The following is a 56240-nucleotide window of genomic DNA, read 5'->3' on the forward strand; positions in this document are numbered from 1 at the left end:
CTGGCGCGTGCTGAAGCGGCAGAAATCAACCTGCGTAGCGATATCCATAACGCGGTAGGTATTACGCTCGATGAAACCACCACCCGTGAAAACGTGGTGCAGTTGTTCAATGTTCTGCTGGGAGACAGCCACGGTCTGAACATCGAAACGCTGGACAAAGACGTGGCGCTCGACAGCCGTTCCATTCAGGACAGCATGCTGCGCGACGATGCGATCCTCAGCCATCCGGTGTTTAATCGCTATCACAGCGAAACCGAGATGATGCGTTACATGCACTCGCTGGAGCGCAAAGATCTGGCCCTGAACCAGGCAATGATCCCGCTGGGGTCTTGCACCATGAAGCTGAACGCTGCCGCCGAGATGATCCCTATCACTTGGCCGGAATTCGCTGAACTGCATCCGTTCTGCCCGCCAGAGCAGGCAGAAGGTTATCACCAGATGATCGGCCAGCTTTCCGAATGGCTGGTAAAACTGACTGGTTATGACGCAGTCTGCATGCAGCCGAACTCCGGCGCGCAGGGCGAGTATGCGGGTCTGCTGGCGATTCGCCATTATCACGAAAGCCGTAACGAAGGCCATCGCGATATCTGTCTGATCCCGGCCTCTGCCCACGGTACCAACCCGGCCTCCGCACAGATGGCGGGTATGCAGGTAGTGGTTGTCGCCTGTGATAAGAACGGCAACATCGATCTTGGCGATCTGCGTGAAAAAGCGGCACAGGCGGGTGAAAACCTCTCCTGCATCATGGTGACCTATCCCTCTACTCATGGCGTGTATGAAGAAACGATCCGTGAAGTGTGCGACGTTGTGCACCAGTTTGGCGGCCAGGTTTATCTTGATGGCGCGAACATGAATGCTCAGGTTGGGATTACCACACCGGGCTTTATCGGTGCCGATGTCTCACACCTTAACCTGCATAAAACATTCTGCATTCCGCACGGCGGCGGTGGCCCAGGTATGGGTCCAATCGGTGTTAAATCGCATCTGGCGCCGTTCGTACCGGGTCATAGCGTAGTACAGATTGAAGGGATGCTCACCCGTCAGGGCGCGGTTTCTGCGGCACCGTTCGGTAGCGCATCCATTCTGCCGATCAGCTGGATGTACATCCGTATGATGGGCGCAGAAGGTCTGAAGCAGGCAAGCCAGGTGGCGATCCTGAACGCTAACTACATTGCCAGCCGTCTGAAAGATGCCTATCCGGTGCTGTATACCGGTCGCGATGGTCGCGTGGCACATGAATGTATTCTCGACATTCGCCCACTGAAAGAAGAGACCGGCATCAGCGAACTGGATATTGCCAAGCGTCTGATCGATTACGGTTTCCATGCGCCGACCATGTCGTTCCCGGTAGCGGGTACGCTGATGGTGGAACCGACTGAATCGGAAAGCAAAGTGGAACTGGATCGCTTTATCAATGCGATGCTGGCAATCCGCGCTGAGATCGATCGCGTGAAAGCCGGTGAATGGTTGCTTACAGATAACCCGCTGGTTAACTCCCCGCACACGCAAAATGAGCTGGTCGCGGAGTGGAATCACGGTTACAGCCGCGAAATCGCCGTCTTCCCGGCGGGCGTAGCGAACAAATACTGGCCGACCGTGAAACGCCTTGATGACGTTTACGGTGACCGTAACCTGTTCTGCTCCTGCGTGCCGCTGAGCGATTATCAGTAATCGACTGATTCAGCTATCTTTTAAAGGCGCTTCGGCGCCTTTATTTTTGGGGAGAATAGTGATGGCTATAGCACTGGTTACGGGGGGCAGTCGCGGTATTGGTCGGGCAACCGCGCTGCAGTTAGCGCTAGAGGGTTACACGGTCGCCGTTAACTTTCATCACAATATTCGTGCGGCAACGGAGGTGGTGAACAATATCGCCGCTGCGGGAGGAAAGGCGTTTGCTCTGCGGGCAGATATCAGCGATGAAAGCCAGGTCGGGGCGATGTTTGAGTCCATTGACCGCGAGGGTGAGCCGCTGACTGCGCTGGTGAACAATGCCGGGATTTTGTTTGAACAGAGCACGGTGGAAAGCCTAACCGCTGAGCGTATTAATCGCGTCCTGGCGACGAATGTTACCGGCTATTTTCTGTGTTGTCGGGAAGCGGTAAAGCGCATGTCGTTTAAGCACGGCGGTCAGGGCGGGGCGATTGTGAATGTCTCTTCGGCGGCGTCACGGCTTGGCGCCCCGTTCGAATATGTTGATTATGCAGCCTCAAAAGGTGCGGTGGACACGCTTACCACCGGCCTCGCGCTGGAGGTTGCGGCGCAGGGGATACGCGTGAACTGCGTGAGACCCGGTCTTATCTACACGGAAATGCATGCGTCAGGCGGCGAGCCGGGAAGGGTCGATCGCGTGAAATCCATGTTGCCTATGCAGCGCGGCGGACAGCCGGAAGAGGTCGCGCAGGCGATAACCTGGCTGCTGAGTGAGAAGGCGTCTTACGTCACGGGCAGTTTTTTGGAGCTGGCCGGCGGAAAGTAATGCGTTGCTTGCCGGATGGCGGCGTAAATGTCTGCTCTGGTCTACAGGTTCAGTTCCCGTAAACCGAATAAGCGCAGCGCCATCCGGCAAAAAATTACAGATTCTCGCCGTTGCTGGCAATCACCGCTTTATACCACTCAAAACTTTTCTTACGCGAACGCGACATATCGCCGGTGCCGTCGTCGTGTTTGTTCACGTAGATAAAACCGTAGCGTTTGCTGTACTGGCCGGTGGTGAACGAGACGCAGTCGATGCAGCCCCACGGCGTGTAGCCCATCAGATCTACGCCGTCATACGTTACCGCTTTCATCATCTCTTCGACGTGGGCGCGCAGATAGTCGATGCGGTAGTCATCGTGGATGCTGCCGTCTTCTTCCACTTTGTCGTAAGCGCCAAATCCGTTTTCAACGATAAACAACGGCTTCTGATAACGCTCGTACAGTTCGCATAAGGCGTAACGCAGGCCGACCGGATCAATCTGCCAGCCCCAGTCGGATGCTTTGACGTGCGGGTTCGGCACGCTGCCCTCAAAACCGGAAATTGCATCGCCGCTACCACCTTCCGCTTTTACCGCGTTGGTCATGTAGTAACTAAACCCGAGATAGTCGCAGGTACCTTCACGCAGGATTTGTTCATCGCCAGCTTCCATTCGAATATTGAATTCGCGGCGCTCCCACTCGTTCAGTACATAAGATGGATAGTAGCCGCGCAGTTGAACGTCGGTGAATACATAGCGTTCACGCATCGATTCCTGCGCGAACATCACATCTTCAGGCTTACAGGAGTACGGGTATAGCGGGACCATTGCCAGCATGCAGCCGACTTTCATTTCAGGGTTGATGCGACGTGCGGCTTTCACCGCCAGAGCGCTGGCCACGAACTGGTGGTGCAGCACCTGGTACATAGTCTCTTCCGGGTTTTCATGCTCGGTATACACCACGCCGGAGCAGCAATAGCCAAACAGCGGTGCACGCCAGTTACGCTGGTTGTTGATCTCGTTGAAGGTCATCCAGTATTTGACCTTGTGCTTGTAGCGCTCAAAGACCACTTCAGCAAAACGGACAAAGAAATCGACGACTTTACGATTGGTCCAGCTACCGTACTGTTGAACCAGGTGTAGCGGCATTTCGAAGTGGGAAAGGGTGATGACCGGTTCGATATTGTACTTCAGCAGTTCATCAAACATGTCGTCGTAGAATTTTAGCCCTTCTTCGTTTGGCTGGGTTTCGTCCCCTTTGGGGAAGATACGGGTCCAGGCAATTGACGTACGGAAGCATTTGAAGCCCATCTCGGCAAACAGCTTAATGTCTTCTTTGTAATGACCGTAAAAATCGACGGCTTCGTGGTTGGGGTAGTACTTACCTGGCACGACGTCCTGAGTGATTTCTCGCGGAACGCCGTGTGCCCCCCCGGTCAGTACGTCGCAAATGCTGGGCCCTTTGCCACCTTTATTCCAGCCGCCTTCAACCTGATGCGCCGCAACCGCGCCGCCCCATAAAAAATCGTTTGGTAAGGTAAGTTTTTTCATCTGCGCTCAGTCTCAAATTAATACAATCTGATTTTGAGTCTAACAAAGGAAAGATAAATGTCACGATATAACAAAATAGCGTTAATGTGATTTGTTACATCAAAAAAACATATTGTTTTTTTACGCTATTCTTTTCGCCAGCTTGCGACCGAGTGATTCCAGAATATAAATAACGGGGATCTGCGTGGTTATATCGTATGCCCCGGCAATGCGTGTCTGTGGAACGTGCCAGGAGAGATTAAAGTCGGCAAGTTTCGCGAGGCGCGAATGTTCATGGCTGGTGACCGACAGAACCTTACAGTTATGCAGACTGAACTGGCTGGCAAAGCGTAGGATCTCTTCGGTTTCTCCAGAAACGGAAAGCACGATCGCCAGCGCGTTTCTGGCCATATCATTAGTTACCGGGAAATAAGGGTCATCGATGTGGTTACTGAATTTTCCGACGTTTGAGAAAAAACGTGCGCCATATTTTGCCAGGGCTCCGGATGTTCCCGCCCCGACGAATATAATACGCTCGGAAGATAATATAATATCAACAGCCTGATCGAGTAGTTTGTCGAACTCGTCGTTATTGACGCCTTTAAAGAAGCTGATAATTTCGCTGGCACCGAAATTAGCCTGTTGCGGTTCATTCTGCTCTAAATATAATTTGAAGCGTACGCGAAATTCTGAGTAACCTTCACACTTAAGCTTGCGGCAAAAGCGCAGTACGGTGGTGGTGGAAACGCCCACGGCATCCGCCAGTTCGCGAATGGTCATGTACATGACTTTGTCACGGTTTTTGATGACATAGTTGTAGACCAGCATCTCAAGATTGTTGAGACTGGCGATGGCAGCGTGGGAGAACATACTCACAATGGCAAAACTCACTCATCAGACTTCATCTACAGGGAATAATAACATGCAGCCAAATGACATCACTTTTTTTCAGCGTTTCCAGGATGACATTCTGGCCGGACGCAAAACCATTACGATTCGTGACGAGTCCGAATCACACTTCAAAGCCGGTGACATTCTACGGGTTGGGCGCTTCGAAGATGAGGGGTACTTCTGCACGATTGAGGTTGTTGGCACCTCAACCGTCACGCTGGATACGCTGACGGAGAAACATGCTCGCCAGGAAAACATGACGCTAGAAGAACTTAAACACGTGATTGCCGAGATTTACCCGGATCAAACACAATTTTATGTGATTGATTTTAAATGTCTTTGATTTTAACGGTACGCCTGTTAGCTGAATATTAAAATATAATGTCATGATTTTTATGGATTGTTATTTAGTTGGCAAATATTTTAGCTAACAGGTGTTCACTGGAACCATTCTCAGTTACGCTAGAGGAGCAATCACGATAGTGTTCGTTTCTCGGGAGTAAAATATGGTTCAGAAGCCATTAATTGCGCAGGGATATTCGCTGGCAGAGGAAATAGCCAATAGCATCAGTCACGGTATCGGGCTGGTGTTTGGGATTGTCGGACTGGTATTGTTGCTGGTTCAGGCAGTGGATACCAACGCCAGCGCCATGGCGATAACCAGCTATAGCCTGTATGGCGGCAGTATGATCCTGCTGTTCCTTGCCTCAACTTTATATCACGCGATCCCCCATCAAAGAGCGAAAGTCTGGCTGAAAAAGTTCGACCACTGCGCGATTTATCTGCTGATTGCCGGGACCTACACGCCATTTCTGCTGGTGGGGCTGGATTCGCCGCTGGCACGTGGACTGATGATTGTTATCTGGAGCCTGGCGCTGCTCGGTATTTTATTCAAATTGACCATTGCGCACCGGTTTAAGGTTCTGTCGCTGGTAACATACCTGGCGATGGGCTGGCTATCGCTGATTGTGGTGTATCAACTGGCGGTTAAGCTGGCGGTGGGTGGTGTGACGTTGCTGGCAGTTGGTGGTGTGGTGTATTCGCTGGGCGTTATTTTCTACGTCTGTAAGCGCATTCCATACAACCACGCGATCTGGCACGGCTTTGTGCTGGGTGGCAGCGTTTGCCATTTCCTGGCGATCTACCTGTACGTGGGGCAGGCGTAATTATCATTACCCAGCGGTGCTGTGCTTACCGGGTCTTTAAAACGCGCGACCCGGTAAGATAAAGTCACCACCCGGCGATTTACTCTTCCAGCGAATACGGCAGCGGTACGATATGCAGCGTTTTCGCGTCGTCACGAACGCGGAACACGCTGTCGGCTTCCATGTCGTTATTCATCACAACCTGCACCAGTACCTGTCCATCCGCCAGTTGCACCGCGGCGAGTACGGTGCCGGTACGACGCCAGTTCTCGCCCATTTTCAGCTCCAGGTCTTCACCTGCTTCCGGTACACGACTGGCCGCACCTGCCAGCGTCCACATGGCACGTTTGTTAGCTCCGCGGAATTTTGCGCGAGCAACCATTTCCTGACCGGTATAGCAGCCTTTTTTAAAGCTGATCCCGCCCAGAGCCTGCAGATTGGTGGCTTGCGGAATAAACTGTGCGCTGTTGGCAGTATCAATCACCGGAATACCTGCTTCGATATCCAGCGCCAGCCACTGTTGGCTGTTATTTAACTCCGCTTCACCGCGCAGCTTCTCGACCAGGGTTTCCGCCGTTGCAACATCAACGATCAGCAGGAAACGCTCAGCGGGATGTTCGAACCACAATATGGTGGAAGAACCTTCAGTAATGACCTGCTTATCGCTGTTTGGTAATTCGCTAAAGAGATTGGCCAGCGCTGCGCGCGCCTGGAATCCCGCGACGCCCAGCAGTACGCGCTCGTCGTCCGGGGCAATCGCCACCTTCGAGAAGACCGCATATTTTTTCAGTTCGGTGAGCTGCGCATCGCGCAGACTACGGCGCTCAAGCCATGCAAAACCGTCACCCTGGCGGAACAGACGCAGGTTGCTCCACATTTTACCTTTGGCGTCACAATGTGCTGCCAACACGTGCTGATGCTCGGTCATCTGGCTGACATCCGCTGTGACCTGACCCTGAATATACTTCTCACTGTCGACACCGGTGATGGTGGCGAGCGCCCATTCATCGAGCGTCATTAGCGTCAGAGGCAAGCGCGTTGACGCGAAAGGCTGGCGAGGAGGAAAAGATATAAAAGCCATAATTAATGTCCTGATTTGCTTAACGCAGTGATAATGACTAATGGTAAAAGAGCTATGGCCCATTGCAAGCGGTTTAAACAGGCTATTTGTGCCATATATTAAGCTTTGCGAGGAGACATCCAAAAATGCTGAATCCTTTGACTTAATGTGGTTTTATTTAGCGAGCACGCTTCCGTTTGCTGATATTCCCGTAAATATGAGGGAAAAACACGTTACAATAGCGGGATACTTCGTTTTCGCGAGACAGGAAGAAGAACATGGATATTAACAACAAAGCACGTATTCATTGGGCATGCCGTCGCGGTATGCGTGAGCTGGACATCTCGATCATGCCGTTTTTCGAACATGAATATGACAGCTTAAGTGATGAAGAAAAACGTATCTTTATCCGTCTGCTAGAATGTGATGATCCAGACTTATTTAACTGGTTGATGAATCATGGGAAACCGGCTGATGCTCAGCTAGAGCAGATGGTGCGACTTATCCAGACACGGAATCGGGAACGTGGTCCAGTGGCAATCTGATTTACGCGTTTCATGGCGCGCGCAATGGCTTTCGTTGCTCATTCATGGGCTGGTCGCGGTATTTATTTTATTGATGCCCTGGCCATTGAGCTACACCCCATTATGGCTGGTTCTGCTCTCTCTGGTGGTGTTCGATAGCGTCCGTAGCCAGCGCCGAATCAATGCCTGTCAGGGCGAGATTCGGCTGTTGATGGACGGTCGTCTGCGCTGGCAAGGGCAAGAGTGGACTATTGCTAGCGCACCCTGGATGGTCAAAACAGGCATGATGTTGCGTTTACGTTCCGATGCCGGAAAACGTCAGCATTTGTGGCTGGCGGCAGACAGTATGGATGACGCGGAGTGGCGGGATTTGCGGCGGTTAATACTGCAACAGGCGAAGCAGGGATAATGCTGATGAATGCCTGATGTCGAGCAGCGTTAAAGTCTACGGTTCGGTGCGGCATGTAGGCCGGATATGGCGTTTACGCCTACATCCGGCAAAATGGTTATCAGGACCAGTGTTCGGCCATTTCACCAAGGATTTGCTCGCACCAGGCCTGAATGCGTTCATCGCTGAGATCGTACTGGTTTGTTTCATCCAGCGCCAGGCCAACAAACAGCTGTCCATCGGCAATGACGGGCTTATCGCTGGTAAATTCATACCCTTCGGTTGGCCAGTAACCAACAAATTTTACGCCTTTGGTGACCAGTTTATCGTGCAGCATACCCAGCGCATCCAGGAACCATTCACCGTATCCCAACTGATCGCCCATACCGTAAAGCGCAACAATTTTGCCTTCCAGGTTGAGGTCGTCCAGTTGCTCCCAGACCGCTTCCCAGTCCTCTTGGATTTCACCGAAATCCCAGGTTGGAATGCCTAAAATGAGCACGTCATACTGCTCCATTAAGGTCGGGGAATCATCTTTGAGGTTGTGCAGTGTCACCAGTTCGGGACCCAGGATATCGCGGATTTTTTCTGCTGCCATTTCGGTATAGCAGGTGCTGGAACCGTAAAAAAGACCCATGTTCATGACGTAAACATCTCAATTCTGCTGTAGCGTTGCGGGTAGTGTAACAGAATCGCCGCATTCTCGGCACAATGAGGCATAATGCATCAAAAATGAGAGTGAAATAAGGGGCGCGAGTGGAACAGGATCTGGCGCGCATCGAGCAGTTTCTTGATGCCCTGTGGCTGGAACGAAATCTGGCGGAAAACACGCTAAGTGCGTATCGTCGCGATCTGACCATGCTTGTTGAATGGCTACATCACCGCGGCGCCTCGCTTGCGACCGCGCAGAGTGATGACCTGCAAGCATTGCTGGCTGAGCGGATGGATGGGGGATATAAAGCCACCAGTTCCGCACGCTTGCTCAGTGCAATGCGGCGTTTTTTTCAGCATCTGTACCGTGAAAAATATCGCGAAGATGACCCCAGTGCCTCGCTTGCATCACCTAAACTTCCGCAGCGTCTGCCCAAAGATCTCAGCGAAGCACAGGTCGAACGACTTCTGCAGGCGCCGCTGATAGAACAACCGCTGGAACTTCGCGACAAAGCCATGCTGGAAGTATTGTATGCCACAGGCCTGCGCGTGTCTGAACTGGTGGGGCTGACGATGAGTGACGTCAGCCTGCGTCAGGGCGTGGTTCGGGTGATCGGTAAAGGTAATAAAGAGCGCCTTGTCCCGTTAGGTGAGGAGGCGGTGTACTGGCTGGAAACGTACCTGGAGCATGGGCGGCCGTGGTTGCTCAACGGTGTATCAATAGATGTGCTGTTTCCCAGCCAGCGGGCGCAACAGATGACTCGTCAAACCTTCTGGCATCGTATCAAACACTATGCTGTGTTGGCTGGAATCGACAGCGAAAAGCTGTCCCCGCACGTCCTGCGGCATGCGTTTGCCACGCATCTGCTCAACCATGGCGCTGATCTGCGCGTGGTGCAGATGCTACTGGGGCATAGCGACCTCTCGACAACGCAGATTTATACTCATGTCGCAACGGAGCGCTTGCGGCAACTACATCAACAGCATCACCCGCGAGCGTGAGTGCTGACAGGAAAGGATAGGTTATGAAAAAACGTTTTATGATGTTCACCCTGCTGGCGACGGCGTTTTCCGGCATGGTACATGCAGACGATGCGGCGATTCGCCAGTCATTAGCGAAGCTGGGTGTTCAGAGTACCGAGATTCAGTCTGCTCCGGTTGCGGGCATGAAAACTGTACTGACCAATAGCGGCGTGCTGTACGTTACCGAAGACGGTAAACATATTATTCAGGGACCGATGTATGACGTGAGCGGTGCAAGCCCGGTAAACGTCACCAACCAACTGCTGATGAAGCATTTGAACGCGCTGGAAAACGAGATGATCGTCTACAAAGCGCCGCAGGAAAAACACGTCATCACCGTTTTCACCGACATCACCTGTGGCTACTGCCACAAGCTGCATGAAGAGATGAAAGACTACAATGCGTTAGGGATTACCGTACGCTATCTGGCCTTCCCTCGTCAGGGACTGGAAAGCCAGGCCGAGCAGGACATGAAATCTATCTGGTGTGCGAAGGACAAAAACAAAGCCTTTGACGACGCCATGGCTGGCAAAGATGTGAAGCCATCGACCTGTAATGTGGACATCGCTAACCACTACGCGCTGGGCGTACAGTTTGGCGTCAGCGGTACGCCGGCGATTGTGCTGAGCAATGGCTATGTAGTGCCTGGCTATCAGGGCCCGAAAGAGATGAAAGAATTCCTCGACGCACATGCAAAACAAACCAGCGGTAAATAATTCGCGTGAAACAACAGATACAACTTCGTCGGCGTGAAGCCGACGAGACCGCCGAGCTACCTGCCGACTTGCCGCCATTGCTGCGCCGTTTATACGCCAGCCGCGGTGTGCGCAGCGCGCAGGAGCTTGAGCGTAGTGTGAAAGGCATGCTGCCGTGGCAGCATTTGAACGGTGTCGAAAAAGCGGTTGAAATCCTCTATAACGCTTTTCGCGAAGGAACCCGAATCATCGTGGTCGGCGATTTTGACGCCGATGGCGCGACCAGCACCGCGCTCAGCATTCTGGCGATGCGCGCATTGGGCTGCAGTAACGTGGACTACCTGGTGCCTAATCGTTTTGAAGACGGTTATGGCTTAAGCCCGGAAGTCGTTGATCAGGCCCATGCCCGGGGCGCTCAGTTGATTGTCACCGTCGACAACGGCATCTCGTCCCACGCGGGTGTTGAACATGCCAGAACGCTGGAGATCCCGGTCGTTGTGACCGATCACCATCTACCTGGGGACACGCTGCCGGGCGCTGAAGCGATCATCAATCCTAACCTGCACGATTGTGAATTCCCGTCTAAATCGCTGGCTGGCGTTGGCGTGGCCTTCTATCTGATGCTGGCGCTGCGCACCTTCCTGCGTGACAAAGGCTGGTTTGATGAACGAGGAATTGCGCCGCCGAACCTGGCGGATTTGCTCGATCTGGTTGCGCTTGGCACGGTGGCCGACGTGGTCCCGCTGGATGCCAATAACCGCATTCTGACGTGGCAAGGCTTAAGCCGTATTCGTGCCGGAAAGTGCCGCCCTGGTATAAAAGCGCTGCTGGAGATTTCCAATCGCGACCCACTCAAATTGGCTGCCAGTGATTTAGGTTTTGCCCTCGGGCCACGGCTGAATGCAGCGGGGCGTCTGGACGATATGTCCGTTGGCGTGGCGCTGTTGCTGTGCGACAACATTGGTGAAGCACGCGTGCTGGCCAATGAGCTGGACGCACTCAACCAGACGCGTAAAGAGATCGAGCAGGGTATGCAGGCGGAAGCGCTGACTCTGTGTGAAAAGCTGGAGCGCAGTAGCGATACGCTACCGGGCGGTCTGGCGATGTACCATCCCGAGTGGCATCAAGGAGTGGTGGGGATTCTGGCATCGCGTATTAAAGAGCGCTTTCACCGTCCGGTAATTGCGTTTGCTCCGGCCGGTGACGGTACGCTGAAAGGCTCCGGGCGCTCGATTCAGGGGTTGCACATGCGCGATGCGCTGGAGCGCCTGGACACTCTTCATCCAGGTATGATCCTCAAGTTTGGCGGTCACGCTATGGCGGCGGGTTTGTCGCTGGAAGAGGCGCAGTTTGAGCGTTTCCAGCAGCGTTTCGGCGAACTGGTAACCGAGTGGCTGGACCCCGCCTTACTGCAGGGCGAAGTGGTGTCAGACGGTGCTCTGAGCGCGGCGGAGATGACCATGGAGGTCGCGCAAATGCTGCGTGATGCCGGACCGTGGGGACAAATGTTCCCGGAACCACTGTTTGACGGGCATTTCCGTCTGCTCCAGCAGCGTCTGGTCGGTGAGCGTCATCTGAAGGTGATGGTGGAGCCCGTCGGTGGTGGACCGTTGCTGGACGGTATTGCGTTTAACGTTGATACCACCTGCTGGCCGGATAACGGTGTTCGCGAAGTTCAGCTTGCCTACAAACTGGATATTAATGAGTTTCGCGGCAACCTCAGCCTGCAGATTATAATCGATAATATCTGGCCACTTTAGCGTCACTTTACACAAAATCATTCAAGCTGCATCGAGGCGGCAAGTGGATGAGTCTCCATGAGCGTACGAGTAGTACGTGACTGGGGAGAAATCGCGCAGCCAACAAAGAGGCAGCTTGAAGGATGATGTGTATATTCGCTATAAAAAAGGGTGTGGATTCGTTACAATCCCGCTCTTATAACCGCATTTTGACTAGTCCAATAAAAGAAATCAGACAATGTTTGAAATTAATCCGGTAAATAACCGCATTCAGGACCTCACGGAGCGCTCTAACGTTCTTAGGGGGTATCTTTGACTATGATGCCAAGAAAGAGCGTCTGGAAGAAGTAAACGCCGAGCTGGAACAGCCGGACGTATGGAACGAACCCGAACGCGCGCAGGCGCTGGGTAAAGAGCGTTCCTCCCTTGAGGCCATCGTCGATACGCTCGATCAGATGAGCCAGGGCCTGGAAGATGTCTCCGGCCTGCTGGAACTGGCTGTAGAAGCCGACGACGAAGAAACCTTTAACGAAGCCGTAGCAGAACTTGATACGCTGGAAGATAAGCTGGCCCAGCTGGAATTCCGTCGTATGTTCTCCGGTGAATATGATAGCGCAGATTGCTATCTCGATATTCAGGCTGGCTCAGGCGGTACGGAAGCACAGGACTGGGCAAGCATGCTGATGCGTATGTACCTGCGTTGGGCTGAAGCGCGCGGCTTTAAGACTGAAATTATTGAAGAATCTGAAGGTGAAGTGGCGGGTATTAAATCCGTGACCATCAGAATTGCTGGCGAATATGCTTACGGTTGGTTGCGTACCGAAACCGGTGTACATCGCCTGGTGCGTAAAAGCCCGTTCGACTCCGGCGGTCGTCGCCATACGTCGTTCAGTTCAGCGTTTGTCTACCCGGAAGTTGACGATGATATTGATATCGATATCAACCCGGCGGACCTGCGTATTGACGTTTACCGCGCTTCTGGTGCGGGCGGTCAGCACGTTAACCGTACCGAATCTGCGGTGCGTATCACCCACATCCCGACCGGGATTGTGACGCAGTGTCAGAACGACCGTTCCCAGCACAAGAACAAAGACCAGGCCATGAAGCAGATGAAAGCGAAGCTTTATGAACTGGAAATGCAGAAGAAGAATGCCGAGAAACAGGCGATGGAAGATACTAAATCAGATATCGGCTGGGGTAGCCAGATTCGTTCTTATGTCCTTGATGACTCCCGCATCAAAGATCTGCGTACTGGGGTTGAAACCCGCAACACGCAGGCGGTGCTGGATGGCAGCCTGGATCAATTTATCGAAGCAAGTTTGAAAGCAGGGTTATGAGGAACCAACATGTCTGAACAACACGTACAGGGCGCTGACGCGGTAGCCGACCTTAACAATGAACTGAAAACGCGCCGTGAGAAGCTGGCGAGCCTGCGCGAGCAGGGGATCCCCTTCCCGAACGATTTCCGTCGCGATCATACCTCAGACCAACTGCATGCTGACTTCGACGCGAAAGAAAACGAAGAGCTGGAAGCGCTGAACATTGAGGTATCCGTTGCTGGCCGTATGATGACCCGCCGTATTATGGGTAAAGCATCATTCGTTACGCTGCAGGATGTTGGCGGCCGTATTCAGCTGTACGTTGCTCGCGACGATCTGCCGGAAGGCGTCTACAACGAGCAGTTCAAAAAATGGGATCTGGGCGATATCCTCGGCGCGAAAGGTAAGTTGTTCAAGACCAAGACCGGTGAGCTGTCTATCCACTGCACCGAGCTGCGTCTGCTGACGAAAGCGTTGCGCCCATTGCCGGATAAATTCCACGGTCTGCAGGATCAGGAAGCGCGCTATCGTCAACGCTACCTGGACCTCATCTCTAACGATGAATCCCGCAATACCTTTAAAGTGCGTTCACAGATTATGGCTGGTATCCGCCAGTTCATGGTTGGTCGTGGCTTTATGGAAGTAGAAACCCCGATGATGCAGGTGATCCCTGGCGGGGCGGCAGCGCGTCCGTTTATCACCCATCATAACGCGCTGGATCTGGACATGTACCTGCGTATCGCGCCGGAACTGTACCTCAAGCGCCTGGTGGTTGGCGGCTTCGAACGCGTATTCGAAATTAACCGTAACTTCCGTAACGAAGGCATCTCTGTTCGCCATAATCCAGAGTTCACTATGATGGAACTCTACATGGCTTATGCGGACTACAAAGATCTGATCGAACTGACCGAATCGCTGTTCCGTACGCTGGCGCAGAACGTTCTGGGAACGACTGAAGTGCCTTACGGCGAAGAAGTCTTTGACTTTGGTAAGCCGTTCGAAAAACTGACGATGCGCGAAGCGATTCAGAAATACCGTCCGGAAACCAACATGGCCGATCTGGATAACTTCGATTCTGCAAAAGCGATTGCGGAATCTATCGGCATCAAAGTTGAGAAGAGCTGGGGTCTGGGCCGTATCGTGACCGAAATCTTTGAAGAAGTTGCAGAAGCGCACCTGATTCAACCGACCTTCATTACCGAGTACCCGGCAGAAGTTTCTCCGCTGGCGCGTCGTAATGATGAAAATCCGGAAATCACCGATCGCTTCGAATTCTTCATTGGCGGACGTGAAATCGGTAACGGCTTCAGCGAGCTGAACGATGCAGAAGATCAGGCGCAGCGTTTCCAGGATCAGGTTAACGCCAAAGATGCAGGTGACGACGAAGCGATGTTCTACGACGAAGACTATGTTACCGCTCTGGAACACGGTCTGCCGCCGACTGCGGGCCTGGGCATTGGTATCGACCGTATGGTTATGCTGTTCACAAACAGCCATACTATCCGCGACGTAATCCTGTTCCCGGCAATGCGCCCGGTTAAGTAAGATGTGAAATGCCGGATGGCGGCTGATGCCTTATCAGGCCTACGATGCGTTATGTAGGCTTGATGGGCGTAGCCCCGTCAGGCAATCAATTCCCGTTGGCAAACTTGCGCAGTAACTCTCGCGCCTTAACATCTGAAACCTGCATTACCATCCACGGGCTAAAAGCCCACGGCATCGCGTCAATCCCGCTTAAAACATCCTCAAGATTGCTCCACTGGGAATCTATCACTTCATCTGGGTTTAGCTGTAGCTCACTGACGATATGTGCGGCATAAACCGGGCATACTTCGTTTTCCACTATTCCACTCGGATCCGTGGCGCAATAACGAAAATCAGTATACACGGGGCTGAGCGAGTCGATGTCTGCACCCAGCTCGAAGCAAGCCCGGCGGTTAATAGCGGCTTCGGTGGTTTCACCCAACTGCGGGTGACCGCAGACAGAGTTGGTCCAGACGCCTGGCCAGGCTTTTTTGTGCAGCGAACGGCGGGTGACCAGCAGTTGACCCTGCTCGTTAAATATCCAGCATGAGAAAGCAGAGTGCAGGGGGGTTGTGGCGGTATGCGCCGCATATTTTTCCAGTGTTCCACAGGGCTGGCCCTGCTCATTCAATAAAATGACATGTTCCTGTCGCATAGCGTCCACCATCAATCTTAAGCATTCACATTATATGCTCTATTAAGTCAGAATGATTAACAGAGGGTGTGAAATGCCAGAGTCGACGCTTCGTTGCGCGATATGATTTGGCATCCGGTTTCTGGCTGCTATGATAAAGCGTCTGAAAATGTTGCGAGGTATTGTTTTGAGTGCAGGACGCCTGAAGAAAAATGGCCTGAGTATCGCGATGCTGCTGTGTGTCGGTCTGCTGTTAGCAGGCTGTTCCGGGAGCAAGTCGTCTGATACAGGAAGTTATTCCGGCTCCGTGTATACCGTGAAGCGGGGAGATACGCTATACCGTATTTCGCGCGCCACCGGGACCAGCGTAAAAGAACTTGCACGCCTGAATAATATTTCGCCGCCCTATACCATTGAAGTGGGGCAAAAGCTGAAGGTCAGCGGCGGCGCGAAAACCAGTTCAGGCTCTGGCAAAACAACGACGAAATCCTCAACCAAAACGGCAGCGGTCAGACCATCTTCGTCCGTACCGCAATCCTCCTGGCCTCCGGTAGGGCAGCGCTGCTGGCAGTGGCCTGCCAGCGGTAAAGTGATTCTGCCTTATTCAACCGCGGACGGCGGCAATAAAGGCATTGATATCTCAGCAGCGCGTGGTACGCCGATTTATGCCGCCGGAGCCGGGAAGGTGGTTTATGTCGGTAATCAGCTACGGGGTTACGGTAATCTCATTATGATTAAGCACAGTGAGGACTACATCACTGCGTATGCGCATAATGACACCATGTTGGTGAACAACGGTCAAAACGTGAAAGCCGGGCAGAAGATCGCGACGATGGGCAGCTCGGATGCGACCACGGTGCGGTTGCATTTCCAGATCCGCTATCGGGCGACGGCTATCGATCCGCTGCGTTATTTGCCACCGCAGGGCAGTAAGCCAAAATGCTGACGGTGAATTAATCGCCAGTCAGTCAGTTAGTCCCTTGCCAAGAAGAGCGTAAGGTTTATAATCCCTTACGCACTCCAATGCGGGCGTAGTTCAATGGTAGAACGAGAGCTTCCCAAGCTCTATACGAGGGTTCGATTCCCTTCGCCCGCTCCATTTTCAACTCTCCAGAACTCCACTAAATTAAACTACCTCATGATTTAACTGGTTTTTTTGGCATTTTCTTGTCAACTGAACTCTACTTGGCTTACCCCAAATCAATAGCCTGTGTTGCATAGAAATGTGTATAGGCTCTCCTATACACTCTGGAACTATACACATAGCGAAATTTCAGAGGAGAAAACTATACATATGCCTCTTACTGACCTTGAGATCCGCCGCGCGAAGCCTGCGGAAAAAACGTATACCAAAGCCGATGGCAACGGTCTGTCTCTACAAATTGAGCCCAACGGTTCAAAGGGATGGCGATTCCGTTACCGCTTCGAAGGTAAAGCTAAAATGCTTTCTTTAGGGACATACCCGAAGGTTTCCTTATCCGAAGCGCGTAGACGGCGAGATGAGGCTCATGATCTGCTGGCTACGGGTATCAATCCCAGTGATTCGCGTAAAGAGAAGAAACTGGCTCAGCAGGACAGGCTGGGGAATACCTTTGAGGCGATTGCCCGTGAGTGGTATCAGCGGCGTTACGATCTTTGGGCCGAGTCGTACCGCACTGAAATGATCGCTACTTTTGAGAAGGATGTCTTTCCTCATATCGGTCATCGTCCAATAGATTCGATTACGCCTATGGAGCTGATGGCAGTTTTGACCCGCCTTGAGAAACGAGGTGCAACGGAGAAAATGCGCAAAGTACGTCAGCGCTGTGGTGAGGTATGGAAATATGCAATCGCAACAGGGCGTGCTCTATCTAACCCTGCGCCAGATCTTGCCAGCGTGATGATGCCCCATAAGAAAGAACATTATGCGCACCTGGAAGTTTCGGAGTTATCAGACTTCTTTACCGTGTTGCAGGCGTACACGGGAAATATACTCGTTAAGCTGGCTATGAGGCTTCTGATACTGACGGGGACTCGTCCCGGTGAGCTACGTAAAGCGGAATGGTCAGAGTTCGACTTTGAAAATAACCTCTGGAGCATTCCTGAAGAGCGAATGAAAATGCGACGACCACACCTCGTTCCGCTATCCCGACAGGCGCTGGCTATTCTGGAAGAACTGAAAACGATGACGAGTGGTTATCAATACGTTTTTCCCGGTAGGCTTGAGAAGGTTAAGCCAATCAGCGATATGTCTCTTAACGTGCTAATTCGTCGTGTCGGTTACGGTGGCAGGGCTACCGGGCATGGTTTCCGCCACACGATGAGTACCATTTTGCATGAGCAGGGCTTTAATTCAGCATGGATTGAGCTACAGCTTGCCCATGTGGATAAGAACAGCATTCGCGGCACTTACAACCATGCGCAGTATCTGGATGGCAGGAGAGAGATGATGCAGTGGTATGCGGATTATCTAGACTCACTGAAAGCTTCGTAAGTAAAGCTGTAATCAAATAGTAAAGGCATCTGTCCATTAACGTTCGGGTGCCTTTTTGTTTTTTAACAACCGAAAATCAGGAGATTTTATCAATGACTACAACATGTCCTATATGTGGTTCTGAGCGCGTCAGCGAACGTAACATTGGGAGGAAGGCAGGAAGTATCGCTGGAGGTGTGGCAGGAGCACTTAGCGGCGCAGGTACGGGGGCTACAATTGGCTCTGTCGTGCCGGTAGTAGGGACAGCGGCCGGGGCAGTTATTGGTGCTGTGCTAGGGAGATTTGTGGCTGGTGCAACTGCGGGAGCGGTTACCGGCTCAGCCCTTGATGGACTCCTGTTTGACAGATATGAGTGCGACGATTGTGGTCATACCTTTGACTAGAAGGTTATGCTAAATGTCATATATTTATGATTTTAATGAATAAAAAATATCCACTACTTGCCTCATCAATTTTAATACACCACATCCCCCGCATAAACTGATCTACAAAAACGATCGATATCATTGCAATGATAGTTATAAGCTATTAAATATAAGTAATTGATCGTTTTTATCGATAGATTTTGCAGATCAATTATTGAAATTCGATCGGTAATAACAATTTTACCTGCACTCATAACCTCCCTATCTTAGAGAGGATTTAATTAGAATCAGGCCAGGATTCTTACCGGGTGACAATAAGGAGATGCACCATGTGCCTATAGCAAGGATGTTTCAATGCGGCAGGTATAAGTCTGCCCATCCATTCAACATGCTTACCGGACAAAGTGACGGTTTTAAACCACCACTTCAATCATTTATTGCTATTTTTCAAGGAGCCAACGATGGCATTTATTCTTTTACTTTTGTGGATCGGAGCATCGATAGTTATTGGTAAATTGGCTCAGGCCAGTGGCCGTTCGTTCTTCATATGGTTTGTTATCAGTATGCTTATAGACCCCATATTTGGTGCTATTCTTTTTGCTGTAGTCGTGAGGTCAAAATGAAACCAGAAAGAATTAAGAGGCTTTTTAAAGCCTATCTTGGCATTGGTTTTTTATTCATGTTACTTGTTTGTATAGGGATTGTTTTTTTGTTATGTCAATAAGGGAAATGATTACGTATTTTAATAATTATTTTATATCTACCGCCATACTCCCCTCCTGTTCAATACTCTTGAAGTATACCAGTTTAACGTTCTCTGTAATATTTCGGCTATTATGTAAAGATAAGGAATTATCATGATAAACTATTATGAATATCTTGAGCTGGATATGAATGCCAGCGTTGATGAATTAAACCATGCGATACAAAAAGTAAGTGAGCGTGATGATGCAGATTTAAAATTCATCCGTGAAATGAAATCCATTTTGTTAAACGATGAAGCCAGGTCACTGTATAATAATAAATTGATTTCTTTTATTGTTGGCGATCGTAAAAAGTCTGATTTGGTAAGCGCTGAGAGTATCCGTAAATTATTAAACATAGACAACTCGTCGTTACATGAAAAATATATCTGGATTGCAACGGGATTGTTTCTTATCGGCGTTTTATCCGCATGTTTGTTTAGTTTAGCTGTCAACTATACGGTTAATCTGTTCGTTATGATTGCCCTGATTATCTTGTTCTATATGGACTGGAAGCTACTGGATAAACATGGTAAGGCAAGTTTTTCAAAATGGTGGATTCTTTTTTCGCCAGTTTATATTGCTAAACGTTGTAAAGCCGTTGGTCAGGGGAAAATGCTGTTGCTGGTCTGGCTTGGGATATGGGTTGTATATGGCATCGGGAACTTTGCATTCAACAGTAGCAAAACAATGCTGGAGCGCTCAGCATGTGAGGTGGTAACGGATATCTATCATAAGCAACTACGCCAGTACTCACAGCAATGTGAGAACGTAACGTTAACTGAAAGTGAAGGAAAACGGCACTATGGATTTGCTCAGATTAGTGATGGGACAACTAAAGATATTACCGTGACAGAACAATCAGATGGTAAGATTGTTGTATATATTGAATAGGCATTTTTGAGGCAAAGCACTTACCTTTGGGGTAAGTGCTTCTTATATATATTTTTTTATTTTTAGAGGAGGTTTGTATGAAATTTTTAAAGAAACTGAAATATGTAATCACTCTGGGGGTAATAACCGCCTCCTGTTCAGTAATGGCATCACCTTATGGAGATTCAGATGTTCTGTTCGGGTGTATCATAAAAGGTAAAACCACTAAAGAAGTGGCTGTGTTGAGGAATAATAATGAGGTCACTTATTTATTCGGTAAATCGGATATTAACGGAGGGGGTGGGGTGATTCCTGAAATCACTTTGGTAAAAAATGTGAGCCAGTTAAGTCAGGCCTGGAATTACAGTAGGGCTGAGGGCGTGTCGATACATACATTGAACATACCAGAAAACGAGTATACTTACTCTGTTTCCTATATCGATGATGGGAAAAATACTGATGGGGAAATAACTGTTTTAAAACAGGGGAAAGAAATCAGTACGATAAAATGCGATGATGTCTGGGAACAACATCTGGGTGACAGCAATATGATGCATGGTATCCCCGACGAATCAGAGTGATGTATCTGATACGTACTGTACCAGTTCACACTCCACCAGCCTGAAAGTTTTCGGGGAGGGCGAGTGGAAAGTCAAACAACACGGCAAAGAGCGCCGTCGTATCAGGCGAAAACTGCATCTGACCGTTGATGTGAACACGCATCAAATTATCCGCCCCCCCCGTCGACCTGTCGCTGAACAATGTGACAGATGCAGAAGCTTTCCCGGGTCTTATCAGGCAGACCCACAGAAAAATCAGATCAGCCGGAAGGACTGGCCAGGTAGCAGAGGCTCTGGTCATGGCGCACGCGTTGAGCAAAATGACGAAGACGGGTATGCCAGAAAGCGTGCGTATTGCCTGAGAACCTGACCAGCCACAGAGACGCTCGCCCCGAGTCTGAGTTAATCATTAAGCCGATTGCCCAGACAATATTTTCCAAAAGGAACTGGCTTATGTCCATTTTGATACAACTGAGGCGCTGATCTTCAATGTGACCAGCAGTATGGTGGCAAAAGCCATATCAGCCCTTTCTCTTTAGCATCAACCGATGTTTCGTATCCTTGCATAAATATCTCCTAAAAAATTGAGGCGACAACTATGCTGATACAGGGGACGAATAGCTGATCGACGTTCCACGCGAAAACATGATCGATCAGAGCAGAATACGCACTTGCACAAACAGAACTGCCAGAAAAAATAACGACAGCCCTTGTGTGGCGCGGCATTGAAGGGGATTAAGGGGTTTTGCACTGATTCAAAAAAATGCGAAAAAATGATAAATTTTGATTTAATTTTGCATTAAAGTGAGAGGGGGTTGATCGTTTTTAAAAGGATTTTAAATATTTATGAGTGCAATAAAATAAATTAATAAAAATCATAAAGTTACATATTTAAAAGGAAAATGGACGCTTTTCATGTGATGCTTATCGCTGCTAAATATTCAGACCTTTTCCTGTTGGAATAAAAGGAACATTAATTCCGATAGTTCCTCTTGGAGCCTTTTCGGTAACTTTATGAAAATGATCTTGTTTTTTTGATTACAAGCTGATAAAGGACGCATCAAATAGGAACGGACAAAGCGACATATTAGCTAAAAAAACTGCTACGCAAACTGGTTTATGATTGCATTCGAGTTGTATAGAGGAACCCGGATGAAAGGAAATTGCCTTTCATCTTCACCCGACATCCCGTAACATATTGTAAAAATTGATTTTTCATATTGGCATCAATGACGTATTCAGGTTAAACATGGATGAACTGACCGTTCACCTTTATGTGATTCGCTTTCAGGTTGAAAGGCCTGTATCTGAACATTTGACACGTTTGATTCTGCTTTTTCATATTCGGCTTAAGTGCTTGTTTTTAGGTAAAACAATCGCAAACACAATTCAAATAATGAAAAATAACCCCGAAAACGAGTCAATTAAGGTTGTTTTCAGGTTTGTGGCGTAGATATCAGGCCTGGTGCCAGTCGCAGAAACGCTCCATGCGCCAGCAACATCTCGCCGGTGAAAAATGTTTTATCGACTACTGCGGGCCCACAGTGCCGGTTATCTCACCGGAGACGGGTGAATGCTGGCAGTGGCAACAGGCCAGCGTTTTCACTTACCCCTGTATCCACTGCGCGGTACAAATATTTCCACTGGCCTCTGACCCAGATGTAGGTTTCATCCATTCGCCAACGATACCCTGTGGGGCGTTTATTCTGGCGAAACGCTTTCTCCAGTAACGGCACCAAACAAATAACCCAACGATGAAGCATGGAATGGTCAACGACAATCCCCCTCTCAGACATTATCTCTTCCAGATTTCGCAGGCTGAGTGAGTAAGCTAGGTACCAGCGTACACATTTAGCAATAATACCGACGGGATAATGCAGGCGTTTGAAGGCTTTTCGGATTAAAGGTATGGGAATATAATGTAAAAAAAACAGTATATTACCTGAGCTAGCGCTTAATGCGACAGAACCGTTTTGAATGGCGAGGCGAGTCATTATGCAGACGCTAGTCGCCTGCCGTCACAACACATTGTGAACGTTGATTAGTGAATATTGATTAACCATCAGCGTGGAGAAACCGCCGCCCTTAGTGGTTCTTATTACGGGCGGCGCAGGTGTTAACCGACATGTTTATTGATTGACGGCGATAATATTGTGCTCTGGGCCATAGGGGAAATGGGTGATGTTCTCTGCGGCTGATTCGTTGACAACCAAGATATCGTGTTCACGATAACCGCCGTGTCCCGGCATGCTCTCTGGCAGCATGATCATCGGCTCCATTGAGACAACCATTCCCGGTGCTAAAACAGTTTCAATATCCTCGCGTAATTCTAAACCGGCTTCGCGGCCATAATAGTGGCTCAGTACGCCGAAGGAGTGGCCATAGCCAAAAGTCCGATACTGCAGCAGGTCATGCTCGCGATAAATCTCATTGAGCGAGGCGGCGATATCGCAACAACGGGCGCCTGGGCGGATAAGTTCCTGACCACGGCGGTGTACTTCGCAGTTGATCTCCCAGTGACGCAATTGCTCATCGCTGGGCTGACCGAGGAACAGTGTTCGCTCCAGCGCGGTATAGTAGCCGGCAATCATCGGAAAACAGTTCAGCGATAAAATATCTCCTTGCTTCAGGCGACGGGTAGTCACCGGATGGTGGGCGCCGTCGGTATTCAGGCCAGACTGAAACCACGTCCAGGTATCGCGTAATTCAATATGTGGCAGGCGTTTCGCTATTTCCCGGGTCATCGCCGAGGTGGCCGCCAGGGCAACTTCATACTCCGGAACGTCCTCGGCAATCGCTGCGACGCATGCTGCGCCGCCGAGGTCGGCGACCTGAGCACCAATTTTAATCAGTGCAATCTCTTCTGCGGACTTAATCATCCGCATCCGCATCGTCGCCGGGGCAATATCCATAAACTCTGCCTGGGATAAGTAATGGCAAAATTTAGCGCGCTGTTCGATTGTCACATGATCGCCTTCAAGGGCAATCCTCCGGCTATCTTCAGGAACCACTTTACACACTGCCCGGTAATAATTATCACGCTGCCAGTCTGTGTAAACAATATTTGCACCGTAGCTACGGCGCCATCCCTGACCTCCGTCAATATTGGTGGTAATTAAAAATGACTGGCTCGGCGTCACCACCAGGGCATACTGGCGGCCAAAACTACAATATAAAAAGTCGCCGTAGTAATTAATATTATGAATCGAGGTTAAAATAACTGCATCAATACTGTCTGCTTCCATGATGGCGCGTAATCCCGATAGTCGGCGCTGCATTTCATGGGTGCTGAAGGTTCCCTTAACTTTTTGTCCATTAGCTAATTCAATAATATCTGGCATGCTCATAATAAACTCCGTCGTTGATAATGGCGTGTTGCCATCATCTGGAAAACGATATCTTGCGACAAACGGAGATTATTAATTTGCCGTCATTAGCCGGACTTATGCAGCGTATATTCGCCGAGAATTTGCGTTCGCTCTGCAATATGATGTGCGGTTTCTTCTGTCAGCCAGTTAATCAACGCCTGAACGCGTGGCCGTTTCTCATTATTACGTGGGCTGGTTAACCACACCTGCCCGTCTTCGACGATATCGGTAAAAGGGCGAATCAGTGCGCCATTGCTCACTTCCGTCGCACACAAAGAGTGACGGCTTAAGGCGATTCCTTGGCCGGCGCAGGCGGCCTGGAGCACGAGGTCGGCGCGGGAAAAGCCGGTTCCTGCCTCGACATTCAGGTCATACAGCCCGAGGCGGGCAAAATAGGAGCGCCAATGGGTGCTATAGGCATTTTGCGGCATGGAATCATGCAGTAAGCGCAAACCACAGAGTTCGCTGTAACTGTGTAGATGCCGGGTTTTCAACAAATCCGGGCTGATCACGGGATAGATCACATCGTTGAACAGATGCCGTTGAATTAGATTTTTATCATCAACCCAAAAAGGGGTAATGGCGATATCGACCGCGTCAGATTTAAAATTGGCGGGCGTCATATCGGCATCAATTTCCAGGCTGATAGGGTACTGCTCATAAAACTGATGCAATCGGGGAAGCAGCCATTTGGTGGCAAAGGACGGCATAACCCGAATCTTTATGGTGCCCTCAAGGGTTTCTTCACCGGTTTGGTGCAACGTAGTTTCGAGGATGGCAAAGGCCTGGCGCACCCCGATAAACAGCTGTTCACCCTGCGGAGTTAAGCGTAGCCCTGCGGGCGTGCGGTGAAAGACCAGGTAGCCAAGCTGTTGCTCAAGCGATTGAATTTTCTGGCTTACTGCACTCTGAGTAAGAAAAAGATCCTGTGCGGCACGGGTAAAACTGAGATTACGCGCTGCGGCATCAAAGTAGCGCAAACCGTCGAGGGACGGCAAACCTGGTTTACGTTGCATCATCGGTTTCCCTGTTGCTAAATAACCTGCAATAAGCACTATTCATGCCAAAAGCATCATTAGCCGTGCTAATAGTTATCAGTTAGAAACCACCGTTTGTCGCCGCTAAACGAATGAATAAATATTATCAGCGTCATTCAAACTCGCGGAGAAACTCTGATGAAAAATAAACTGTGGCTGTTACTTTCAATGTCTGTCTTACAACTTTCGCCATTATTGATATCTACGGCCCAGGCTGATTTACTGGATGATATTAAGCAAAAAAAAGAAATAGTGATTGCCACCGAAGCACGCTATGCCCCTTTTGAAATGCTTGAAGATGGCAAAATAGTCGGTCTGGGAAAAGATATTCTCACGGAAGTGATGAAAGGATTACCCGGGGTGAAAGTGGTTCAGCTGGATATTCCATTTCAGGGGGTTTTACCCGGTCTGGAAAGCAAGCGATTCGATTTTGTGGCAACTTCTTTAACCATCACCCGCGATCGTGAAGCAAAATTCGCCTTTACCGCTCCCTTTTCTGACGCCAGCGTGGCCATTCTGAAACGCAAAGGGGATAGCCGCATTAATAGCGCCAAAGATCTCCAGGGCATGATTGTCGCCAGCCAGGCCGGGGCGCCGCAAATTGCGGTGCTAAAAGAATATGAAGCATCGGTACTTAAACCCACCACCGGTCACGGCGTTAAAGAAATAAAAGCCTTTATTGATTATAACGAAGCCTACGCGGCATTAGCGGCGCACCGTGTTGATGCGGTTGTACAATCGTTGCCGAACCTCGCGCCGTTGGTGAAGACCCGTGGTGATACGTTTGAAATTGTACGCCCGCCGTTTGGCCCGGCGACCTGGTATGCATGGGCCGGAAGAAAGGATGCGGATAGCGCCTCACTGGTCAAATTTATCAGCGACGGCATTGTGCAGTTGAATAAATCGGGAAAACTGGCGCAGCTACAAACGAAGTGGCTGGGTTTTTCTATGGCCGTTCCTGAGCAAGTGCCGACCCCGGCAAATTAATTTGATGGATACTGGAGGGCAATATGTTTGATATTTCAGTGGTGTTTCCCTATTTCCCTCAGCTATTAATCGGCGTGCTCAGTACTCTGGCGGTATCGCTGAGCGCGATTGTCATAGGATTGATTCTCGGTTGGTTAATTTGTCTGGGGCTAAACTCTCCGAGACGCCTCGTGCACTGTTTTTGCAAAACCTATGTCAGTTTTTATCGTGGCACACCGCTACTGGTTCAGTTGATATTAATATTTTATGCTTTGCCCGCCGTAGGGATCACCCTTTCACCATGGCTGGCAGCGGTTGTGGCTCTCTCATTAAATACCGCTGCCTTTCAAGGAGAGATTCTTCGGGCCGGCTTTAAAATGTTGCCCAAAGGCCAACTGGAGGCGGCACGAGATTTTGGTTTTTCAGCGGCGCAAACGCTGTTTTATATTCAGATGCCGCAGGTGTTGCGCACCATGATGCCGGCTTTGATTAATGAAACCATCGATATTATCAAAAATTCGGCATTGGTCTCGGTGGTGGCGGTCCATGAGTTGATGAGAGTTACTCAAACGCTGGCCTCAACCACCTATCGGCCGCTGGAGTTTTATACGGCATGCGGGCTCCTTTATTTTCTGACCTCGTGGGGGCTGAGTATTGTTGGCGCCAGGTTAGAGAAAAACCGCTCATCTTCGGCTCAAAGGGTATTAGCACAATGAATGTTGAAATACTTTTTACCTATAAAGATGCCATTGCCGCCGGTATTTTAATGACCCTAAAAATGAGTCTCGGCGGCATCCTGCTGGGGCTGGCGATCGGGCTGTGTTTTTTTCTTCTCGAAAGACAAAAACCGGCGTTATTTAATGTGATATATCATGCATGGATTAATGTGTTTCGCGGCACGCCGTTACTGGTGCAGCTCTTTTTAGTCTTTTATGGTGGTCCCTATATTGGTATTAATCTCGAGGCGCAACAGGTCGGGGTACTGTGCCTGGGATGTTATGGTTCCGCTTATTTTGCGGAAATATTCCGTGCGGGCCGTAATGCTGTCTCTGGCGGGCAAGTTGAAGCGGCGGCAGACCTGGGGTTAAGTCCATGGAAAATATTTACTTTCATTGTCTGGCCGCAAATGCTCGCGAGAATTATTCAGCCATTGATTGGTCAGAGCGTTATTCTGGTAAAAGAGTCGTCGGTGCTATCCATTATTACGGTCGGTGAACTTACCAATACCGCCATGACCATTGCCAACCAGACCTATGCGATGGTTGAAATCTACGTCTTAATGGCCATTGTCTATTGGGGGATCGCGGTCGGTATCTCCCGTTTGGGTAACAAAATGGAGCGCCATTATTCTTATTCTCAATTAAGCCGAGGTTAATACTATGCGTGATTACGCCATTGAGATTAACAATCTCAATAAACATTATGGCGAAAACCATGTTTTACGTGGTATCGATGTCAGCATTACTCCCGGAGAAGTCATTTGCGTGATTGGCGGCTCAGGGTCGGGTAAATCTACGCTGTTACGCTGTATTAACTTTTTGGAGGATTATAGCTCCGGCGGCATTGTGGTGAATGGCGAGTGCGTCGGCTATGAATCTCTCGGCGGCGAAAAACGCCGGCGTTTAAGCGACAAGGAAAATCGTCAGGCGTTACGCGACGTCTGTATGGTCTTTCAGCAGTTTAATCTGTGGCCGCATATGACGGTACTCGATAACGTAGCCACGCCGTTGCGGCGGGTTAAAAAGGTCTCCCGTGAAGCAGCCTACGCCGAAGCGAAAACGCAACTGGCACGGGTTGGTCTGGCAGACAAAGCCGATAGCTGGCCCGCGATGTTATCCGGTGGTCAGCAGCAGCGCGTTGCCATCGCCCGGGCATTGACCATGAAACCCGCCATTATGCTGTTCGATGAACCGACTTCAGCGCTTGATCCGGAGCTGGTCGGGGAGGTGCTAAAGGTCATCCGCAATCTTGCCGATGATGGTATGACCATGATGATTGTGACCCATGAGATGGGGTTTGCCGCTAAAGTCTCCGATCGGGTGCTGTTTCTTGCCGATGGCTGCATTGAAGAGCAGGGACCGCCAGCGCAACTGTTCCATCAGCCAAAAAGCCCGCGGCTGCAGTATTTTTTGTCGTCGTGGAGTGAACGCCAGTCGGGGGCGAGATTGCCTGAAACGGCGTTGCAGGAGTCAGCATGAAGCAGGGGATTGCTTGCGGCGCACTGGCAGGTGCATGCTGGGGATTCATTTTCCTGCCACCGATGTTGTTACCCGAGATCTCACCGCTGCTGCTAACCTGCGGACGTTTTGCAACCTACGGCGTACTGGCGGCAATTTTACTTATTCCGCAATGGCGCAGCATTGCCCGCGTCTGGCATCATCGCGATCTGCTGACGCTGATCCGTCTTTCACTACTGAGCAATGTGCTTTATTTTCTGCTGGTCGCGGCGGCCGTACAGCAGGTTGGCATCGCTGCGACCTCGTTAGTGATTGGCTTGATACCGGTGATGGTTCCGTTGCTTAGCCGCAGAGACCAGCATGCGCCGCCATTCCGGCAATTAATGCTGCCAATGGCGGCGATCGTCGCCGGAGTGGTGCTGATTAATCTGCATGCGCAACTGTCGTCCGCACACCCAATAACGGGTGGGAAACAGCCGATGCTGGGGATGCTTTGCGCCTTCGCCGCATTGCTGTGCTGGAGCCGTTACGCAGTCGAGAACTCCCGTAGTCTGAAAACGCTCCCTTGCAACAACAACCAGTGGTCGCTGCTGATTGGCTTGTGTACCGGAAGCCTCTCGCTATTGCTGTGGCTCATCGTCAGTATTTGTGGGTTTTCCAGTGTTGATTTATCGTTACCGGAGGATGTCCAAACGATCTTTTGGGCGATGAACGTGGTGCTGGCCGTGTTTTCTTCGTGGCTGGGGTATATGGCGTGGAATCTCTGTTCCCGGCGCCTTCCGGTATCGTTGACGGGCCAAATGGTGGTTTTCGAAACCCTTTTCGCGCTGTTATACGGTTTTATTTATCTCAGGCGTGTCCCGGATCTGCTGGAAAGTGCCGCTATCCTGCTGTTACTGGGCGGGGTTCTGGCCGCGGTGCATTGCCATCATCACTGCCGTTGCGTTCAGGCGACGGTATAGAACACCGTCGTCGGTTAATATGATAATGAATCGTGACATTATTCGTAGGGTAAGATAATTACTGGGTGAGCACAGGTTCAGATAATCATATATTTATCATTTGCTAAATTTACCCGCTGGTATAAAGCAGAGGCATGGCTAACAAAACCAAAAAACAGGTTTTATATAGCTTTCGTTGTCGTTATAGCGAAGATGAATATGAGCGTTCTATAAGCAAAATTATTATGTGTGCCTTGCAAGGCACACACAATAATGCCGCAGAGCGGGCCATTAGAGCCGTCGCGGTTGGCAGAAAAAACTCTTATGACCTTTGTCAAATATTTCGGCCATACTTGTCCTGCACAGCCTGATTTTTCGTAACGTTCCGGTGAACTCATATTGACAGGTCCTGTGAAGCCGATCGCAGATTTCTCCGGGGAACGTTCGTCAGGTGGTGAAGTGCTGAGTTCAGCTGTTTCGCGATTGTGGCGCAGGAACTGAGTCAGTTGTATTGTGGCTCTAAAGCTACGTGGGACGCGGGTTGTTGCTGTTTACGTTGTCAGGGGCGCAAGTCCTTAGTGCGGATATCGGGCGCTTCCTGTCAGGCTCCTTCGCCCCCGAAGGCGAACCCCGGCAGCGGCAGCAACGCGTCCAGCTCCTCTTCCGGCCAGCCCGGTAGCCGTTGCAGCACATCCGTCAGCCAGGCATGGGGATCAAGACCGTTCATCTTCGCAGTTTCCAGCAGACTCATTATTTTCGCTGCACGCTCACCCGCCGCAGCCGAACCTGCGAAGAGCCAGTTTGAACGTCCCATGACCACCGGTCGTATCGCCCTCTCACAACGATTGTTGTCCAGCGGCAACGCGCCATCCTCCAGGAAGCGGCTGAGCGTCACCCGTCGTTTGAGTGCATACGTGATTGCTTTACCCAGCGCGGAGCTCTCCGGGCACGCATCCTTCTGCTGCTCAAGCCACTGCCACAGTTTTTCCAGCACGGGTCGCGCATAACGCTGCCGCCACTGGCGGATCTTTTCCACTGGCCGGTGTCGGATCTTCTTTTCCAGCCGGTATAGCCCGGCTATCTGCCGGACCGCCATCGCCGCCCGCGGATCCTTGTTAGCTTTATAAAGGTCGGCGAAGTTTCTGCGGGCATGTGCCCGGCAACCTGTCAGCATGAGCCCTTTGTTCTGCCCGACCAGGGTTTCATACGCCGGATACCCGTCAACTACCAGGTTTCCGGCCCAGCCTTTCAGGTATTCCGCCGCGTACTTGCTGCTCCGCCCTGGTTGACTGTCGAAGCAGACGACAGACGGACCACTTTTTTCACCGCTGACGTAAGTCCACAGATAGCCGGAACGGGCTTTACCGCCTTTTTTCGTGTCCAGGATTTGCAAAGGCGTTTCATCGGCATGAAGCACATCACAAGTCAGCAGTATCCGGTGCAGTGATTCCGCCAGTGGCGTCAGCACCGCCCCCGCACGGCCGACCATATCTGCCATCGTGCTGACGGGCAGATGGATATCTGAACGGGCCAGAACCGGCTGCTGGCGGTACAGGGGCATATGGTCGCAGTGTTTGCTGATCACCAGCTGGGCGATGAGTGACGGCTCTGCCACACCTTTCGGGACAATGTGCGCAGGCATATCACCGCTGACCACCCGCTGGCAGCAGGTGCAGCCATACTGCGGGCGAACGTACCGGTTAACCACGACGCGGGCCGGGATATATTCCAGCTTTTCGCTCACTTCATCGCGGATGTGGCGCAGCGCACCCTGGCAGTCAGGACAGCTTTCGGTTGAGGCCGGTTCGATTGTTTTTATGACCCGCGGAAGATGGGCCGGTAGCGGTTTTCGCGCCGGACGTTCCGGAGCGGCTTTTTCTTCGGCAGGAAGCAGCGTGTCCAGTTGCGCTTCAACAGCCGCGATATCCGCATCCATATCCTCTTCGAACAGGGAGCGCTGCATGCCGGCCAGTGTTTCGCTCTTTTTCCCGAAGCGCTGCTGGCGTGCCAGCTTCAGCGCCTCTTCCAGCAGAAGGATACGTTGCTGTAGAGTGGTATTCTGCTGGCGAAGTTTTTCTTCTTTTTCAGCATTCTCAGACACGGCGTTTTGCACCATGGCAAGCGCCAGAGTACGAAGCTGTTCAATATCGTTTGTGGTGGAGAGAAGGGAGATATCCATGCGGGTAATTATATCGCACCCGGCATGGATAATCATTATTCTTCATAAGGTTATGGTGGTTTTTGATGCGGTTCCGGATGTATCCCGGAAGACCCATTTTGTGAGGTCGTGGCCTTTTACCTGTTGCCAGTCAACACCGCTGACAAGCCAGCTGAACTCATCGGGCGTGAGGGTCCAGGCGGCCTCATTTGCCCGGGGCCAGCGAAAGTGGCCTTTATGCAGACGGCGAACGCACAACCAGACGCCGTGTTTATCCCAGCGCAGCACCTTGATGCGCGAACGGGCTTTATTGGTGAAGACGAAGGCGGCGCCTTCGTGCCACGACGATTTGAGCTCATCCTGGACATACTGCGTCAGCGTGTCGATGCCACGTCGCATATCCACGGGCTTCACGGCGAGGAAGACATTTTCAGGCATCAGCATATTTGAGCGCCCTGAAGACATCGTTCAGCTGTGAAGGATGGCAGCACATGCGTATTCCACCGGGCAGAAAGAGCGTAACGGGTTCATTCACTGCAGGTGAAAAGGATCCAGCAGGTGGTGATGCTTCGGTGATATGAACAGGCAGTACCGCAGGTTCGCTGGCACGTCGTTCAGCCTTTGCGACATCCTGGGGCCATTCACGAAAGGAAGTGAAGGGAATGTCGTGAAGTTCACAGTATTGCTGGCGGGTAAGACCACTGGCCCGCCAGCTGGCAACATGTTGTTTTTTCTGTTCAATGAACCATCGCTGTTTCATCAGCAAGCATCCTTCATCAGTTAAAGATGGCGCTGATATTACCTGCTGAAATAATTATGAAAATATGAGTTCACCGGAACGTTACGGTTCACGCTGAGATGGCAAAGGCGTTCGCGTACCTGCTGAAACAGTGGGATGGGCTGAACGAATACTGCCGCAACGGTCAGGTGGAAATCGACAATAACATCGGTGAAAACGCGCTACGCTCAGTGGCCGTGGGGCGAAAAAATTATCTGTTCTTCGGCTCTGACAACGGTGGAGAGGCTGCGGCGATCATCTACAGTCTGCTCGGCACCTGCAGGCTGAACGGTGTGGAGCCGGAGAACTGGTTGCGTGAGGTGATCGGCAAAATCAACAACTGGCCCTCAAACCGGGTACACGACCTGCTGCCCTGGAACCTCTCTCCTGTAAAATAATCCTTACGCCACGTTCAGGACGGGGCGCTTACCAACGCACAACATCGGTAATATTATGACCGCCAACCGGGTCGCCGTCTCCCTAGTAACTGAGTGTCACTACCACTGTATCCTGATAATCCCCTGGCTTGGGCCAGTTCTGGACGGGAATAGCGCCATACACTACCAGAGACTGAGCGCTGCCCGTTGTGGAGATTTGGGACTGTACTTCGGTAGTGTCATTCCAGACCGTACTGTGGCTGGCATCCTGGTAAAGGCCATAGGGCACACAGATTGGGCCGTTACACATGCGTCGGCTGTTGCCGTCGGGAGTATCTGCGACCAGCTTTATGTCGTCGACAACCACAGCGAGTGGCAGCCCGTACGCATCCGTCATCAGGCTGCTCTTCCTCCCTGTTTCCCGCGGTCCGTGGGGTTTCGGCCTGTTTTTTTTAGCCAGACAGCGGTGATTTGGTCATGCTGCCATCCATCGACAGCCACGACCAGTCAATAGCATCCAACTGCTCACAGGCAAGCAGTCCATTCTGTCAGAAGCGTTCAAATACTCCGGCATCCCGCCACTCCTGGAAGAGGCGGTGGGCTGAGCTTGACGAGCATATTCCTGTAGCATTCAAATCATTCCACTGGCAATCTTTCTGAACATAAAGAAAATGGCATTCATGCCGCACGATTATCAACGCGCTTGCGATGCGTACACAGTGGGGGCTGAATTTTGTGTTCCAAGGTGAGTCGGGCCATTTTCTCCCAGAGTTCATCGCTGATCTGCCACTTGTTGCCCGCCATACTTTGCTCTCAGCAATTTCCATCATTTATTACCTGACAATCCCTTTTGGGATGGGTTCTTAGCATCATTAACACTTTGTTAACTTGAGCTGGTTTAAGTTAATTCAAATTTGATAAAAACATAAGGGTGCATTACCTGTATGGACGCTAACCCGGTAACGTCTTTTGACGAATAATGCATGTTACCGGCTGGCAATATGAGAATATAAATGAAAATTCTGATTAACTGGCCTCCTTTGCGCCAACTAATAAATTACATACAAGAGCGTTTCACCTTTCTGGTTTTGCTCTGCTGGCCAGCGATTATCTGGTTGGTTTGTCGGGTAATTGTATGGCTGACGGATGGCATCATGACGCTACTGGGAAAGCCGTTAGAGCACTCATTCACCGTGTATCTTCAGCTCTGTATGACGCTAAGTACCCTGCTGAAAATCTCGGTCACCTGGGTGCTGCTGCTGTTTATTCTGTTCAGCATGGTAATGGGGTTTACCTGGCTGCTGCGGCGTGTTATGAACCGTAATAAGTAAAAGACCACCTTCTAAGAAGGTGGCTTCTGTAAGTTGATTTTCCCCTGTAACTCCAGACTCACCGACTCTCTTATTTAGGCCTACCGTATCGACAAAGTACCCTCGGGACCAAAAAATGGTTACCCCAAAGCTTCTTTCTTCGATTGTAGAGCCTGATTGCGCCGCATACGCATGATAAAGACGGCGGGTGATGTCATTGTGCAGTAAAAAGTCTTCGCAAAGAAACTGTTTCATAAGATCTCCGGGATTACAGTGCGGCGACGGCCTGACGGGCACCGGCATCAAGTAACCGCTGATACGCACGTTTTACCGCATCAACAAAACCCTGCTGCTTCGTCAGGTGGTCACCGAAAATGGATTCAATCGCCAGCAGCTCATCCGTGCCGCTGACATAACGCATCCAGCCTGCCACACCCAGTGCCAGATGACGATACCAGTTGCAGCACGACTGGGGCGAAATCGAAGTGGAGGTTGCAGGACAGCGATGCAAAGTTAACTTCGCGGTAAATATGCTGGGGTTCTCCCGTCGCTTCCATGTCTTCGCGGCACCAAAACAGGATGCTGAACACACCTATGAGTCGCTGGTCCGCGCCTTCCGGTACTTCGGTGGCAGTGTGAAAACCGTGCTGGTTGATAACCAGAAAGCTGCAGTAATGAAGAATAACAACGGAAAGGTGGTGTTCAACTCCGGGTTCCTGTTGCTGGCCGACCACTATGGCTTCCTGCCACGGGCCTGCCGTCCGCGCAGAGCCAGAACCAAAGGCAAAGTGGAGCGGATGGTGAAATATCTTAAGGAGAACTTCTTCGTCCGGTACAGCAGATTCGACAGCTTCACCCATGTAAACCAGCAACTGGAGCAGTGGATGGCTGATGTTGCTGATAAACGGGAGCTTCGCCAGTTCAGACAAACACCAGAGCAGCGCTTCGCGCTGGAACAGGAGCATCTGCAGCCGTTGCCGGATACGGACTTCGATACCAGCTACTTCGACATCCGCCATGTGTCCTGGGACAGCTATATCAAGGTTGGCGGCAATCGTTACAGTGTTCCCGAGACTCTGTGCGGGCAGCCGGTCTCGATACGGATCATCACTGGATGATGAGTGCTGGTGGCGCCACACCGGCTGTGTTCAGCATTATCTGGTTGGCAAACCGTCCCGGCGCACCATGCCCTTCTATGACAGCAGGTGAGTATGCTAAGTGCCTATGAGGGATTGCTGTGATGCATGAACTTGAAGTACTGCTGAGTCGTCTGAAAATGGAACAGTTTAATGAAAATGCAAGGAACCACGGCGATACTGAAAAACAGCCATCAGTACCAGAAGAGGCAAAGAAAGCTCAAGAAACTCTTCCTGAGAAGTCTGCAGTGCAATCAGCCATGCAGGGCCATGCCAGCCTAAGACTTCTTTCAGAATACCAAGGGAGCGATCAATAATATTAGTCACGATGATAAGTAAAATAAAAGTCACAACAGTGATTGCGTACCCTTCATGTGCTTTTGCCGCCGACCAGACCCTACGCCCGTGGCAGGATAAAATATGTAAACAGGCCAGAACAATCGGCAGCAAAATCACCAGTGCCATAATTTTATCCTGCCAGGGCAGTTCACCGGTCCAGAAACGGAGTTTAAGCATACTCATTCCATTAATCGATTTATGCAAATCAGATTCACGAGCCATCATTGTAAATAATACACAAATGACTGACCACCGGGTCCATTTTCTACCTGCGAATGAAGGGGATAGAGTTATAACTATCAGAGCAATAGCATAAAAATACAATGTCAGACTCTCAATGAACTCTCCTTCCTGAACAAGATGAATCAACGTCTGGACAGGCATAAAACACCACAAAATGAACGTAAAAACTGAAACCAGAACAGTAAATTTAACAGCAATAAACGGGGTGTTAATAAACGACATCATTTCTTCCTGAAAATATTTTATTATACATCTGGATCTGTAAATATTTTTATTAATTTATGCTCAATTTCAATCTGTAGGGTATATACCCGTGATCATTGAAGATGCTTGATTTTCAAGCAAGAGGGGATCATGCCGTTCACCATAAAAATCTTTATCACTGACCAGTAAAAAGCTGAACTTGAACGTCTTCATGGCTCCAGTCGTGATAAGCGCGTTTGCGATCGTATTAAAGCCATTCTTCTGACCTCCGAGGGCTGGAGTTCAGCCATGATTGCTCAGACTTTACTTGCATCAGACGACGGTTGATCGCCATATCAGCGAGTTTCTGAACAAATGGAAGCTGAAGCGTAAGCGCACCGTGAAGGACGTGGGGTAAAAATTAGTTTACAGAGAGAGTTACGTTCCAGGGCAACAGTTCTTTCACGCGGTTGGCAGGCCATGTATTGATGACGCTGACCACGTGCCGCAGCCAGGCCTCCGGCTCAATGCCGTTAAGTTTACAGCTACCGATCAGGCTGTACATCACTGCTGCACTGTCGCCACCACCATCAGAACCGAATAACATATAGTTACGCCGCCCCAGCGCAACCACCCGGAGGGCGTTTTCACACAGATTATTGTCTATCTCCACCCAGCCATTGCGACAGTATTCGTTCAGGGCATCCCATTGTTTCAGCAGGTATGTGAACGCTTTCGCCGTATCTGAGTGACGCGACAGCATGCCCATCTGCTGCTGTATCCAGTCGTACAGTGACTGCATCAACGGCATGTTTCTGGCTTTCCTGGCGGTCAGTCGCTCTTCTGCCGGACTGCCGCGGATCTCCGATTCGATAGCGTACAGAGCCCCGATACGGTTAGGGGTAGTGACCGGGTAACTGCTCTAATGCGCTCAGCAACTGTGTTTCCAGCTCTGTCATCCTGCTCTACTCCCGTACCAGCTTCACCGCGTTCCGCTTCCCGTTGCCCGCCGTCCAGCCCGCTTCGGCTTTCATTCCCTCCGGCAGCGCCGGTGGCAGAGTGGCAGACAAGTCGTTATCCGGCAGGCGAAGGGGCGAGAAGACCTTACAGGAGACAATATGAATCAGGGCAAGGCCTCTGACGTACCAGTTACGGACATGCTGAATTTTTTACGTGGTGGTGTGGGGGCATGCTTTTTGTCTTAGGGAATAAACATAACCACGATGCTACAGGGCTGAAAAAATTTGAAGATGTGAGTTCACTAGGCGTTACTTACGAAGCGTGTTGGCAGACCATTTAACGTGCAATTCGTGATAAAGTCGAAACATTTAAACATGTTGCTAAATGTAAAATATTGGAATATTATTCTTACCTTTATGTATTTTCGCAAAATACAGGACGATTAATCTTGTTTAAAAGCAGATTGTTCCTATTTTTGCTATTGCAATTCCAATCAATAGTCATTTCTTGATAGGCCCCCCCCCTAACAATGAGTGGTTTTCGATTGTTTTAAACGATTTAACATTCTGAATACACTTAGACTATATTCTGTCCAGCAATGGATTCATCGTGCTTCATTCCTGACAAGGAGTAGCATCGCTGAATGTACTTTATAAGCGTATTAATTCATCGAGAGTCTAAATATGAAAATCTCTAAACTGTCTGCTGTATTGGCATTGGCTGTAAGCACTGCTGCAATTTCTTCTTTCTCAGCTCAAGCTACTGACGGGACTATTACTTTCAATGGTAGAGTGACTGACCAAACTTGTACTATATCCACCCCAGGCGGTAAAGATTTCACCGTAACTCTGCCAACTGTTTCTGCCTCTACTCTGGCAGCTCAGAGCGCAACTGCTGGCCGTACTCCGTTCGCGATCAATCTGAGCGACTGCTCTAAAGGCAATGTGGCTACTTATTTCGAGCCGGGCGCTACTGTTGATTTCAATACTGGCCGTCTGAATAACCAAGCGCAGACTGACGCTGCAACTAACGTACAGATTCAGTTGCTGGGCAGCAACAACCAATTCCTGCCAATCCTTGCTGCTGGTACTAATGGCGCGCAGGAGAACTCCCAGTGGGTTACCGTTGCTAACGAAGGTGACTCTGCTGACCTGAACTACTACGCTGAATATTACGCTACCAGCGCTGCCGGCGCCGGTGATGTAACTTCTACCGTCCAGTACACCATTATTTATCAGTAAGTAATATTTCTTTAAGAAATATTCTTATCCCGGTGGGGATGTTATGTCCCCACCGTTTTCCCTTACTGTAGCGATAATATAATGAAGAACTCATTTAAAAAATACAGCCTATTGCTGAGCGCCATGTTGTTCAGCAGCAGCGTTTTTTCCAGTGTCATTATTAACGGTACTCGTATTATTTATCCGGGGAAGCAACGGGAAGTTACCGTCCAATTATCAAATAATGGTGCTTCACCGGCACTTATTCAGTCTTGGATTGATGAAGGCGACGCAAAAACCACACCAGAAAACAGCAAAGCGCCATTTATCATTTCACCGCCAATCAGCCGTGTTGAACCGACTACCGGCCAAGCGCTGCGTGTTTCATTGACCACGGCGAGTTTGCCGCAAGACAAAGAATCCTTGTTCTGGTTGAACGTACTGGAGATCCCGCCAGCACCAACCGGGGCTAACAATAGTGCACCTGAAAACTATTTACAGGTGGCATTCCGTTCCCGCGTAAAACTGTTATATCGGCCTACTGGTCTGCCGGGGGAAGCGAATGATGCACCCGAAAAACTGCAGTGGCGTTTCAGCACTGCGGGCGTCAGCGTGAAAAACCCAACGCCGTACTATGTGTCATTTACCGAGATTAATGCAGTCGTAAATCAAAAACGTGTGCCATTGGCCCCGAACGGTGACATGCTGGCACCTGGGCAGGAAAAAACATTGTCCTTCTCCGGTGACATCACGCGTATTGCTGATATTGCTTACACCACCATTAATGATTTTGGCGGACGCGTGTCCCGTACTAAGAATAAGCAAAAGTAATTCTTGGAACAGAGTTTCAGGCCCAGAACAATTTATTTCAGAGAGCGGGCTTAATTTGGTAAAGGAATGCTTTATATGAAAGAGTTACCTATCTCTGCAGCGATTAAAATGGCGTGGCCCAATTATAAATCGATTCTACTGTTAAGCGGCAGCGCGCTCTGTATGGCGGCCCCTGCAGCGTCTTGGGCGAATGGAGGGGCTGATAGCAAAAAGCCTACGGCACCGGTTGAAGCGACCTTTAACAGTAGCTTCCTGGTTGGGGAAGCGCAAGGTGTGGATCTTTCACGCTTCCGTGATGGTAACCCGATCTTAGCGGGAAAATATTCGCTCGACGTGTATGTGAACGGCGAGTGGAAAGGCAAAAAAAACATCGACTTTAAAAACGTGCCGGGAAAAAACAGCGCTGATACCTGCTTTACCCTACTGTCGTTGGATGAGTTTGGTGTAGACACCGCGACAATGAGCGGGGACCCTGCGGTTAATACCGAGACGTGCAAAACTCTGGCTCAGTGGGTGCCTGAAGCCTATTACCGTTTGGACACCAGTACACTGCGCATGGATATCAGTATCCCCCAAGCGGCGCTGCGGCGCAGCGCTCGCGGCTATGTAGATCCGCGCTTCTGGGATCGTGGCATTACCGCCGGCAGCTTGTTGTATAACTTCAATGCGTTCAATACTCACAGCTCCGCCAACGGCAGCAATTCTGATTCAACTAATGCATACTTAACTTTGAACGCCGGGCTGAACGTGGCTGGTTGGCAACTGCGTCATGACTCCAACGTGAACTGGCGTTCTAACGACAGCACTCATTGGCAAAATACCGCGACTTACGCGCAGCGGGCAATGCCGTCTATCCGCGGCATGCTGACATTGGGTGACAGTTACACCAGCGGTGATTTCTTCAACTCCATAGGTTTTCGCGGTGTTCAGATCGCCACGGATGATCGCATGCTGCCTGATTCCTTGAACGGGTATGCGCCGGTTGTGCGTGGGGTCGCGCAAAGCAATGCTCTGGTGGAAATACGCCAGAATAACCAGCTAATCTATCAAACTACCGTTGCTCCGGGCGAGTTTATCATCAACGATCTCTATCCTACGGGTTACGGCGGCGATCTGAATGTTACCATAAATGAGGCCGATGGCAGCAAACGCCAGTTCAGTGTTCCCTATGCTTCGGTAGCGCAGATGCTTCGTCCAGGCATTCAGCGTTATGCAATAACCGCGGGTCGAGTACGCGATGATAATTTAAGCAAGGAACCCGATATGTTCCAGGCGACTTATCAGCGCGGTTTTACCAACATTATTACGGGATACACAGGTGGGATCGTCAGTGATGGCTATGGCGCAGTGCTGGTGGGCAGCGCGGTTGCGACACCGATCGGCGCATTTGCGTTCGACGTAACGCAGTCTAATACCCGACTGAAGCAAGGTGATCAGACAGGACAGAGTTATAAGCTCAGCTATAGCAAACTGATGGCCGAAACTAATACCAACTTCACTATCGCCGCTTATCGCTATTCAACTTCCGGCTACCTATCTTTGCAGGATGCCGTCTACTCCCGAGACAATGAACGCAAGGGATTGAGCGTAGATGCGGTTAACCGCCAGCGTAGCGAATACCAGCTGACGCTGAACCAAGGGCTGGGGGACAATTACGGTTCCTTGTACATCACCGGTTCGGTGCGTGATTACTGGAACCGTGGTGGGAGCACCAAGCAATACCAGGTGGGCTATAACAACTATTACAGTCGTGTGACCTATGGCCTTTCCGCTATGCGTACCACGGATATGTATAACCGAGATGAGACTCGTTATTACCTGACATTGTCGGTTCCATTCAGCGTCGGTTCGCAGACCCTGAGCCTGAATAGTTCACTAGGCTATACCGACAACGGCTACGACAGCAGTCGTGTGGGCCTGAATGGTTCAACCGGCGAAGACAACAACATCAGCTATAGTGCCACGTTGGCCAACGATCGTTCCGGCGGGACTAACAGTAGTGTGAGCGGTGAATACCGTAGTCGTTTTGCCACGATGAACGGGTCCTACAGCTATGGTAAAGATTACCGTCAATCTTCGATCGGCGTATCGGGTAGCGTCGTTGCCCATAGCGGTGGTGTCACACTGACACCGCAACGCGGGCAGACCATGGTGTTGGTGGAAGCCCCGGACGCCGCCGGCGCGATTGTGACCAACTCGTCAGGCGTTCGTATCGATGATAACGGTTATGCAGTGGTTCCTTATGTTGCGCCATATCGCATGACGAGCGTAACGCTCGATCCGAGCGGCATGTCGCGCGACGTTGAATTGGAAAGCAGCAGCCAACAGGTTGCACCCTATGCCGGTGCGATTGCCCGGTTGGAATTCAAGACAACGAAAGGCCAGGCGTTGATCATTCATGCACTCGGCTCTGATGGCAACGCGTTGCCGTTTGGCGCCGAAGTGCTGGATACCCGTAATCAGGTGGTCGGCATTGTTGGGCAGGGCAGCCGTATCTACTTGCGTACCGAAGCTCAGAAAGGTTTGTTGCAAATTAAGTGGGGCACACAGCCAACGCAGCAGTGCTCTGTCAGCTACAGCGCTAAGGCGCAAATTAATAATACTGACTACGAAATTATTGAAGCGAGTTGCAAATGATAAAGTATACATGTGTTCCATCGCTGAATAAAACGGCAGCGAAATGCCTGATGCTGCTCGGACTGCTAATGGCAGGTGGTCAGAGTGCTTATGCCGCCTGTTACGTCAATAATGGCTACAAGGCGCAAGTGATCAACATGAATCTTGGGCGTGTGCTGGTTACACCAAGCAGCCAGGTTGGGGATACTTTGGTCACCGCTCAGTTCACGATTAACCCGGTCTCTAGGTATGGCAGTTGTACTAATGGCGGCAACGCGATTGGGGAGATCCTCCAGGGCAGCCCGACGAGCTTCAGCAATGTGTGGAGTACCAATATTCCAGGTATCGGGATTCGTTTATACCGAGAAGCGGGGAGTATAAGTACCTATTATCCCCATACCTTGCGGTTGAACGGCAACATTGCTGTCAACCTGAACGGTGGTTATTTCAAGATCGACATTGTTAAAACCGCCGCACAAACCGGTTCTGGGCAACTGGTCCCTGGAAAGTACACGACTTATTATATGGATGGCTCTGGACGGAACTTACCGATGCTGGAATCGATCGTCGACGCCAACAGTCTGACAATCGTTACATCGACTTGTAACGTGGACAGCGGTTCCAAGAACAAGGTGGTTAATCTGGATACCGTCACCGCAGCCTCATTTGGTGGTGTAGGTTCAACGCAGGGCGAAAAGGCATTTGATATCAATATTAATTGCGTTGGTGGCATTGGCGAGGATCTGTTGCCGGGCAATGCGGGGCAAGGGATCGTCAATGTACGTTTTGACTATACGCAGGATGCTTCCAATGCTCCTGGCGTGATCAAATCCGAACCTGGTGCCAACACCGCATCCGGCGTTGCCATCCAGCTGTTGACTGGCAATACGACCCAGCCGATCAAGAATGGTGATGCGGTCAATGCCGGACGTATCATTCCTAACCAGTCCAATACGCTAACGTTGCCGCTGAAGGCGCGTTACTATCGCACTGGCTCGACAATTAAAGGCGGCAATATAAAATCGACCGCCACCTTTACCATCGAGTACAACTAAGCCGCGTTCAGACGAAAAAGCCAATGGAGTTACCCATTGGCTTTTTTGTTACGGAATCCCATGAATAATCTAAAAAAATCAGAAAGAGATTATCTCGCCTGTCACATCGGGGCAGGAAACAGGCGCTGATGCCGCCTGCCTATTCCGCGTTAATCCTTCCACCGTGGGGTTGATACCGGATGACGGATATAAATCTATGCGGGGGATTGATAGCAGAGCATGGTCCGCAAATCTGACAGCGTTGAATTATTGGCAGTGTGGGCAGAAAATGCCAAACACTCTGATTTTAAATTACATCGTCGGGTTGCCTAAAGAACTACTTTCGCCGGATCTGACCCGATGGGAAAAGAAGGGCAAAAATGACGAAGCCTTGTTACATTTTGCATGTGGTCTCGTCGTCTGGAATAAAGTCATATTGAGATAGATTTTTATTCAAAATTTAATTCATCATCGGCTTTTAACTTGACCATAAAATTATATAAGTCATGTGTGTTTTTTAATTTAAGTTTACTTACGATTTTCAACCTATGAGAATATACTGTCTTAAAATTAACATCTAAAATTGAAGATATTTTTTTACAATCATATTCGCTGGATATTAAGTCGAAAATAATTAATTCCCTTTGTGTTAAAGTATGAATGTAAATATATCGATGATATACTCCGTCAAGTATTTTTTGATAATCTGAAAGCGGAGATTTAAGATCTATAACAATTATTTTTGAAAAGAGGATTAGTCGATAATATGGAAAGGACTGAACATTATCAACTATGAATACAGGTACAGAATCAACAGGATTCAATAAATTATTATTGATAAACTTGATCTTCTCATAGCAGGACAAGTTATCTTTTGCTAAATTAAAAAAAATTATACTGCTGGTGTGATTCTCTATTTTAAAGTTACAACTTTCAGAGAAAGGTAATACATCAATATTTTTATTGATACTGCTGATAAATAACTGGATTGCCATTCCTGAAATATTATCTTCAGTGTAGATTTTTATTTTCTTCATCCGTATATCCTACGTATGGTCTACATTTCTTAAATATTTATCCTAGTGCATATCTCACACAACCCGATCTTTTATTCCGAGATGTTCCGAACTTACTTCCCTGTTTAATTTGAGCACAAATTCACGGTTTACTACGGCCAGATTCGACCATCATAAGCTCCGTTAATAAACATGTTTACTTCTGTGATCAGGAGTGAACTATAAACGGAGTAGAGTTAACACTCATAGTGTAATTTCTGTTTTTACCCTCTGTGGTGTCGTGATAAGTTCATCAATCCTTTTCTCTGGCCACAGATATCCCTGTAAAGCGAACCATGGCATATCTTTTAACCATGAAACATAGTGCAAAGTCTCAACACCTTCAATGACCACTTTATAATTATTTACATGGAAGTAATTTAATAATGCACACATCAGGTCCTGCCCGCCGTTCTGCGCAGATAAATTCCACAGAAGGTTTTTACTAATCTTTATATTTTGAAATGAATTATTTTCTAATGCCATAAAACCTGCATACCCTGCACCGAAATCATCCATCCAGAGTGAATACTCTTTATTTAGAGTGTTAATGATTGACCCGGATTTCACCAGCGATTCAGAAAACTCATTCATTTCAAAATGCAGACAACCGATTTTTCTTACCCATTGTATTATAGCGTCATCAGTCAGTATCTGTAATGTTGATTCATCAACATTCACTGTAGCAATAATATCATTCTGATGAAACCACGACCGATGCTTTTCAACAAGCGAAATCTGCTGCAGAAGGATCTGCGAGCGTAGTGTGACAGATATCTGACGAAAAAATTCCTCCATGGGCAAGGGGGCGTCCGTTAGACGGGTCAGACACTCTACGGCAACAATATTTCCGTCACGACCGAACATGGGTTGAAAAACATAATATACATCAGCCAGCATATTGGGTGTAGTGAGCATTAATAGCCCCTTAGGTTATTTGAAGGTGACATCAACATTAGCCGATGCATTAAAAGCACCTATTCTGGTCAGAGCTGCGTAGGTGCGCCATTTCAGGCTGGCCAGAAAATGACTTTCAATGACGCTGCCGTTGACACAGCCAAGAGTGGCCGGGTTGTTCATCGGGATCCAAGCTGTTGGGGCTGAAGAAGATATCAATATCCCAAAACCTCTGTCAGAAGTGTGCAAAATAACCGTTGCATCCTAGATGAGATTAATAATGCTGAAGGTAACCATCAGTGTTTGCCCCCCACCCTTGGTCAGTTCAGCCCTGATACTGAACGGAACCTGCTTTTCCCACTACTGCATTTCGCGCCAGAATTTTACTAAAATCCACCGCGGAATCATTATTGACTAAAAACATTATATTTTGACACATAATATATAAAATTTAGCCAAAATGTATAATCGTTATAAACGATTTATTTAACACTTTTCTTTGTTTATACCTATTGATTATGGTAATCAATAATTCTCAAACAATAGGATCAGGTTATTGAATGTAACGTTCCGGTGAACGCACATTGACGACAGTGACCGGTTCTGCATTCCACAGTTCCAGTCAGTCGATCAGGAGATTTTTCGCGAAGGGTAACAGTTCGTGCAGCCTCTCCTGCGGTAATGAAGGCAGGCGCTCCAGCACCGATTTCAGCCAGCCATACGGCTCCACGCCGTTCAGCCGCGCTGTTTCCAGCAGGCTCATGATGGCAGCAGCACGATGCCCCGCCTGCAACGATCCGGCGAACAGCCACGTATTCCGCCCCATCACCACCTGCCGGATCGCCCGTTCGCACCGGTTATTATCCAGCGGCAGCGCGCCGTCATCCACGAACCTTCTGAACTATGAGGATTATCATTGATGAGACAGTTTAAAATCTCCCACCCCGGAGAGATGATCGCCAGGGATTTAGCTGATATGGGGATTAGCGGTTGTCGATTTGCTCTCAATATTGGGGTTACGCCAGCAACCGTATCTCGCCTTCTGGCTGGAAAAACTGCATTAACTCCCGCACTTGCCATTCGAATATCTGCTGCGCTAGGCAGTACGCCTGAGTTTTGGCTCAGACTTCAAAGTGCCTTCGACTTACGCCAGCTTGAAAGCGAGATAGACACCTCAAATATCGTGCTGTATGGCACAGGAAGCGACGCAAAGACCAGCGCATAAAAGAAACCCGCCACTATCGGCGTAATGCCGATCAGTTAAGGATCGGTTGACCGATCCAGTGGCTGTGTAAGAATCCGGAAATGTTCATTCGTTTCCGGATTTTTTTATGCTTCTCAGTCAGGTACTCAACACCGTTCATAATTTTACACCGGAGGCGTTTTCTGCGCTTTCTGAACTGCTTTCACCTGAACTCATTGATGAATGCCTCGCCGATACAGGTATCGTCACTATTCGCAAACGTCGGCTTCCGATGGAGATGATGGTCTGGGCCGTGACCGGAATGGCATTGTTTCGTTCCCTGTCCATGAACCAGATAGTCTCACACCTTGATATTCTTCTGCCTGGTAAACGTCCCTTTGTGGCACCCAGCGCCGTTGTTCAGGCTCGTCAGCGACTGGAAGCCGATGTCATCCGTCTGGTCTTTGAAAAAACACGCCTGAACCGCCCCGGTTTTCCTGGAGTGAGTTAAGTTCGGGAGTTCAGGCTGCCAGATCCTTGTTCCCGATGGAAGCGTAATACGCTTTTTCTGCCTCTACGTTTTGCATGCATGGTTAGTTTCCTCTTGATTTTTCCATACGCTGTTTTAACCATGTCTTTACTTCACTTTCAGTCCAGCGGGAGCTACGGCCCAATTTAATCGGCTTCGGGAATTCACCGTCCTTGATGAGTTTATAAAACCATTTGTCTGTTAATCCAGTGTAAGCAGTAATAAAGGCCATATTAACGAGGCGATCTTTTGTGAGGTCTGTATCTGACATGTGATTATTATTTTTATGATTAAATACTGATGCATGTTCTTTCATTATTAATTCTCTTTCGGTAAATATACAATATCTGGAGTTGTTTGAAGTTTAGACTGATTTTTTTCTAAACTTTACCTTTAAAATATAACTGTGCGAAGAAAAATCACCTTCGGATATTATAAGTATCATCATTCAGGATGGATCATGAATTAATAGCGATTTTTTATATATCGTTAACTTACCTATATGCTGACATGAGTTGATCTGGCAACAGCAATAAATATTGAATAGATGGTATTAGCATTACAGCTACAATATCAGATTGACATCGGGCGATTATTTATCCAGTCGTCCAGTTCTGACTCCAGCCAGCCAACTGATTTAGTGCCCAGGCGACGTTGGATGGGAAAAGTTGGATCATATCGTGGTGATTTGGTGTTTAACCAGTCATAGATGGTCGCACGAGCGATGCCTAGCTTTTCCATGACATCTTTGATCCTGAGCATTTTAGCTGGATTTACATACTTTACTGTCTGCTGTGTTGAGTTACTTTGAGACATAATCAATACCTTTTTTGCGTTTTAGACAGGGACTATGTTGCCAACAAATGCCAGGCTACAATAGGCCTTAAGTAAATGAGCAGTTAAATCACTTCAGGGGGCTTTACTTTTTATGGATAATGTGAGTTGCGATTCTTTGGATGAAATATATCAAGACATACGCAAGGCTTTTGAAGAGAAGCTTGAAGCGTTAGTAACAAAGCTGAAAGGTTCAGTCCAATACGATGAACTGATAACAATGCGTGAAAAAGCTTATGAGGTTATTGAGGAATTTAAGACCATCGAGGAGGTACTGCCGGAGAGAATTGTTGATGAATCCCATCCAGATAATTTCCGTTTACTACAGGAATTTAATGATGTTAATGGAATTATTGTGCCAAAACCGTATGTCTATAAAAAAACTTACGCTGAGGCTCGGGCCAGTATACAGAAAGAAATGTTTGACGGTCGAATTTCTGGAATTATCAAATTAGTGGATGAAAACTTCTGGTTACATTATCTTTTTATGGGGTTTAAGGATTTTTACTGGAGTGAGTATATTTTATCAAATGGCAATAAAAAAGATAGTTGCGAGTTTTTACTTTATGCACTACTTTATATCACCTACGCCGCAGACAGAAATGATAAAGCAAAGACTGGTGATTGGCTTAGATTAAATGAAAGGTTTGATAGAATTAAAAGAAAATCAGCATCAAGCCTTGGCGGAAAGAAAAAATTAAAAGATCTCGATTATCTAAAGCCATATATATCTTCAGCGCTGTCCGATCATTCCCCTGAAGGTGGTTGGGAAAGCAAGAGGCAATTCATTGATACCATTATCCCACTCGTTGTAAAACTTGATGGAGAACACAATTCCGAAAAATGGAAGGGAGATCCAATAAAAAGGGAAAACACATTACGTAATAGAATCGATAAATGGTTATTGGACGACCTGCGGGACAATTATGATAAATTTATTCGAAATAAGAATAAGCGTTAATTAATTGATTTAAAAATAACTTTTTGCATCTCCAATGCCCTTCCATATCTCATGTATTCACAAGTATGCTTAACACTTGACCAGGGAAGGGCATTATTTTTCTTTGCAAACTTAGAATAGTATAAAATTAATATGATAATGTCCGGAGGTGACAGTGATAACTGATGTTTTTCCCGCCTGGAACACCATCCCTGAAAATAATATTTTTATAAAAAAAGTTTTTATATATTTTCAAAAACATCATATATATCAATTTATTGCCACTCCATTTGAAATATTCAACATATCTTAATCACTGCTATCAGTTGCTACTGGTAGCAACTGATAGCAGTGCAGTTGACATCAATGACGATGGATATGTATTATTTCGCTGGTGCTGCCATTACTATTTTTAATTTTTTCAATTCTTATTTTCTCATCTTCTTCCAGATAAGCTAGCGCATCGTTAAGTTTTCTTGAGTTTCTTAGAGCATATGGGCCTTTTCTCCTTACTATCATTTTATTCAGAATGGTGGGAGTGTTTAATATTTGAGGGTAATTAACATCAGGATCCTTGTATTTTAATAACCATTTGTACAATATATCAGCGTTATGCTCTATTGAATCTGAGCATGATGAGATAGCATCAAGAGCCTGTTGATAATAAAAATACGCTGTTTTCGCACCTGCCTGAATGGTTCTTTCAGATATTTCATTTCCGTGCTCATCACTAAAAAGATGAAAAACCCCAGCCAGTCTGACAATATTTTCAGGCATCTTAGACAACATGCCTTCTACAACAGGATGTTTCTCTCTGTCTTTAAGTATACGTGATTCAATATGTTTATATACTAAACCGAGTGCTGACTGAGCCTCTTCGGATAAGTATAGATATTTATGCTTTTTATTATTTTTGTACCTCTCTTCAGAAAGCAGCAGTAGTTCCTTTATTCTGTCATGAAACCTGATGGTGTTACTTTTACTGTTATTCTTAACAGAGCTGCGGTGACCTCTTTTTGAAGTTACTCCGGTTATCATAAAACGGGACAGAAACCCTGAGCCTACTGCATAATCCCCCTGAAGTTTGATATATTTTTTAAACTCACTGGACTGAATCATTAATAACATTGTAAACATACATTCATCCATACTACACCTGCCACTTTTTCGTTCTATATCAAACGGAGCTCCATCCCATAAAAGGTTTAAAAATCCCAGGTTATTCTTTGCACGTCCTTTGAAGAAAATACCGGCCTCATCCGACATAAGACTCGATGAAGGCACATGACTGCAGAGTCCCTGCTGTAGCGCTTCTGGTGTCGTATCACTGTAGATCAACTTATGCAATGCGGGTGGTTGCGGTTTTTTTCGGTAAAGCTCTTTCATGCTCTGAGTATCGTATTCAACATCAATTCCTTTCTCGGTTTTTTTACTAATCACTTTCAATAGTGCTTTCTCCTGACTTTTCCATGACTGAAGTTCTGCATTGTAATCCAGCATTAATAACGTATATTTTTGACGTGATTCCTTTTCAAAATCAAAAAATGGTTGTGTGACTAATTTAAATACGGCACTTTTTCTCTCTCCAGAGTCAGCAATAACGGTGTAATACATTGGGCAAGGGCTCACTCTCCCGTCTGGATGTTGTATTTTTATTACCCCCTGGCATGCCAGTGATACAGCAGCCAGAACAACTGTTTCAATGAGTTCTACCGGAGCCTGTAGTTCTCTTTCTATCTCCTCCACGGCATCTCTTAAAATGGGAGGAAAAAAATTTACAGGATTGTTATTTCTATCATTAAGCGAACATCCAACACTCATATCTTATCTCTCATGTCAGGTTTATTTAAAGGATATCTCCTTCCGGTAATGAGAATATGCTACCTGGCTGCTATTTGGAATACACCAGAAAACCATCAGGCCAAATTAGCTTTATTTGGATTGATATTTTTTAGTCAGGATTGTTTTGCTACCTGATACTGTACAGATATGAGTCATGAACAGCCCTGTACTGGTCTGTTTTGCTCATGGGGAAATAGATAATTTGTGATGCCATTATTTAAAGCTACATCCAAAATTACGTTCACCATCTGTAAAGCATTTGCTTTTCTTTTTTGCAAAGTAACTTGTCCGGTAAATCAGCGAGCCATATGACTCACTTTTCTTGCCATCCTTTGCATTCAGGTAATAACAAGGATTCCTGGGTGTGTGGACTAACTCTTTATCGGGGGGATATATGAAACTGACAGCACTCATCCATGACTCACGTATAAGGCGGAGGAGTGTACCTTTTTTACTATCGTACGCTCCCAGTGTATTGAAAGTGTCCCCGTTGAGTAACAGTAATACGTGATAATGTTTCTTATGTGAATCAGGTACAAACTCTCTGGCCCAGACAACGCGTAATGATGTTTTACGAACGCGTTTACCCTCTTTCTCCCGTTTGTTAAGATGATGTGAAATTTTTGCTTTCAGAGAATCCGTAAAGCGGGATATTACTGATGAATCTGTCCTTGCGAAATTCGCCTCATCAGGCATGTCATTTAATGGTTTGAGAACAGGAGTATGTAAATCTATTCTTACAGCCAATACTCTTGGGTGTTCACTTAATGCTTTATCAATAGTTTGTTCTATTTTCTTTAAATGGTATTGATTCAATTTTCCGTGAGAGGTGATATATTCGTACATACTATTTATTTCCTTTTTATATTTCGAAAGTGTTAGTCGTAGTAGAGTTGATTATTTAATTAAATCACTTTCTCTACGCTTGTATTGTTCATATGCATTATGCATACGGTATATGTTTACTTACCGAGTTATATACATGAGCGTTGTTGTATTAGTGATGGAATGTTTTTTTGTTTCAATGTATTGAATTACATATGTTCTCATGTTTATTAATCTACAGGCATTGTTTTATATGTGTCGATATGTATCATATAATCTATATACACATCTATATACACATCTATATACACATCTATATACACATCTATATACACATCTATATACACATCTATATACACATCTATATACACATCTATATACACATCTATATACACATCTATATACACATCTATATACACATCTATATACACATCTATATACACATCTATATACACATCTATATACACATCTATATACACATCTATATACATACATAGACAAACGCCACTGTTCTTTAGTCCGGGGTTGAAGTTGCAATAAAGGAAGGAATTAACGATATTCATGATTTTTATACCTTTTTAGCCATCAAATTGCTCTGGAGTTATCACATATAATGTTTGGGATTTTTTTATTAAGTTATGGGTAAATTTGAACCTATATTACTTTGGTGAAAATCCGTTATTCCTCGAAGCATATATCTATTCTTCTGAGGTTAAGCCGTTTGGTGCAAAGAGATAAATTAAGGAGCTCATCATGAAACTAGCCAGTCGTTTTGGACGGGTAAATCAGGTACGGCGCGACCGCCCGTTAACCCGTGAAGAATTAATGCAATACGTCCCCAGTGTTTTTAGTGAGAATAAACACGAATCCCGCAGTGACCGATATACCTGGATACCGACCATCACTATTCTTGATAATCTGCAGCGGGAAGGTTTTGAGCCTTTCTTTGCCTGCCAGACCCGCGTACGTGACCAGGGCCGACGGGAGCACACCAAACATATGTTGCGCCTGCGTCGTACCGGGCAACTTACCGGACATCAGGTTCCCGAAATTATCCTCCTCAATTCACATGATGGCTCACCCAGCTATCAGATGTTGCCGGGATTGTTTCGTGGCGTCTGCACCAACGGGCTGGTCTGCGGGCAGTCATTCGGCGAAGTGCGGGTGCCACATAAAGGGGATGTGGTGGAGAAAGTTATTGAAGGGGCTTATGAGGTACTGGGGATATTTGACCGGGTTGAGGAGAAACGTGATGCCATGCAGTCGGCTCTGTTACCGCCACCAGCGCAGCAGGCGATGGCGAGGGCTGCTCTGCACTATCGTTTTGGTGAAGACCACCACCCCGTAACTACTGCTCAGATACTGACGCCACGTCGTTACGAAGACCGCAGTGATGACCTCTGGACGGTGTATCAGCGGGTGCAGGAGAACCTGATGAAGGGAGGACTCTCGGGGCGCACCGCACAAGGGCGAAGCAACCGTACCCGTGCTGTGAACGGTATCGACGGCGATGTGAAGCTTAACCGTGCGCTGTGGGTGATGGCAGAGAATATGCTCGAACTGCTGGGACAGGCATGACTTCGACGAGGAGAAACATACCCGTGAACACAGAAAGCCACCCACACCTTCCCTCCGGCCCGTTTACGCGTGAGCAGGCCTCAGGCATTGCAGCACAATATGACAATATCGCCATTGAAGACGACCAGGGGATGCATTTTCGTCTGGTTATCCGTTGTGAAGGTGTGATGGTCTGGCGGGCATGGAACTTTGAACCTGAAGCCGGAGTGATGCTGAATCGCTACATCGCACGTTATGGCATCCGCAGGTCCTGACCGGTCTTAACAGACTTTAGTCTCAGCCTTTCCCGCCAGCTCTGACCGGCTGGTTTTTTTATTTCCGGAGTTATTAATCATGAACAACGCATTAACGGATAACACCATTCCGACAGACACTCTTTGTGCCACACCTGTTAAAGATGAACAGCGCCTTCGTTTCTGGCCTCAGCATTTTGGCCGTATCCCGCAGTGGATAACCCTCGAACCCCACATTTTTGCCTGGATGGACCGGTTGTGTGCGGATTACAACGGTGGCGTCTGGGCCTTTTACACTCTCAGCAACGGTGGTGCTTTCATGGCTCCGGAAGAGAATGAAGGTCCCTGGTCGCTGTTTAATATCCTGAGTGGTAACGGCGCTGATATGAGTGCTGAAGCTGCCGGGATTGCATCCTGTCTGATGGCTTACAGCCACCATGCCTGCCGCACGGAGTGTGATGCCATGACGGAGCATTATTACCGTCTGCGGGATTACGCGCTGAACCATCCTGAACGCAACGCCATTATGTACATCATCGACTGAGGTCCTGCACCATGGAAAAACAGTTACCGTTGTTTGCGTATGAACTGACAGCCTCCGCACAACAGACCATCCGCGAGGCGCTGGCTCTGCTGGAGCGCCAGTTACGCGAGCCCGGCGCGTCATTTACCTCCAGCAGCTCAGTACGTGACTGGTTACGTCTTCAGCTGACAATGGAGGAAAGAGAGGCATTTGTTCTGCTGCTGCTGGATAACCAGCACCGGCTGATTACGCACGAAACGCTGTTCAAAGGCACCATCAGCCATACCGAAGTCCATCCACGGGAAGTGGTGAAGGCCTCCCTGAAATACAATGCAGCAGCGCTGATTGTTGCTCACTGTCATCCTTCAGGCCATGCCGAACCCAGCCAGTCTGACAGACGGGTGACAGAGCGTCTGAAGAACGCTCTGGACCTTGTGGATGTGCGTCTCCTGGACCACCTCGTCATCGGCGGAATGGATATCGTCTCGTTTGCTGAACGGGGCTGGTTATAAGGGAGGAGTATTAATGAAAATTATCAGTAAACGTCAGGCAATGGCGATATACCGCCAGTATCCACAGTCCCAGTTGTTCCGCTTCTGTACCGGCAAATACGCGTGGTCCGGCAGCATCTGCCACTATGCCGGTCGCGAGGTGGAAGATATCAGCGGTGTACTGGCCGTATTCGCAGAGCGCCGCCAGGACCGCAACGGCCCCTATGTCGTATTGCGCAGCGTTACGTTGAATTAATCCACGTTTAAGGAGAGCTACATTTTGTCGAAGAAAACCACGATAACAACGCATGATATCAGCGAACCCTGGTGGGGGCTCAGACGCAGTGTCTCCCCGTGTTTTGGGGCCCGTCTGGTCCAGGAGAGAAACTCCCTGCATTACCTGGCTGACCGTGCGAACTTTGATGGTCAGTTCTGCGATGCGGATTTGCGCTATCTTGACCAGGCCTTCCCGGTACTGATGAAACAGCTGGAGTTAATGCTCACCAGCGGTGAACTGAATCCCCGTCATCAGCACGGCGTCACACTGTATGCAAAAGGTCTGACCTGCGAGGCGGATACGCTCGGTTCGCACGGCTACGTTTATATCGCGATTTATCCCACTCCCGTCACCACGGCATAACACTTTAATACTTCGCCCTTCAACGCACATATCTTCCCACTAAAGAGATAACGTTTATGCAAACCAAATTATCCCCCCTCATGCGGGCGGCATCGTCACGCCCGTCTCCCGTGGGTGTCTGGCAGACCCTGCTGACCTGCCTGCTGGAACATCACTATGGTCTCACGCTTAACGATACGCCGTTCAGTGATGAACAGGTGATTCAGCAGCATATCGACGCAGGTATCTCGCTGTCCGATGCCCTGAATTTTATTGTAGAAAAGTATGAACTGGTCCGCACTGACCGGCCAGGCTTCAGCATCAGGGAGCAGTCTCCGTTTATCACACCCATTGATATCCTCCGGGCCAGAAAGGCTGCGGGGCTGATGAACCGTGGCACGTATAAAGAGGTGACGGCTATTACCAGAGGACAACATCCGCAGGCCAACGCTTCAGGCAAGCGATGATTCGGATAAAAAGAACCGCATCCCACAAGTACATAAACACCAGCCCTGAGCGGCTGGTGTTTTTCTGACTATAAAGGAGAGAAATAATGGCCGGAAATAATGTTAATGAACCCGAAGTGTTAACCGGGCACACTGATGTGATTTGCTCCACCAGCATTGAACGTATTGTTACAGGCCGTAATGCTGCGCTGACACGGATTCAAAGCCTTATCAGTGAACTTGATGATATCTCCATTCTGACCCACGATATCGGCGGTGGTACAGCACAAGAGTGGGGAATGCGGGATGGCCATCGCTACGATTGCTGGTTCACGGAAAAAACCGATAAAGCAATGAAAGCGATGACCCGCAATATTGATCGCCGCATCTGGCGCGATATGATGAATAAATCAGGCATGCTGACCCTGATGGATGCTCAGGCGCGTGACGAGTGGCACAAAAGCCTGGAGAAAAACGATATCCCCGCGATCTCTGAAAACAATATCCTTAGTACCTTTGAGCAACTGAATCACGACAAACAGGCCGTTTTTGAGCGTGGTGTTATCAACGTTTTTAAAGCGTTATCGTGGGATTATAAAACGAACTCACCCTGTAGGTTTGGAAAAAAGATCATCATGGATGGTCTGGTTTCTTACAACCGCTGGGGGTTTAGCTTCACACATGGCTATCGACGCGACCAGATTGTTGATCTGGAACGTATGCTGACACTACTTGATGGTAAGCTGCTTCCGGACAATCGGGCTGACATTGCCTGTCGGCTGAGTGACCATATCGGCCAGCAGCGGACTTCTGAAGTGTATGACGATGAGCTATTCAGGATTAATTATTTTCAGAAGGGGAGTGCGCACATTGCGTTCAAGCGTCCCGAGCTGATTGAGCGGCTCAACGATATTATTGCCAGACACTATCCGGGGATGCTAGCTTGATTATGTTGTGGTAGTTGGGTTCCCTGTTTGGCAACCAAACTATGTGCAGTTCTGTGAAAATCCAAGCAGAAGAATTACTGTATACGAATGTGTATAGCTATTGATGTAATGTAATAAAAATAATTTAATTACAGTGAGTTAAGTTCTTTGTTCGATTCCCTTCGCCCGCTCCACGACTTACTTCTCACAGACTCTCCTGATTCAATTATCCTTCGTAATCTCAATGTGTTTCTTTGTTTAACGGTCAGACAGACTCAATGCACGACTATGCAGGCTAAAGCGATTGTGGGAGACGATAGGCCTCCCTTTCGGGAGATACCTCATATGAAACTAACTATCCACAGGGGCCAAAGAGAAATCTTTGACGCTCTCGGATAGTAGAGCTTTGTATATGCTGGTTAATCCTTACAATTCGCGATACTGGTGTCTTAAATATCGCATTTCCCCCGTGGTACAAAAAATCAACTATCAATCAATTGAATTTATTTAAGAAATTTTAAGGAGTATGTTTGATTGTCTGTCTGAAAATATATCAACGCTAATACAGGTCACGTAGTTAATTGTTAGATTATAATTCCATAGTTATCTTTTTTGAACACGATATAAGATTAGTTATCCTTCATAAATAAGTAATGTGGCCTTTTCGTAGGTCAATTTTCTCTAATCGGTAGTAACAGGTTTTAAATGGTTTAGACTTGGTAGGATTTTACCTGGATAAACATGGTGGACATCTATTTTGTTAAAAATATCTTCAGGAGTTTTATCATTAGTAATAATTTCTTAAGGTGACTAGTTTTGTTCTCATTATCCGGTCACGAAATTATGTAGATACACAAAAATATACGAATTACTTTAGTACTTTGTACCATTTTGAATGCTTGCTATGCCGGGGGGTTCGTTAGCCTTGTGTATATTCTGTCATTGTTGTTGAAAAATATAGCAAATATAGTTAGATAGACTTCAGTTGTACTGATTAAAATCTCACACGGTATAGCTAAGAATTTAAAGGTAGAGACATGGGTGACAATTCAGTC

55 protein-coding genes, 1 tRNA gene and 11 pseudogenes (1 of these 67 cut by a window edge) are annotated in these 56240 nt (G+C 48.5%); 43 read left to right on the plus strand and 24 right to left on the minus strand.

Annotation, left to right across the window (positions count from 1 at the left end):
* Positions 1-1671, plus strand: the 3' portion of a protein-coding gene (gene gcvP / locus HV037_RS04780; RefSeq protein ID WP_103284193.1) for an aminomethyl-transferring glycine dehydrogenase. 1203 nt of this gene lie to the left of the window's left edge; only the last 1671 of its 2874 coding nucleotides appear in the window; the start codon falls outside the window, past its left edge; it ends in the stop codon at positions 1669-1671.
* Between the two features lie 61 nt (positions 1672-1732).
* Complete coding sequence (locus tag HV037_RS04785; RefSeq protein ID WP_016154354.1) at positions 1733-2476, plus strand: SDR family oxidoreductase; 744 nt, start codon at positions 1733-1735, stop codon at positions 2474-2476.
* A 94-nt stretch (positions 2477-2570) separates the two neighbouring features.
* Here HV037_RS04785 and bglA read toward each other — a convergent pair whose 3' ends face one another.
* Together bglA and HV037_RS04795 are read right to left on the minus strand one after the other, a co-directional pair.
* Positions 2571-4004, minus strand: coding sequence for a 6-phospho-beta-glucosidase BglA (bglA, locus tag HV037_RS04790; protein ID WP_016154353.1), 1434 nt, complete (start codon positions 4002-4004; stop codon positions 2571-2573).
* Positions 4005-4124: 120 nt separating this feature from the next.
* Positions 4125-4853: a MurR/RpiR family transcriptional regulator gene (locus tag HV037_RS04795; protein ID WP_103284472.1), complete on the minus strand. Its 729-nt coding sequence runs from the start codon at positions 4851-4853 to the stop codon at positions 4125-4127.
* A gap of 52 nt (positions 4854-4905) precedes the next feature.
* On the opposite strand from HV037_RS04795, the gene yqfB reads away from it, so the two are divergent.
* Together yqfB and HV037_RS04805 are read left to right on the plus strand one after the other, a co-directional pair.
* On the plus strand, positions 4906-5217 hold the full coding sequence (yqfB, locus tag HV037_RS04800; protein ID WP_016154352.1) for a N(4)-acetylcytidine aminohydrolase: 312 nt from the start codon (positions 4906-4908) through the stop codon (positions 5215-5217).
* A 163-nt stretch (positions 5218-5380) separates the two neighbouring features.
* Positions 5381-6040 (plus strand): hemolysin III family protein, encoded by a 660-nt coding sequence (locus HV037_RS04805; RefSeq protein ID WP_016154351.1) that lies wholly within the window; start codon positions 5381-5383, stop codon positions 6038-6040.
* A 79-nt stretch (positions 6041-6119) separates the two neighbouring features.
* On the opposite strand, the gene ygfZ is transcribed toward HV037_RS04805, so the two are convergent.
* Positions 6120-7100, minus strand: a complete 981-nt coding sequence (gene ygfZ, locus HV037_RS04810) for a tRNA-modifying protein YgfZ (RefSeq protein ID WP_016154350.1) — start codon at positions 7098-7100, stop codon at positions 6120-6122.
* A gap of 257 nt (positions 7101-7357) precedes the next feature.
* On the opposite strand from ygfZ, the gene sdhE reads away from it, so the two are divergent.
* Both sdhE and HV037_RS04820 read left to right on the plus strand, forming a co-directional pair.
* Positions 7358-7624, plus strand: coding sequence for an FAD assembly factor SdhE (gene sdhE / locus HV037_RS04815; protein WP_016154349.1), 267 nt, complete (start codon positions 7358-7360; stop codon positions 7622-7624).
* Positions 7605-8012: a protein YgfX gene (locus tag HV037_RS04820; protein WP_016154348.1), complete on the plus strand. Its 408-nt coding sequence runs from the start codon at positions 7605-7607 to the stop codon at positions 8010-8012. The genes sdhE and HV037_RS04820 overlap by 20 nt, the downstream gene beginning before the upstream one ends.
* 100 nt (positions 8013-8112) lie before the next feature.
* Here the strand turns inward: HV037_RS04820 and fldB are convergent, their stop codons facing one another.
* On the minus strand, positions 8113-8634 hold the full coding sequence (fldB, locus tag HV037_RS04825; RefSeq protein WP_016154347.1) for a flavodoxin FldB: 522 nt from the start codon (positions 8632-8634) through the stop codon (positions 8113-8115).
* Between the two features lie 113 nt (positions 8635-8747).
* On the opposite strand from fldB, the gene xerD reads away from it, so the two are divergent.
* From xerD to lysS, 5 genes are all read left to right on the plus strand, one after another.
* A complete protein-coding gene (xerD, locus tag HV037_RS04830) occupies positions 8748-9644 on the plus strand; it encodes a site-specific tyrosine recombinase XerD (protein ID WP_016154346.1) in 897 nt (298 codons plus the stop codon).
* A 23-nt stretch (positions 9645-9667) separates the two neighbouring features.
* Positions 9668-10381, plus strand: coding sequence for a bifunctional protein-disulfide isomerase/oxidoreductase DsbC (dsbC, locus tag HV037_RS04835; protein WP_075847456.1), 714 nt, complete (start codon positions 9668-9670; stop codon positions 10379-10381).
* A gap of 5 nt (positions 10382-10386) precedes the next feature.
* A complete protein-coding gene (recJ, locus tag HV037_RS04840; RefSeq protein WP_103284192.1) occupies positions 10387-12120 on the plus strand; it encodes a single-stranded-DNA-specific exonuclease RecJ in 1734 nt (577 codons plus the stop codon).
* Between the two features lie 217 nt (positions 12121-12337).
* Positions 12338-13436 (plus strand): peptide chain release factor 2 gene (prfB, locus tag HV037_RS04845; protein WP_100250065.1). Its coding sequence is split into 2 segments (ribosomal slippage): positions 12338-12412 and positions 12414-13436, totalling 1098 coding nucleotides; the frame shifts between segments, so codons are not numbered across the junction.
* 9 nt (positions 13437-13445) lie between these two features.
* Complete coding sequence (gene lysS / locus HV037_RS04850) at positions 13446-14963, plus strand: lysine--tRNA ligase (RefSeq protein ID WP_005123357.1); 1518 nt, start codon at positions 13446-13448, stop codon at positions 14961-14963.
* Between the two features lie 85 nt (positions 14964-15048).
* On the opposite strand, the gene idi is transcribed toward lysS, so the two are convergent.
* Positions 15049-15597, minus strand: a complete 549-nt coding sequence (gene idi / locus HV037_RS04855; protein WP_103284191.1) for an isopentenyl-diphosphate Delta-isomerase — start codon at positions 15595-15597, stop codon at positions 15049-15051.
* Between the two features lie 166 nt (positions 15598-15763).
* Here idi and actS point away from each other — a divergent pair, with 166 nt between their 5' ends.
* The 7 genes and pseudogenes from actS (at position 15764) to HV037_RS04890 (ending at position 22320) form a co-directional block, all read left to right on the plus strand.
* Positions 15764-16522, plus strand: coding sequence for an amidase activator ActS (gene actS / locus HV037_RS04860; RefSeq protein ID WP_016157411.1), 759 nt, complete (start codon positions 15764-15766; stop codon positions 16520-16522).
* Positions 16523-16601: 79 nt separating this feature from the next.
* Positions 16602-16675 (plus strand) — tRNA-Gly (locus HV037_RS04865).
* A gap of 195 nt (positions 16676-16870) precedes the next feature.
* Positions 16871-18049 (plus strand): integrase arm-type DNA-binding domain-containing protein, encoded by a 1179-nt coding sequence (locus HV037_RS04870; protein ID WP_049239070.1) that lies wholly within the window; start codon positions 16871-16873, stop codon positions 18047-18049.
* Between the two features lie 1222 nt (positions 18050-19271).
* Entirely contained in the window at positions 19272-20051 is a 780-nt protein-coding gene (locus HV037_RS04875; protein WP_049239072.1) for a hypothetical protein, read from the plus strand.
* 77 nt (positions 20052-20128) lie between these two features.
* Entirely contained in the window at positions 20129-20611 is a 483-nt protein-coding gene (locus HV037_RS04880) for a hypothetical protein (protein ID WP_049239073.1), read from the plus strand.
* Positions 20612-20642: 31 nt separating this feature from the next.
* Positions 20643-20952: pseudogene (locus HV037_RS04885) on the plus strand (transposase); the annotation flags it as partial.
* A 1125-nt stretch (positions 20953-22077) separates the two neighbouring features.
* A complete protein-coding gene (locus HV037_RS04890; protein ID WP_014837244.1) occupies positions 22078-22320 on the plus strand; it encodes a hypothetical protein in 243 nt (80 codons plus the stop codon).
* On the opposite strand, the pseudogene HV037_RS04895 reads toward HV037_RS04890, so the two are convergent.
* The 3 genes and pseudogenes from HV037_RS04895 to HV037_RS04905 all read right to left on the minus strand — a co-directional run.
* Positions 22204-22500 (minus strand): annotated as a pseudogene (locus tag HV037_RS04895) (DDE-type integrase/transposase/recombinase); the annotation flags it as partial. The gene HV037_RS04890 and the pseudogene HV037_RS04895 sit on opposite strands and share 117 nt — an antisense overlap.
* A gap of 219 nt (positions 22501-22719) precedes the next feature.
* The gene (locus tag HV037_RS04900) at positions 22720-23937 is read right to left on the minus strand and encodes a M24 family metallopeptidase (RefSeq protein WP_074075385.1); all 1218 of its coding nucleotides are present in this window, start codon (positions 23935-23937) and stop codon (positions 22720-22722) included.
* An 86-nt stretch (positions 23938-24023) separates the two neighbouring features.
* Positions 24024-24977: a LysR substrate-binding domain-containing protein gene (locus HV037_RS04905; RefSeq protein ID WP_014837246.1), complete on the minus strand. Its 954-nt coding sequence runs from the start codon at positions 24975-24977 to the stop codon at positions 24024-24026.
* Between the two features lie 156 nt (positions 24978-25133).
* On the opposite strand from HV037_RS04905, the gene HV037_RS04910 reads away from it, so the two are divergent.
* Genes HV037_RS04910 through HV037_RS04930 form a run of 5 tightly spaced genes read left to right on the plus strand, consistent with a single transcriptional unit; the run spans position 25134 to position 29100 of the window.
* On the plus strand, positions 25134-25982 hold the full coding sequence (locus tag HV037_RS04910) for a transporter substrate-binding domain-containing protein (protein WP_074075384.1): 849 nt from the start codon (positions 25134-25136) through the stop codon (positions 25980-25982).
* Between the two features lie 23 nt (positions 25983-26005).
* Positions 26006-26677 carry an amino acid ABC transporter permease gene (locus tag HV037_RS04915; protein WP_042933959.1) on the plus strand — a complete coding sequence of 224 codons (672 nt, stop codon included), beginning with the start codon at positions 26006-26008 and terminating at the stop codon, positions 26675-26677.
* On the plus strand, positions 26674-27336 hold the full coding sequence (locus HV037_RS04920) for an amino acid ABC transporter permease (RefSeq protein ID WP_074075383.1): 663 nt from the start codon (positions 26674-26676) through the stop codon (positions 27334-27336). Before HV037_RS04915 ends, HV037_RS04920 begins: the two co-directional genes overlap by 4 nt.
* 4 nt (positions 27337-27340) lie before the next feature.
* Positions 27341-28159, plus strand: coding sequence for an amino acid ABC transporter ATP-binding protein (locus tag HV037_RS04925; protein ID WP_014837252.1), 819 nt, complete (start codon positions 27341-27343; stop codon positions 28157-28159).
* Entirely contained in the window at positions 28156-29100 is a 945-nt protein-coding gene (locus tag HV037_RS04930; protein ID WP_181500195.1) for a DMT family transporter, read from the plus strand. The genes HV037_RS04925 and HV037_RS04930 overlap by 4 nt, the downstream gene beginning before the upstream one ends.
* Before the next feature lie 580 nt (positions 29101-29680).
* Here the strand turns inward: HV037_RS04930 and HV037_RS04940 are convergent.
* From HV037_RS04940 to HV037_RS04950, 3 genes are read right to left on the minus strand one after another with little or no spacing between them, the layout of a single operon-like run.
* The gene (locus HV037_RS04940; protein ID WP_014837254.1) at positions 29681-31294 is read right to left on the minus strand and encodes an IS66 family transposase; all 1614 of its coding nucleotides are present in this window, start codon (positions 31292-31294) and stop codon (positions 29681-29683) included.
* Positions 31295-31300: 6 nt separating this feature from the next.
* Positions 31301-31681 carry an IS66 family insertion sequence element accessory protein TnpB gene (gene tnpB, locus HV037_RS04945; protein WP_014837255.1) on the minus strand — a complete coding sequence of 127 codons (381 nt, stop codon included), beginning with the start codon at positions 31679-31681 and terminating at the stop codon, positions 31301-31303.
* Positions 31668-32000, minus strand: a complete 333-nt coding sequence (locus tag HV037_RS04950) for a hypothetical protein (RefSeq protein WP_071886350.1) — start codon at positions 31998-32000, stop codon at positions 31668-31670. Before HV037_RS04950 ends, tnpB begins: the two co-directional genes overlap by 14 nt.
* 77 nt (positions 32001-32077) lie before the next feature.
* On the opposite strand from HV037_RS04950, the pseudogene HV037_RS04955 reads away from it, so the two are divergent.
* Positions 32078-32413: pseudogene (locus tag HV037_RS04955) on the plus strand (transposase); the annotation flags it as partial.
* Between the two features lie 82 nt (positions 32414-32495).
* Here HV037_RS04955 and HV037_RS24500 read toward each other — a convergent pair.
* A complete protein-coding gene (locus HV037_RS24500; protein ID WP_233901304.1) occupies positions 32496-32702 on the minus strand; it encodes a spore coat protein U domain-containing protein in 207 nt (68 codons plus the stop codon).
* 15 nt (positions 32703-32717) lie between these two features.
* A pseudogene (locus tag HV037_RS04960) lies at positions 32718-33196 on the minus strand (transposase); the annotation flags it as partial.
* Positions 33197-33405: 209 nt separating this feature from the next.
* On the opposite strand from HV037_RS04960, the gene HV037_RS04965 reads away from it, so the two are divergent.
* The gene (locus HV037_RS04965; protein ID WP_014837258.1) at positions 33406-33723 is read left to right on the plus strand and encodes a hypothetical protein; all 318 of its coding nucleotides are present in this window, start codon (positions 33406-33408) and stop codon (positions 33721-33723) included.
* A gap of 247 nt (positions 33724-33970) precedes the next feature.
* On the opposite strand, the pseudogene HV037_RS04970 reads toward HV037_RS04965, so the two are convergent.
* Positions 33971-34162 (minus strand): annotated as a pseudogene (locus tag HV037_RS04970) (fructuronate reductase); the annotation flags it as partial.
* Between HV037_RS04970 and istA the strand changes: the two are divergent.
* A pseudogene (istA, locus tag HV037_RS04975) lies at positions 34155-34901 on the plus strand (IS21 family transposase); the annotation flags it as partial. The pseudogenes HV037_RS04970 and istA sit on opposite strands and share 8 nt — an antisense overlap.
* An 87-nt stretch (positions 34902-34988) precedes the next feature.
* On the opposite strand, the gene HV037_RS04980 reads toward istA, so the two are convergent.
* Positions 34989-35645, minus strand: coding sequence for a hypothetical protein (locus tag HV037_RS04980; RefSeq protein WP_125295935.1), 657 nt, complete (start codon positions 35643-35645; stop codon positions 34989-34991).
* A gap of 129 nt (positions 35646-35774) precedes the next feature.
* On the opposite strand from HV037_RS04980, the pseudogene HV037_RS04985 reads away from it, so the two are divergent.
* Positions 35775-35991: pseudogene (locus tag HV037_RS04985) on the plus strand (helix-turn-helix domain-containing protein); the annotation flags it as partial.
* Positions 35992-36024: 33 nt separating this feature from the next.
* Here the strand turns inward: HV037_RS04985 and HV037_RS04990 are convergent.
* Positions 36025-36498 (minus strand): annotated as a pseudogene (locus HV037_RS04990) (transposase); the annotation flags it as partial.
* Positions 36499-37246: 748 nt separating this feature from the next.
* Here HV037_RS04990 and HV037_RS05000 point away from each other — a divergent pair.
* The 5 genes and pseudogenes from HV037_RS05000 to HV037_RS24510 form a co-directional block, all read left to right on the plus strand.
* Positions 37247-37804, plus strand: a complete 558-nt coding sequence (locus HV037_RS05000; protein WP_044349215.1) for a fimbrial protein — start codon at positions 37247-37249, stop codon at positions 37802-37804.
* 81 nt (positions 37805-37885) lie between these two features.
* On the plus strand, positions 37886-38614 hold the full coding sequence (locus HV037_RS05005; RefSeq protein ID WP_042933963.1) for a fimbria/pilus periplasmic chaperone: 729 nt from the start codon (positions 37886-37888) through the stop codon (positions 38612-38614).
* A gap of 75 nt (positions 38615-38689) precedes the next feature.
* Positions 38690-41251, plus strand: a complete 2562-nt coding sequence (locus tag HV037_RS05010; protein WP_181500196.1) for a fimbria/pilus outer membrane usher protein — start codon at positions 38690-38692, stop codon at positions 41249-41251.
* A complete protein-coding gene (locus HV037_RS05015) occupies positions 41248-42285 on the plus strand; it encodes a fimbrial protein (RefSeq protein WP_181500197.1) in 1038 nt (345 codons plus the stop codon). Before HV037_RS05010 ends, HV037_RS05015 begins: the two co-directional genes overlap by 4 nt.
* A 261-nt stretch (positions 42286-42546) precedes the next feature.
* Positions 42547-42709 (plus strand): annotated as a pseudogene (locus tag HV037_RS24510) (IS5/IS1182 family transposase); the annotation flags it as partial.
* A 4-nt stretch (positions 42710-42713) separates the two neighbouring features.
* On the opposite strand, the gene HV037_RS05020 reads toward HV037_RS24510, so the two are convergent.
* From HV037_RS05020 to HV037_RS05035, 4 genes and pseudogenes are all read right to left on the minus strand, one after another.
* Positions 42714-43301, minus strand: a complete 588-nt coding sequence (locus HV037_RS05020; RefSeq protein ID WP_047683733.1) for a LuxR C-terminal-related transcriptional regulator — start codon at positions 43299-43301, stop codon at positions 42714-42716.
* A 222-nt stretch (positions 43302-43523) separates the two neighbouring features.
* A complete protein-coding gene (locus HV037_RS05025; RefSeq protein WP_042933967.1) occupies positions 43524-44237 on the minus strand; it encodes an EAL domain-containing protein in 714 nt (237 codons plus the stop codon).
* Between the two features lie 15 nt (positions 44238-44252).
* Positions 44253-44465 (minus strand): fimbrial protein, encoded by a 213-nt coding sequence (locus HV037_RS24515; protein ID WP_071846151.1) that lies wholly within the window; start codon positions 44463-44465, stop codon positions 44253-44255.
* Between the two features lie 373 nt (positions 44466-44838).
* Positions 44839-45111 (minus strand): annotated as a pseudogene (locus HV037_RS05035) (transposase domain-containing protein); the annotation flags it as partial.
* A 24-nt stretch (positions 45112-45135) separates the two neighbouring features.
* Between HV037_RS05035 and HV037_RS05040 the strand changes: the two are divergent.
* Together HV037_RS05040 and HV037_RS05045 are read left to right on the plus strand one after the other, a co-directional pair.
* On the plus strand, positions 45136-45441 hold the full coding sequence (locus tag HV037_RS05040) for a HigA family addiction module antitoxin (protein ID WP_042933968.1): 306 nt from the start codon (positions 45136-45138) through the stop codon (positions 45439-45441).
* A 106-nt stretch (positions 45442-45547) separates the two neighbouring features.
* A pseudogene (locus HV037_RS05045) lies at positions 45548-45868 on the plus strand (transposase domain-containing protein); the annotation flags it as partial.
* Positions 45869-45992: 124 nt separating this feature from the next.
* Here HV037_RS05045 and HV037_RS05050 read toward each other — a convergent pair.
* Positions 45993-46199: an AlpA family transcriptional regulator gene (locus tag HV037_RS05050; RefSeq protein WP_047725194.1), complete on the minus strand. Its 207-nt coding sequence runs from the start codon at positions 46197-46199 to the stop codon at positions 45993-45995.
* A gap of 302 nt (positions 46200-46501) precedes the next feature.
* Positions 46502-46744, minus strand: a complete 243-nt coding sequence (locus HV037_RS05055) for an AlpA family phage regulatory protein (RefSeq protein WP_044350487.1) — start codon at positions 46742-46744, stop codon at positions 46502-46504.
* 112 nt (positions 46745-46856) lie between these two features.
* Between HV037_RS05055 and HV037_RS05060 the strand changes: the two genes are divergently transcribed.
* Positions 46857-47723: a hypothetical protein gene (locus HV037_RS05060; RefSeq protein ID WP_044350485.1), complete on the plus strand. Its 867-nt coding sequence runs from the start codon at positions 46857-46859 to the stop codon at positions 47721-47723.
* A gap of 342 nt (positions 47724-48065) precedes the next feature.
* Here the strand turns inward: HV037_RS05060 and HV037_RS05065 are convergent, their stop codons facing one another.
* A complete protein-coding gene (locus tag HV037_RS05065) occupies positions 48066-49523 on the minus strand; it encodes a YfjI family protein (RefSeq protein WP_014837274.1) in 1458 nt (485 codons plus the stop codon).
* Between the two features lie 234 nt (positions 49524-49757).
* The gene (locus tag HV037_RS05070) at positions 49758-50390 is read right to left on the minus strand and encodes an inovirus Gp2 family protein (protein WP_049238458.1); all 633 of its coding nucleotides are present in this window, start codon (positions 50388-50390) and stop codon (positions 49758-49760) included.
* 732 nt (positions 50391-51122) lie between these two features.
* Between HV037_RS05070 and HV037_RS05075 the strand changes: the two genes are divergently transcribed.
* The 8 genes from HV037_RS05075 to HV037_RS05110 all read left to right on the plus strand — a co-directional run bounded on the left by HV037_RS05075 (position 51123) and on the right by HV037_RS05110 (position 55206).
* Positions 51123-51947: a DUF932 domain-containing protein gene (locus HV037_RS05075; protein WP_049238647.1), complete on the plus strand. Its 825-nt coding sequence runs from the start codon at positions 51123-51125 to the stop codon at positions 51945-51947.
* The gene (locus HV037_RS05080; protein ID WP_049238645.1) at positions 51944-52201 is read left to right on the plus strand and encodes a DUF905 domain-containing protein; all 258 of its coding nucleotides are present in this window, start codon (positions 51944-51946) and stop codon (positions 52199-52201) included. Before HV037_RS05075 ends, HV037_RS05080 begins: the two co-directional genes overlap by 4 nt.
* Positions 52202-52280: 79 nt before the next feature.
* Positions 52281-52724 (plus strand): antirestriction protein, encoded by a 444-nt coding sequence (locus HV037_RS05085; protein WP_049238643.1) that lies wholly within the window; start codon positions 52281-52283, stop codon positions 52722-52724.
* A gap of 11 nt (positions 52725-52735) precedes the next feature.
* Positions 52736-53215, plus strand: a complete 480-nt coding sequence (radC, locus tag HV037_RS05090) for a DNA repair protein RadC (protein WP_049238640.1) — start codon at positions 52736-52738, stop codon at positions 53213-53215.
* A gap of 13 nt (positions 53216-53228) precedes the next feature.
* Complete coding sequence (locus HV037_RS05095; RefSeq protein ID WP_049238638.1) at positions 53229-53450, plus strand: DUF987 domain-containing protein; 222 nt, start codon at positions 53229-53231, stop codon at positions 53448-53450.
* Positions 53451-53474: 24 nt separating this feature from the next.
* Entirely contained in the window at positions 53475-53834 is a 360-nt protein-coding gene (locus HV037_RS05100; RefSeq protein ID WP_049238636.1) for a type IV toxin-antitoxin system YeeU family antitoxin, read from the plus strand.
* A gap of 56 nt (positions 53835-53890) precedes the next feature.
* Entirely contained in the window at positions 53891-54280 is a 390-nt protein-coding gene (locus HV037_RS05105; RefSeq protein WP_049238634.1) for a TA system toxin CbtA family protein, read from the plus strand.
* Between the two features lie 86 nt (positions 54281-54366).
* Complete coding sequence (locus HV037_RS05110; RefSeq protein WP_049238632.1) at positions 54367-55206, plus strand: DUF4942 domain-containing protein; 840 nt, start codon at positions 54367-54369, stop codon at positions 55204-55206.
* The last annotated feature ends 1034 nt before the right edge of the window (positions 55207-56240 follow it).

The sequence above is a fragment of the Citrobacter sp. RHBSTW-00017 genome, from assembly GCF_013797615.1.
Classification (GTDB): domain Bacteria; phylum Pseudomonadota; class Gammaproteobacteria; order Enterobacterales; family Enterobacteriaceae; genus Citrobacter; species Citrobacter braakii.

What these genes read in the sequence shown, in the direction of transcription:
- HV037_RS04785 (WP_016154354.1), top strand. Translation starts at nt 1,733, where the DNA reads ATGGCTATAGCACTGGTTACGGGGGGCAGTCGCGGTATTGGTCGGGCA.
- bglA (WP_016154353.1), bottom strand. Translation starts at nt 4,004, where the DNA reads ATGAAAAAACTTACCTTACCAAACGATTTTTTATGGGGCGGCGCGGTT.
- HV037_RS04795 (WP_103284472.1), bottom strand. Translation starts at nt 4,853, where the DNA reads ATGTTCTCCCACGCTGCCATCGCCAGTCTCAACAATCTTGAGATGCTG.
- yqfB (WP_016154352.1), top strand. Translation starts at nt 4,906, where the DNA reads ATGCAGCCAAATGACATCACTTTTTTTCAGCGTTTCCAGGATGACATT.
- HV037_RS04805 (WP_016154351.1), top strand. Translation starts at nt 5,381, where the DNA reads ATGGTTCAGAAGCCATTAATTGCGCAGGGATATTCGCTGGCAGAGGAA.
- ygfZ (WP_016154350.1), bottom strand. Translation starts at nt 7,100, where the DNA reads ATGGCTTTTATATCTTTTCCTCCTCGCCAGCCTTTCGCGTCAACGCGC.
- sdhE (WP_016154349.1), top strand. Translation starts at nt 7,358, where the DNA reads ATGGATATTAACAACAAAGCACGTATTCATTGGGCATGCCGTCGCGGT.
- fldB (WP_016154347.1), bottom strand. Translation starts at nt 8,634, where the DNA reads ATGAACATGGGTCTTTTTTACGGTTCCAGCACCTGCTATACCGAAATG.
- dsbC (WP_075847456.1), top strand. Translation starts at nt 9,668, where the DNA reads ATGAAAAAACGTTTTATGATGTTCACCCTGCTGGCGACGGCGTTTTCC.
- lysS (WP_005123357.1), top strand. Translation starts at nt 13,446, where the DNA reads ATGTCTGAACAACACGTACAGGGCGCTGACGCGGTAGCCGACCTTAAC.
- idi (WP_103284191.1), bottom strand. Translation starts at nt 15,597, where the DNA reads ATGCGACAGGAACATGTCATTTTATTGAATGAGCAGGGCCAGCCCTGT.
- HV037_RS04870 (WP_049239070.1), top strand. Translation starts at nt 16,871, where the DNA reads ATGCCTCTTACTGACCTTGAGATCCGCCGCGCGAAGCCTGCGGAAAAA.
- HV037_RS04875 (WP_049239072.1), top strand. Translation starts at nt 19,272, where the DNA reads ATGATAAACTATTATGAATATCTTGAGCTGGATATGAATGCCAGCGTT.
- HV037_RS04880 (WP_049239073.1), top strand. Translation starts at nt 20,129, where the DNA reads ATGAAATTTTTAAAGAAACTGAAATATGTAATCACTCTGGGGGTAATA.
- HV037_RS04890 (WP_014837244.1), top strand. Translation starts at nt 22,078, where the DNA reads ATGCGCCAGCAACATCTCGCCGGTGAAAAATGTTTTATCGACTACTGC.
- HV037_RS04900 (WP_074075385.1), bottom strand. Translation starts at nt 23,937, where the DNA reads ATGAGCATGCCAGATATTATTGAATTAGCTAATGGACAAAAAGTTAAG.
- HV037_RS04905 (WP_014837246.1), bottom strand. Translation starts at nt 24,977, where the DNA reads ATGATGCAACGTAAACCAGGTTTGCCGTCCCTCGACGGTTTGCGCTAC.
- HV037_RS04910 (WP_074075384.1), top strand. Translation starts at nt 25,134, where the DNA reads ATGAAAAATAAACTGTGGCTGTTACTTTCAATGTCTGTCTTACAACTT.
- HV037_RS04915 (WP_042933959.1), top strand. Translation starts at nt 26,006, where the DNA reads ATGTTTGATATTTCAGTGGTGTTTCCCTATTTCCCTCAGCTATTAATC.
- HV037_RS04920 (WP_074075383.1), top strand. Translation starts at nt 26,674, where the DNA reads ATGAATGTTGAAATACTTTTTACCTATAAAGATGCCATTGCCGCCGGT.
- HV037_RS04925 (WP_014837252.1), top strand. Translation starts at nt 27,341, where the DNA reads ATGCGTGATTACGCCATTGAGATTAACAATCTCAATAAACATTATGGC.
- HV037_RS04930 (WP_181500195.1), top strand. Translation starts at nt 28,156, where the DNA reads ATGAAGCAGGGGATTGCTTGCGGCGCACTGGCAGGTGCATGCTGGGGA.
- HV037_RS04940 (WP_014837254.1), bottom strand. Translation starts at nt 31,294, where the DNA reads ATGATTATCCATGCCGGGTGCGATATAATTACCCGCATGGATATCTCC.
- tnpB (WP_014837255.1), bottom strand. Translation starts at nt 31,681, where the DNA reads ATGCTGATGCCTGAAAATGTCTTCCTCGCCGTGAAGCCCGTGGATATG.
- HV037_RS24500 (WP_233901304.1), bottom strand. Translation starts at nt 32,702, where the DNA reads ATGTGTAACGGCCCAATCTGTGTGCCCTATGGCCTTTACCAGGATGCC.
- HV037_RS04965 (WP_014837258.1), top strand. Translation starts at nt 33,406, where the DNA reads ATGAAAATTCTGATTAACTGGCCTCCTTTGCGCCAACTAATAAATTAC.
- HV037_RS04980 (WP_125295935.1), bottom strand. Translation starts at nt 35,645, where the DNA reads ATGATGTCGTTTATTAACACCCCGTTTATTGCTGTTAAATTTACTGTT.
- HV037_RS05000 (WP_044349215.1), top strand. Translation starts at nt 37,247, where the DNA reads ATGAAAATCTCTAAACTGTCTGCTGTATTGGCATTGGCTGTAAGCACT.
- HV037_RS05005 (WP_042933963.1), top strand. Translation starts at nt 37,886, where the DNA reads ATGAAGAACTCATTTAAAAAATACAGCCTATTGCTGAGCGCCATGTTG.
- HV037_RS05010 (WP_181500196.1), top strand. Translation starts at nt 38,690, where the DNA reads ATGAAAGAGTTACCTATCTCTGCAGCGATTAAAATGGCGTGGCCCAAT.
- HV037_RS05015 (WP_181500197.1), top strand. Translation starts at nt 41,248, where the DNA reads ATGATAAAGTATACATGTGTTCCATCGCTGAATAAAACGGCAGCGAAA.
- HV037_RS05020 (WP_047683733.1), bottom strand. Translation starts at nt 43,301, where the DNA reads ATGAAGAAAATAAAAATCTACACTGAAGATAATATTTCAGGAATGGCA.
- HV037_RS05025 (WP_042933967.1), bottom strand. Translation starts at nt 44,237, where the DNA reads ATGCTCACTACACCCAATATGCTGGCTGATGTATATTATGTTTTTCAA.
- HV037_RS05040 (WP_042933968.1), top strand. Translation starts at nt 45,136, where the DNA reads ATGAGACAGTTTAAAATCTCCCACCCCGGAGAGATGATCGCCAGGGAT.
- HV037_RS05050 (WP_047725194.1), bottom strand. Translation starts at nt 46,199, where the DNA reads ATGTCAGATACAGACCTCACAAAAGATCGCCTCGTTAATATGGCCTTT.
- HV037_RS05055 (WP_044350487.1), bottom strand. Translation starts at nt 46,744, where the DNA reads ATGTCTCAAAGTAACTCAACACAGCAGACAGTAAAGTATGTAAATCCA.
- HV037_RS05060 (WP_044350485.1), top strand. Translation starts at nt 46,857, where the DNA reads ATGGATAATGTGAGTTGCGATTCTTTGGATGAAATATATCAAGACATA.
- HV037_RS05065 (WP_014837274.1), bottom strand. Translation starts at nt 49,523, where the DNA reads ATGAGTGTTGGATGTTCGCTTAATGATAGAAATAACAATCCTGTAAAT.
- HV037_RS05070 (WP_049238458.1), bottom strand. Translation starts at nt 50,390, where the DNA reads ATGTACGAATATATCACCTCTCACGGAAAATTGAATCAATACCATTTA.
- HV037_RS05075 (WP_049238647.1), top strand. Translation starts at nt 51,123, where the DNA reads ATGAAACTAGCCAGTCGTTTTGGACGGGTAAATCAGGTACGGCGCGAC.
- HV037_RS05080 (WP_049238645.1), top strand. Translation starts at nt 51,944, where the DNA reads ATGACTTCGACGAGGAGAAACATACCCGTGAACACAGAAAGCCACCCA.
- HV037_RS05085 (WP_049238643.1), top strand. Translation starts at nt 52,281, where the DNA reads ATGAACAACGCATTAACGGATAACACCATTCCGACAGACACTCTTTGT.
- radC (WP_049238640.1), top strand. Translation starts at nt 52,736, where the DNA reads ATGGAAAAACAGTTACCGTTGTTTGCGTATGAACTGACAGCCTCCGCA.
- HV037_RS05095 (WP_049238638.1), top strand. Translation starts at nt 53,229, where the DNA reads ATGAAAATTATCAGTAAACGTCAGGCAATGGCGATATACCGCCAGTAT.
- HV037_RS05105 (WP_049238634.1), top strand. Translation starts at nt 53,891, where the DNA reads ATGCAAACCAAATTATCCCCCCTCATGCGGGCGGCATCGTCACGCCCG.
- HV037_RS05110 (WP_049238632.1), top strand. Translation starts at nt 54,367, where the DNA reads ATGGCCGGAAATAATGTTAATGAACCCGAAGTGTTAACCGGGCACACT.